This is a genomic window from Longirhabdus pacifica, from assembly GCF_004115085.1.
GTDB lineage: Bacteria > Bacillota > Bacilli > Paenibacillales > DSM-105158 > Longirhabdus > Longirhabdus pacifica.
The window spans coordinates 57,672-115,342 of the sequence record NZ_QXJP01000009.1; the positions used below are offsets into that span (position 1 = coordinate 57,672).

Annotated in this window: 38 protein-coding genes (1 of these 38 only partly in view); 32 read left to right on the forward strand and 6 right to left on the reverse strand. The window is 42.6% G+C overall.

Annotation, left to right across the window (positions count from 1 at the left end; all coding sequences use genetic code 11):
• Window positions 1-194: 194 nt before the first annotated feature.
• The 13 genes from D1Z92_RS08955 to D1Z92_RS09015 all read left to right on the forward strand — a co-directional run bounded on the left by D1Z92_RS08955 (window position 195) and on the right by D1Z92_RS09015 (window position 25,102).
• The gene (locus D1Z92_RS08955) at window positions 195-1,493 is read left to right on the forward strand and encodes an N-acetylmuramoyl-L-alanine amidase (RefSeq protein WP_128895327.1); all 1,299 of its coding nucleotides are present in this window, start codon (window positions 195-197) and stop codon (window positions 1,491-1,493) included.
• Window positions 1,494-1,528: 35 nt separating this feature from the next.
• On the forward strand, window positions 1,529-4,177 hold the full coding sequence (locus D1Z92_RS08960) for an S-layer homology domain-containing protein (protein WP_164931526.1): 2,649 nt from the start codon (window positions 1,529-1,531) through the stop codon (window positions 4,175-4,177).
• Between the two features lie 352 nt (window positions 4,178-4,529).
• Window positions 4,530-5,168, forward strand: a complete 639-nt coding sequence (gene nth, locus D1Z92_RS08965) for an endonuclease III (protein ID WP_128895329.1) — start codon at window positions 4,530-4,532, stop codon at window positions 5,166-5,168.
• A 30-nt stretch (window positions 5,169-5,198) separates the two neighbouring features.
• Window positions 5,199-8,897: a dynamin family protein gene (locus tag D1Z92_RS08970; protein WP_128895330.1), complete on the forward strand. Its 3,699-nt coding sequence runs from the start codon at window positions 5,199-5,201 to the stop codon at window positions 8,895-8,897.
• 27 nt (window positions 8,898-8,924) lie between these two features.
• The gene (locus tag D1Z92_RS08975; RefSeq protein ID WP_164931527.1) at window positions 8,925-9,695 is read left to right on the forward strand and encodes a GDSL-type esterase/lipase family protein; all 771 of its coding nucleotides are present in this window, start codon (window positions 8,925-8,927) and stop codon (window positions 9,693-9,695) included.
• Window positions 9,696-9,710: 15 nt separating this feature from the next.
• Window positions 9,711-10,661, forward strand: a complete 951-nt coding sequence (locus tag D1Z92_RS08980; protein WP_240666631.1) for an ABC transporter ATP-binding protein — start codon at window positions 9,711-9,713, stop codon at window positions 10,659-10,661.
• A complete protein-coding gene (locus D1Z92_RS08985) occupies window positions 10,654-11,646 on the forward strand; it encodes an ABC transporter permease (RefSeq protein ID WP_128895333.1) in 993 nt (330 codons plus the stop codon). The genes D1Z92_RS08980 and D1Z92_RS08985 overlap by 8 nt, the downstream gene beginning before the upstream one ends.
• A gap of 69 nt (window positions 11,647-11,715) precedes the next feature.
• The gene (gene parE, locus D1Z92_RS08990; RefSeq protein WP_128895334.1) at window positions 11,716-13,686 is read left to right on the forward strand and encodes a DNA topoisomerase IV subunit B; all 1,971 of its coding nucleotides are present in this window, start codon (window positions 11,716-11,718) and stop codon (window positions 13,684-13,686) included.
• Window positions 13,687-13,693: 7 nt separating this feature from the next.
• Window positions 13,694-16,123: a DNA gyrase subunit A gene (gyrA, locus tag D1Z92_RS08995; RefSeq protein ID WP_128895335.1), complete on the forward strand. Its 2,430-nt coding sequence runs from the start codon at window positions 13,694-13,696 to the stop codon at window positions 16,121-16,123.
• A gap of 12 nt (window positions 16,124-16,135) precedes the next feature.
• On the forward strand, window positions 16,136-16,546 hold the full coding sequence (locus D1Z92_RS09000) for a MarR family winged helix-turn-helix transcriptional regulator (RefSeq protein ID WP_128895336.1): 411 nt from the start codon (window positions 16,136-16,138) through the stop codon (window positions 16,544-16,546).
• A 346-nt stretch (window positions 16,547-16,892) separates the two neighbouring features.
• On the forward strand, window positions 16,893-19,070 hold the full coding sequence (locus D1Z92_RS09005; protein WP_240666632.1) for a peptidase G2 autoproteolytic cleavage domain-containing protein: 2,178 nt from the start codon (window positions 16,893-16,895) through the stop codon (window positions 19,068-19,070).
• A gap of 169 nt (window positions 19,071-19,239) precedes the next feature.
• Window positions 19,240-22,146, forward strand: a complete 2,907-nt coding sequence (locus D1Z92_RS09010) for a peptidase G2 autoproteolytic cleavage domain-containing protein (RefSeq protein WP_240666633.1) — start codon at window positions 19,240-19,242, stop codon at window positions 22,144-22,146.
• A gap of 55 nt (window positions 22,147-22,201) precedes the next feature.
• A complete protein-coding gene (locus D1Z92_RS09015; RefSeq protein WP_240666634.1) occupies window positions 22,202-25,102 on the forward strand; it encodes a peptidase G2 autoproteolytic cleavage domain-containing protein in 2,901 nt (966 codons plus the stop codon).
• 128 nt (window positions 25,103-25,230) lie between these two features.
• Here D1Z92_RS09015 and D1Z92_RS09020 read toward each other — a convergent pair whose 3' ends face one another.
• Together D1Z92_RS09020 and D1Z92_RS09025 are read right to left on the reverse strand one after the other, a co-directional pair.
• Window positions 25,231-25,917, reverse strand: a complete 687-nt coding sequence (locus D1Z92_RS09020; protein ID WP_128895337.1) for an RluA family pseudouridine synthase — start codon at window positions 25,915-25,917, stop codon at window positions 25,231-25,233.
• A 1-nt stretch (window position 25,918) separates the two neighbouring features.
• Window positions 25,919-26,782 (reverse strand): class I SAM-dependent methyltransferase, encoded by an 864-nt coding sequence (locus tag D1Z92_RS09025; RefSeq protein WP_128895338.1) that lies wholly within the window; start codon window positions 26,780-26,782, stop codon window positions 25,919-25,921.
• Window positions 26,783-27,125: 343 nt separating this feature from the next.
• On the opposite strand from D1Z92_RS09025, the gene gerPC reads away from it, so the two are divergent.
• The gene (gene gerPC, locus D1Z92_RS09030) at window positions 27,126-27,851 is read left to right on the forward strand and encodes a spore germination protein GerPC (RefSeq protein ID WP_128895339.1); all 726 of its coding nucleotides are present in this window, start codon (window positions 27,126-27,128) and stop codon (window positions 27,849-27,851) included.
• 54 nt (window positions 27,852-27,905) lie between these two features.
• Here the strand turns inward: gerPC and D1Z92_RS17490 are convergent, their stop codons facing one another.
• Both D1Z92_RS17490 and msrB read right to left on the reverse strand, forming a co-directional pair.
• Window positions 27,906-28,118, reverse strand: a complete 213-nt coding sequence (locus D1Z92_RS17490) for a hypothetical protein (protein WP_206099732.1) — start codon at window positions 28,116-28,118, stop codon at window positions 27,906-27,908.
• Window positions 28,119-28,414: 296 nt separating this feature from the next.
• Window positions 28,415-29,422, reverse strand: a complete 1,008-nt coding sequence (gene msrB / locus D1Z92_RS09040; protein WP_206099733.1) for a peptide-methionine (R)-S-oxide reductase MsrB — start codon at window positions 29,420-29,422, stop codon at window positions 28,415-28,417.
• Between the two features lie 279 nt (window positions 29,423-29,701).
• Between msrB and D1Z92_RS09045 the strand changes: the two genes are divergently transcribed.
• From D1Z92_RS09045 to D1Z92_RS09105, 13 genes are all read left to right on the forward strand, one after another.
• Window positions 29,702-30,154 (forward strand): GNAT family N-acetyltransferase, encoded by a 453-nt coding sequence (locus D1Z92_RS09045; protein WP_164931528.1) that lies wholly within the window; start codon window positions 29,702-29,704, stop codon window positions 30,152-30,154.
• A gap of 140 nt (window positions 30,155-30,294) precedes the next feature.
• Window positions 30,295-30,666 (forward strand): hypothetical protein, encoded by a 372-nt coding sequence (locus tag D1Z92_RS09050; protein WP_128895341.1) that lies wholly within the window; start codon window positions 30,295-30,297, stop codon window positions 30,664-30,666.
• Window positions 30,667-30,736: 70 nt separating this feature from the next.
• Window positions 30,737-31,324 (forward strand): thymidine kinase, encoded by a 588-nt coding sequence (locus D1Z92_RS09055; RefSeq protein ID WP_128895342.1) that lies wholly within the window; start codon window positions 30,737-30,739, stop codon window positions 31,322-31,324.
• A gap of 224 nt (window positions 31,325-31,548) precedes the next feature.
• Window positions 31,549-32,196, forward strand: a complete 648-nt coding sequence (gene fsa, locus D1Z92_RS09060; protein WP_128895343.1) for a fructose-6-phosphate aldolase — start codon at window positions 31,549-31,551, stop codon at window positions 32,194-32,196.
• A 260-nt stretch (window positions 32,197-32,456) separates the two neighbouring features.
• On the forward strand, window positions 32,457-35,168 hold the full coding sequence (locus D1Z92_RS09065; protein ID WP_240666635.1) for a peptidase G2 autoproteolytic cleavage domain-containing protein: 2,712 nt from the start codon (window positions 32,457-32,459) through the stop codon (window positions 35,166-35,168).
• Between the two features lie 255 nt (window positions 35,169-35,423).
• Window positions 35,424-37,562, forward strand: a complete 2,139-nt coding sequence (locus D1Z92_RS09070) for a peptidase G2 autoproteolytic cleavage domain-containing protein (RefSeq protein WP_240666636.1) — start codon at window positions 35,424-35,426, stop codon at window positions 37,560-37,562.
• 107 nt (window positions 37,563-37,669) lie between these two features.
• Complete coding sequence (locus D1Z92_RS09075) at window positions 37,670-39,985, forward strand: peptidase G2 autoproteolytic cleavage domain-containing protein (RefSeq protein WP_240666637.1); 2,316 nt, start codon at window positions 37,670-37,672, stop codon at window positions 39,983-39,985.
• A 36-nt stretch (window positions 39,986-40,021) separates the two neighbouring features.
• Window positions 40,022-42,853 carry a peptidase G2 autoproteolytic cleavage domain-containing protein gene (locus tag D1Z92_RS09080; protein WP_240666638.1) on the forward strand — a complete coding sequence of 944 codons (2,832 nt, stop codon included), beginning with the start codon at window positions 40,022-40,024 and terminating at the stop codon, window positions 42,851-42,853.
• Window positions 42,854-43,047: 194 nt separating this feature from the next.
• Window positions 43,048-45,072, forward strand: a complete 2,025-nt coding sequence (locus D1Z92_RS09085) for a peptidase G2 autoproteolytic cleavage domain-containing protein (protein ID WP_128895347.1) — start codon at window positions 43,048-43,050, stop codon at window positions 45,070-45,072.
• Window positions 45,073-45,142: 70 nt separating this feature from the next.
• A complete protein-coding gene (locus D1Z92_RS09090) occupies window positions 45,143-47,167 on the forward strand; it encodes a peptidase G2 autoproteolytic cleavage domain-containing protein (RefSeq protein WP_128895348.1) in 2,025 nt (674 codons plus the stop codon).
• A 135-nt stretch (window positions 47,168-47,302) separates the two neighbouring features.
• The gene (locus tag D1Z92_RS09095; protein WP_128895349.1) at window positions 47,303-48,394 is read left to right on the forward strand and encodes an acyltransferase family protein; all 1,092 of its coding nucleotides are present in this window, start codon (window positions 47,303-47,305) and stop codon (window positions 48,392-48,394) included.
• Window positions 48,395-48,586: 192 nt separating this feature from the next.
• Complete coding sequence (locus D1Z92_RS09100) at window positions 48,587-50,659, forward strand: thioredoxin domain-containing protein (protein WP_128895350.1); 2,073 nt, start codon at window positions 48,587-48,589, stop codon at window positions 50,657-50,659.
• A 41-nt stretch (window positions 50,660-50,700) separates the two neighbouring features.
• Window positions 50,701-51,246 (forward strand): DUF309 domain-containing protein, encoded by a 546-nt coding sequence (locus D1Z92_RS09105; protein WP_128895383.1) that lies wholly within the window; start codon window positions 50,701-50,703, stop codon window positions 51,244-51,246.
• Between the two features lie 158 nt (window positions 51,247-51,404).
• On the opposite strand, the gene D1Z92_RS09110 is transcribed toward D1Z92_RS09105, so the two are convergent.
• Together D1Z92_RS09110 and D1Z92_RS09115 are read right to left on the reverse strand one after the other, a co-directional pair.
• Entirely contained in the window at window positions 51,405-51,977 is a 573-nt protein-coding gene (locus D1Z92_RS09110) for a beta-class carbonic anhydrase (protein WP_128895351.1), read from the reverse strand.
• Window positions 51,978-52,156: 179 nt separating this feature from the next.
• Window positions 52,157-52,474, reverse strand: a complete 318-nt coding sequence (locus D1Z92_RS09115; RefSeq protein WP_240666639.1) for an iron-sulfur cluster biosynthesis family protein — start codon at window positions 52,472-52,474, stop codon at window positions 52,157-52,159.
• Between the two features lie 179 nt (window positions 52,475-52,653).
• Between D1Z92_RS09115 and D1Z92_RS09120 the strand changes: the two genes are divergently transcribed.
• The 5 genes from D1Z92_RS09120 to D1Z92_RS09140 form a co-directional block, all read left to right on the forward strand.
• On the forward strand, window positions 52,654-54,156 hold the full coding sequence (locus D1Z92_RS09120) for a carboxypeptidase M32 (protein WP_128895352.1): 1,503 nt from the start codon (window positions 52,654-52,656) through the stop codon (window positions 54,154-54,156).
• Window positions 54,157-54,213: 57 nt separating this feature from the next.
• Window positions 54,214-55,716, forward strand: a complete 1,503-nt coding sequence (locus D1Z92_RS09125) for a carboxypeptidase M32 (protein ID WP_128895353.1) — start codon at window positions 54,214-54,216, stop codon at window positions 55,714-55,716.
• A gap of 9 nt (window positions 55,717-55,725) precedes the next feature.
• Window positions 55,726-56,697, forward strand: coding sequence for an aromatic acid exporter family protein (locus D1Z92_RS09130; RefSeq protein WP_128895354.1), 972 nt, complete (start codon window positions 55,726-55,728; stop codon window positions 56,695-56,697).
• A 75-nt stretch (window positions 56,698-56,772) separates the two neighbouring features.
• Window positions 56,773-57,363: an outer spore coat protein CotE gene (gene cotE, locus D1Z92_RS09135; RefSeq protein WP_128895355.1), complete on the forward strand. Its 591-nt coding sequence runs from the start codon at window positions 56,773-56,775 to the stop codon at window positions 57,361-57,363.
• A gap of 141 nt (window positions 57,364-57,504) precedes the next feature.
• A protein-coding gene (locus D1Z92_RS09140) for a putative amidoligase domain-containing protein (RefSeq protein WP_164931529.1) crosses the window boundary here: on the forward strand, window positions 57,505-57,671 show its beginning. Its footprint extends 1,132 nt past the window's final position; 167 of the gene's 1,299 nt are visible here — the first part of the coding sequence; it begins with the start codon at window positions 57,505-57,507; its stop codon lies beyond the right edge, outside the window.

Here is a 57,671-nt window from a genome sequence, read left to right on the forward strand (position 1 = left end):
ATGTGGATGCACAAATGAGCCTATACGATGTTTCGTTTCACTAAGCGAAATCTTTCCTATAGGCTTATTCACATTGTAATCCCTCTATTGTTATAAATGAAAGGTAAATTTACGCAACTTTCTATGAAAAAAAACGTCTAATATAAAGGTATATAAGATAACACAGAAAATATACACCATTGGGGGAGGGAGCTATGTTAAAGAAATTACTATCATGTGGTCTAATTATTGCAGTAAGCACATTTGCATTTACACCGCACTTACTTGCTGCTAGTTCGGAAGAGAAACTAGTTGTGAATGGGAAGGAAATAACGCCGAAACATCCATTGTTGATAAAAAAAGGCGATCCTTTTATGTCATTGGAAACATTATCATCGATAGAAACGTTTGATACTACAAGTAAAATTGGGGATGTCGTAACGATCGAGATGGATGATGTCGAGCTGGAATACGACTTGGATGATAACACATTCACTGTAAACGACGAGAAGGTAAACACATCATCAAAACCATTCGAAGAGCAAGGCACAGTATACATACCTGTAAAGGATTGGGAAAGTTATATAGGATTTGATGTTGTGTATGATGATATGTCCGACAACACTTATGTTTTCTTAAAAGAGAAAAATCCAGTTCAACCAGCAACCAGTAAACTACTAAACATCGAAGTAAGTGGAGATGAAGTATACTGGGATACTAGCTATTATGTGGAACCAGAAATAACGAGATGGAAAGACCCACAGCGAATGCACATTGATTTACCAAATACGGAGCTTTCAAGCGACTTGAAAAACAATGCTACGATGAGTGTAAACAATGATTGGGTTCAATCTGTACGTTTTGAGCAACTAGATAGTACCGCTAGGATTATACTAGATTTATATGAAAAAATAGATTACGAGATCGATGCTAATGCGGTGCAACGTGATGTGATGATGACGATGTCGGAATATCATTTTAAAATTGTACTGGATGCTGGACATGGGGATCATGATCCTGGGGCAAGAGGGCACAGCGGTGGCCATGAGAAAGATTTTGTACTCAGTGTAACGACGAAAGTGGAAGATTTACTGAGACAAGAAGAGGATGTTACGGTCTATATGACGCGACAGGACGATACGTTCGTTGAGTTATATGATAGAGGAAATTTGGCCAACGAAGTAAATGCTGATTTGTTTATCTCTATTCATGGTAATGCACATGATAAAGAGTCGATTAATGGTACAGAAACATATTATTGGCAAGATGAAAGTTTAGAATTTGCAAGTATCGTACATGAAGAATTAATAGAAACAACAGGATTTGTAGATCGTGGCGTGAAGAAAACCAACTTTAAAGTGATTAGAGTGGCACAGATGCCAGGCGTACTGTTGGAAATAGGTTTTCTAACCAATCCTGGAGATGAAGCCGCAATGTTAAACGAACAGTTTCAAGTAAGAGTAGCTGAAGCCATTGTCGATGCAATAAAAACATATTTTGAAATGGAAGTATAATTAGCTTGTCAACCATATAGAAAGGGATGATTTTTTTGAAAAGAAAGAGTTTATCCGTATTACTTACACTATCTTTAATTTTATCTGCATTTGCTTCCTTTGGAACATCTGCACAAGCAGCAAGTATAAAGACGAAGTTCCCAGATGTTAAAAATGAACATTGGGCGATTATGCATATTTACAAACTAGCAGCACTCGGTGTCATTTCTGGTGATAGCAATGGGAAATTTAGACCAGAAGATAAAGTGAGACAACAAGATGTTATTATCATGGCGCTTCGTTACATGGGGTACTCTGATGATGATATTAGTAAAGAACTTAGCAACAAAAGATTCACATTGGATGTGGAAGTAGATGACTATGCAAAAGACGAAGTGTTTTTTGCAACAGAAATAGGATTACTTGATCTAGAAGAAGAGAAAATGATACTAGAAGACGATGAAAAGTTCGGAACAAAGTCAGCATCCAGAGAATGGGCGTCGAAAATTTTAATCCGCGTTATCGATAAAGAAGATGAGATCGATAACATGGAAGACAAATTAGGAACTTTTACCGACCGTTCTGAAGTTAGTGATTGGGCAGAGTCTTATATGAATGCTGCAGTAAACTTAGAATTAATTAGAGGAATGAACAGTGGAAAGCTGGCTCCCAAAAATAACGTAACAAGAGCACAAATGGCTACGCTTTTAAGTCAAGCAGATGATTATGTAGATTTAGGAGACTTGCATATAACAGGAAGAGTCAATAGTATCACCGAAGATAGCATTTCTGTGATCGACAGTGAAGGGGATGTGCAAGAGTTTGACTTAAACGTAACGACAAACTATTTTTATAATAACAAAAAAGTAACACAAGATGAGATTGAATCTTTTTATGAAGTGGCCGTTATTGCACACAGTAACACAGCTTACTATGTTGAAATCTTAAATAAAAGTAAGTACCAAGTGCATGAAGGTATCCTTTATGATGTGGACTATGATGATAAAACGATTACGTTAGACCAAGACGGTAAATTGAACGACTATACTTTCATGTCTTCCACTACATTTGTAGACAACGATGGGAAAGGATTAAACTTCAGTGATTTAATTACGAAGAGTCAAGTAAAACTGAACTATGATCCGCAAAGTGACGATGGGAAAATTAAACAAATTGTCCTCGTTCAAGCACCTGTGAGTAAAAAATCAAAAGGTACGATCGTAAAAATAGAAGATGACGAAATTTCCATTCATGATAAAGAAAACAATGAAATAGAAACATATGAAGTTGCGGATGATATGAAAGTTGTGTATGGAGATAAAGAGTTAACAAGTGCACAGTTAGGATTGAAAGATGAAGTAGAATACATTGTAGAATCCGATGTATTGGAGAAAATTTCGATTACAGAACCGAATGAGCCGATAAGAGAAGTGAAAGAAGGATTTTTCATTAGCTTTTCATATGATAGTAGTCTCAATTCTAACATCTTAAACATTCGTATCAATGATCAGCCACAAGTTTACTACGTAAGTAAAGATGTAGCAGTCATTTTAGGTAGTCAAGATTATGCGACAGTAGAAGATTTATCTAGTAATGATTTATTACGTATTGAGCTAGATCAATACTCCAAAGTAACTAAAATTGAAGTACCAAACCGCAGCTTGGAATTTAGACAACTGCAAACGATAGATTTTATCTCTAGTGATACGATGAGAATGTTTTTTAAAGAAAGTAATGAATTGTATTATTATGATGAAAACACACCAGTATATGTTGATGATGAAGTATTGAACATCGTCGATGCCCTTGACGAAAATGAGTTGAAAGAAGGGCTTAAAGTCGATGTGATGGTGTCTGGTGATAAAATTTTCTCCATCACGGTGAATAACGATTATGATGGATTGATTACGGAAGTAAATCTAACGAAAAATACGATCACCATTAAGAGTAAAGATGACACAGAAAGAGTATTTGACATGGGGTCTAACATCTCTGTATATCGCAGCGATGCTTCAACAGGAAATAAAAACAACTTGAAAGTAGGAGCTCCTGTACGTATTACGTTAGATTCTCAGCAAGAGAAAGTGTCTAAAGTATACATCAAATCATTAATGTGGTATGAGATTACAGACATTAATACATCTTACAACGAATTAAAACTTGAAGATGCAAATGGAAAAGACAAGAAAGTAAAAGTGAATTCATCTTTCCTTATCTTCAACCAAAAAGGTGATTTAATTACATTAGCAGACTTAGATGAAGGAGATACATTAATCGGCGTATACGTTGGAAAATCATTAAAAGAAGTGTACTTGAATGAATCTAAATCTGGTAGAGTAACAGATATGAACCAAAACTTAGATACGTTCTCATTAGAAGATTACAACGGTCAAAACTATACGATTAAAAACGTATATGATGTAGACATTGACGTGCAAGATCGAGTGGAAGTATTAACAGCAGCAGACCTTGTCTTGATTCAAGAAATTGAACCGATGGATAAAACGTTCTGGAAATTGTCCAACGACAAGCTATATGTAAAACGAAAAAATTTGCAAAATGAAAAATATATTTTTAGCATCTCTTCTCTTCTCACTGTAAAAGATGATGATGGAAATACGATTAAATTAAGTGATCTAGATGAAGGGGATAAAATTGAAATCTACGTAACAAATGGAGAAGTCGTTGAAATTGTACAGGACTAACTTCCCACACCTGCATGCTTCATTTACTAGGAAACCATTTTGTTCGCTTTTTATACGAACAAAATGGTTTTTTTTGCTTGATTTGCTTACTGAATTCATATAAACTGTTGACGTATATGACGGATACAAAAACATACTATATAAGTTGAATTAACTTGTTAAACCAACTTATTACCACTATGCATAAGATGGAGAAATCTCTATATCACAACCTTTGGACCTGGCTACTGAGGTGCAAACTTGTATCTTATTATTTCTTCATCTTATATATCAACCTATTAAGGTGCATTCCATGAGGAAATCAGATCATGCAACAGCGATGATAGGGAAATGAACCATGAAGGGAGACGTCATGCTTACTTTAGTGCAAATAAGACGCGTTTTAGACACATTTGCTGAAATGTTTCCTGATGCGCATTGTGAATTGAATCATCAAAATCCGTTTGAACTAACGATTGCCGTATTGCTATCTGCCCAGTGTACAGATGAAAAAGTAAATAAAGTGACGGCTTCTCTTTTTCAAAAATACAAAAAGCCAGAAGATTACTTAGCCGTTCCTTTAGGTGAGCTGGAGCAGGATATTAAGAGTTTAGGTTTATATCGTAATAAAGCAAAAAATATTCAAAAGCTATGTCAACTCTTACTTGATAAATATGATGGACAAGTTCCAGAGCAGCATGAACAATTAGTAGAATTACCAGGGGTAGGTCGTAAGACAGCCAATGTCGTTGTATCCAATGCCTTTGGCGTACCTGCGATTGCCGTAGATACACATGTCGAACGAGTGAGCAAAAGATTAGCTATCTGCAACTGGAAAGATTCTGTATTAGAAGTAGAAAAAAAGTTAATGAAAAAAGTTCCAAAAGAGGAATGGACACTCACGCATCATCGACTTATTTTTTTTGGTAGATATCATTGCAAAGCGCAAAACCCGCAATGTACAGCATGTCCATTACTCGATATATGCAGGGAAGGTAAGAAAAGAGTGTAAGAGCTATCTACGTCATGGGAGAGAAAGTAAATGAGCGAAATATTGTTGGAACAAAGTAAAAAACAGAATGAGCACCAACATCAAGATAGCAATGACAACTTGAAGGATAACTTGCATGCCATTGCAATTAAAATGAAGCTTGCTGAAGATGATGAACATGCTGCAAAAGTAAACCAATTAATAGAAAAGTGGGAGCAGAAAGAACTGTATATTGCTTTTTGTGGTCATTTTTCCGCTGGAAAGTCCAGCTTAATAAATCAACTTTGTGGCAAACCATTACTACCTTCTAGTCCAATCCCAACAAGTGCTAATGTAGTTTCCATTCGCAGTGGTCAAACTGCACAAGCAAGTATGACTTATGTAGATACAGATGTGGTTAAGCAAGTGGATGTGCAGCAATTAGATGAGCATTGCTTAGATGGTGATATTTCTTCTATTACTATTCAATATCCACTGGCGGGGTTAGATGAACATACTGTATTACTCGATACTCCTGGTGTAGATTCTACGGATGAAAGGCATCAACTAGCCACAGAGTCAGCGTTGCACGTAGCAGATGTCATTTTCTTCGTGATGGACTATAATCATGTACTGTCAGAACAAAACTTTTCTTTTGCAAAGCGGCTCTTAGATGACGGGAAAATCGTATTTTTTATCATTAACCAGATCGATAAGCACGTATCAGAAGAACTTTCCATGCAAGATTTTGCGCAGCAAATAGAGGAAGCGTATGCCAACTGGGGTGTCGTTTCCTACGGCAACATTTTTTTATCCAGTAAATATCCGCAGCACGAACGAAGTCAGTGGAAAGCATTCATGCAGTTAGTGCATACACTGCAACAACAAAAAAATGTGCTCATTCAACATAACAGTCAAGTTTCCGTGGACAAGATTATTTCTGAACACGGGGAAAAGAGAATGCAGCAGTTTGCAAAGCAGCGTGAAGCAATGGTTAGTCCCTTATCAGGCAGTGTCGAAGAAATAGAAGCAAGATGGGATACTTTGCAGCAGCAAAAACAAAGGATAATGGAACAAGAAGATCAGTCGCTCATGGAATTGAAAAATAAGGCCATGGACGTTATAAAAAATGCCAACATTATTCCTGCACAGACCAGGGAGTTGATGCATCGTTTTTTAGAAAGTCAACAGTCAAACTTTAAAATGGGACTTATATTTTCTGCTGCAAAAACCGAGAAAGAAAAGAAAGCAAGATTACAGATGCTGCATCAGCATATGGTAGATCATGTTCAAATACAAATTGAAAAACATCTGTACAGCATCTTTCAATCTGAATTTACGCTGCCATTAGATCCAGCTTGGTTTATAGAGCAACAGCAGCCAGGTGCAGTGTGGTCTAATCAGTATAGTATGAATTATGCGCAACATTGTTCAGAACAAATGAAGAAAATGTACAGAACATATGTGAATGAACAACTTGCTCTTGTAACCAAGGAAAAGAAACGCCAAGCGACAGAAGAAGCACAACAGGTAGCGCTGGAGATAGCGCAGAGTCAAACTGAAATGGATATCATAGCTAACATTCGTCATATAGAACAAGAACAAGCGCAACATATACAATCTTTACGTTCGCTTGTACCTAGTGTAAGCGATGTAGCAGTCATGCAGCATATGTGGGAACACTTGATGCATCATGATAACGATCATCACGATCATCACGATCATCACAATCATCACAATCATCAGAACCTTCTTGGAAGTGATGACAACATAGAGCAAATGAGCGCAGAACAGACTGAAAAGCACCATCAGACTGCTAGTGATCATGATGAACAGAAAGAACAGCTGCATGCTTCCATCAAGCAGGAATCTATTCATCCAGAAATGGAATGGAAAGCTGAACTAACAGAATCAGCTAGTAAATTAGAAGCAGCTGCACAAATCATTGAACCTTTTTCAGCTTTAGCACCATTACGAACCATAATGACAGAAAAAGCAAAACAATTTCGCAATAATCAGTTTACCATCGCCTTATTTGGTGCTTTTAGTGCGGGTAAATCATCGTTTGCCAATGCATGGATAGGTTTGGACGTATTGCCTGTGTCTCCACATCCCATGACGGCATCCACCATTAAAATCATGCCGCCAACGTTTGAATGTCCCCATGAAACGGCTAGAATAAAAATGAAGAGTGAAGATGTGCTGCTCCAAGATATGATGTATGCATTAGCATCTCTTGGATACACCGTAACTTCGATTACAGAGTGTTTAAATGTCATTGAGCAGTTAGATGCAAAAGAAATTAGTGCAAAAGGAAGAGGGCATTTTGCATTTTTACAAGCTGTAGGTAAGGGATGGAACGACCACCAACATCAACTAGGTGAAACGTTGCAAGGGGATAAAGCAGTCTTTCATCAGTTTGCAGCAGAGGAAGAAGATGCTGCGTTCGTAGCGCATATAGAATGGTATTTGGACTGTCCTGCGACAAGGATGGGCATTGTCCTAGTGGATACACCTGGTGCAGACTCCATCAATGCTCGCCATACGGATGTTGCTTTTAACTATATTAAAAATGCGGATGCTATCATTTTTATTACGTATTATAATCATGCTTTCTCTAGAGCAGATCGCGCCTTCCTACAACAATTAGGAAGAGTGAAAGATCATTTCGCATTAGATAAAATGTTTTTTGTCATCAATGCGATCGACCTAGCTTCCTCACAAGAAGAAGTGCAATTGGTCATAGACCATGTGAAAAATAATTTGTCCACATTTCAGATTGTACAACCACACATTTTTCCTATATCTAGTATGCAGGCGTTACGCGCTAAGCGTGAAGGGGACGATCAACTTTACTATCAGTCACGAATGCCAATATTAGAACAGCACTTGGCTGCTTTTTCATTACAAGAAAGAAAGCAGATGTCTACCGTTTCCTTGCAAAACTATATACGCTCCGCTATACATCATATAGACGGATGGATTAGTGAACTAGAACAAGGAGAAGTAGAACGAGAAGCGCGTATGCAGCACCTGCAAGAAGTTGCTGAGGTGCAGAAGGAAAAGCTGCATGGTATCTCTTTTGAGGCACAACGAAAGCAAATAGAAAATGAGATGCAAGAATTACTTTACTATGTAAAACAGAGAGTGAAGTTTCAGTTTCACGACCAATTCAATGCTGCATTCCACCCTTCTTCTTTGTCTAGAGAGGGTAAGCAGATGACACAAAGTATGTTACAATGTTGGAACGAATTAGTTCACGATGTTTCTCATTTTGTTTCACAGGAGCTGCTAGCAACGAGCCTAAGGATTGAACGCTTTTGCAAGCCACTGTTAACGCAAAAATTGGAACAGTGGGAAGATGAAACGAAAGAGAAACTAACAGGTTATACTTTTTCACAAAATGAGCTGACGGCTTGGCCCACTCCAGAAGTGAAACAACATGTGGAACCTCCATCCTTATCGGTACAACAGTTAATGAAATACTTCAAAAACGGAAAGTACTTTTTCGAACAAGAAGGAAAGAAAAAGCTGGAAGACGTGTTAGCTAACGAATGGGAAGTAGCGGTTCAACACCATGTTTCGCAGCATCAAACGATGTTTTCTTCTTTTTATGAAGAGGAAATGAACAAGCAATTAGACAAATGGAAAACAGATGGTGCAAACTCTATTCATCATTATGTCATAGGGATACAACAGACATTCCAGCAAAACATGTCTGTCACGACATTAGAAGAAGCAAAACAGCAATTAAATAAAATCAAAGCTTAGCCAAAGCATAGAAAAGAGGGAATAGCCTTGCATCAAAAAAATGGGATATGGCGCTTATTGTTCATCACATCCGTGGTTACGGTTGTATTGTTAATCGTAGGATTCGGTTATGCTGCTAGCTCTGTTTTATTCCCACCATCCGGAGGGGTCGTTGTCACAGAGCCAGAAGAAGAAATAGTAGAACCAGGAACGATCCGTCTTATCGCAATTGGAGACTCGATTACGAATGGATTTGGTGATGAGTCTGGTAATGGCGGATATGCAAGCATCGTTAGAGATGCTTTAAAAGAAGAGGAAGACATAGAGCAAGTTGTCTTTGCTAACTTTGCTATCGATGGGTATACCACTGTTGATGTATTGTCCGATTTAAATGAAAAAGAAGGCATTAAAGACGAAGTGAAAAAAGCAGATATGATTTTAATGACCATTGGTGCCAACGATTTACTTCCGACTTCAGAAGAAGTCAACTTGGAAGTTGTAAGTGGTAGAAGAGCAGAAGTGTTGAATAATTTGCAATCCATCTTTACTCTCATAAGAGAATATAATAGTGAGGCTCAAATTGTTTACACTGGTTTATATAATCCATTCGTGGAAATAGATATGGACAAACAAATTAGTATTGAAATTGATAGCTGGAATTCCGATGTGTTTAAGCTAGCTACAACATTTGACAACATTTTAGTCGTAAGGCCAGATAATTTATTCCATGGTGATGAATTTTTTGCATTTGATAACTATCATCCAAGTTTTTTAGGACATGAGCGTATTGCAGAACGAATTATGCAAGCTATAAGATAAAGGGGACATGACATAGTGGGAACAAACCATATTTTAACCGTTAAACATGTCAAGAAGAACATAAAGGGCAAACCGATTATAAATGATATTTCTTTTACTGTAGGAGAGGGTGAAATATTCGGATTTCTCGGTCCCAACGGTTCTGGAAAAACGACAACGATTCGCATGTTAGTAGGGCTTATTCAGCCGAGTGAAGGGGAAATAAGCATCTGTGGTAAAAGTGTGCGTAAACAACGAGAAGAAGCACTGAAGTACGTTGGAAGTATCGTAGAGAACCCAGAAATGTACCCATACTTAACGGGGTGGGAAAACTTAGAACACTTTGCGGCTATGCTTCACAACATTACCTCGGATAGAATAGCAGAAGTGGTTAATATCGTAGGGATGGATAAAAGAATACATGACAAAGTGAAAACATATTCACTCGGTATGCGTCAACGCCTAGGGATAGCACAAGCGCTACTAGGAAAACCGAAATTATTAATTTTAGATGAGCCTACAAATGGGCTAGATCCGCAGGGTATAAAAGACTTGCGTGCTTTTATACGAAAATTGGCAGATGAAGGACTATCTATATTTGTATCCAGTCATCTATTAAGTGAAATACAAATGATGTGTGATCGAGTTGCTATCATTCAAAAAGGGGAGACGTTAGCCGTAGGTGCGGTGGATGAATTGCTCTCACAAACGAAAAATCGTATTTTGTTGACGGTATCGCCATTAGAAAAAGGCAAAGAGGCACTACAGCAGATGGACGAAGTAGAAATCTTACCGCTCTTTACAGAAGATATGGAATCTGTAGTCAATGGATTAGAGCCTATTGCCGTTCATATGGACGTCGATCGTGTTCCTGATGTGAATAAAAAATTAATGGAAGCAGGCATAGCTGTCTACGGGATACATACGAAAGACCCAACTCTGGAAGATATGTTTCTTCATTTAACGGAAGGTGAGCAAATTGAATAATATATTACCACTCGTTCGCAATGAAGTCATGAAAATATGGAAGAAAAAAAGATTTTTTGTTGTGCTTCTTTTATTACTCGTCATGATACCTATATTTACCTATGCGCAGTACAAACTGGCTACGAATATTCAAGAGCAAATGGGTACAACCGATTGGAAATTAAGTGCACAAGAACAAGTGCAGGATTATACCAACCGCATCAACAGTCCTCGTATGTTAGAGGAGTGGAAGACGTATTATAAGATCGAAGTAGAGCGATTGCAGTATCATATTGATAACAACGTAGATCCACGATCTCCAAATGGAGTCACGTTTACCCGAGTTTTCTTGGAGAACTCCATAGGATTGTTGCTACCGCTGTTAGTATTAGTCATTGTTTCTGACTTAGTTTCGTCGGAGTTCCAGCAAGGGACGATCAAGATTTTAGTGACGCGACCCGTAAAGCGTTGGAAGGTGCTGACGAGTAAGTTTATTGCCCTTACGTTCTACGTTTCGCTGACCGTATTTTCACTGGTCATTATGGCCTATCTTATTTCCGGAGCCATATTCGGTTACGGTGGATTTGACGCTCCAGTGTTCATGGGATTCCAGCAAGTAGGAAGTAGCATTGATACGAACGGAGCATATGTTGTAGAGCAATGGCAGTTTCTTTGGATGTCCATGGGGCTTGCATGGTTTTCCAGCATGGTCGTTGGTTGCTTAGCGCTGATGGTGTCTATTCTGATACGAAGCACCGCAGCAGGCATGGGGGTCATGGTATCTACGCTTATCGCAGGTACGATTTTAGCAAATATGGCAGCTTCTTGGGAAAGCGCTAAATACTTTTTTATGATAAACTTAAATACAATTGTGTTTTTATCTGGTCAAAAACCACCAGTTCCAGGGATGGATCTATCATTTTCTTTAATTAATCTTTCGTTAACAGGCCTTGCTGCAATCATTGTTTCCTATGCCGTGTTCACGAAACAGGATATATATAATTAGTTTACGACCTAGAAGCTGGTCGAATTTTACGACGCAGTGGATTGAAGTTGAAAGGGGAATTAATGCTTTATGTCTGAGCAATTAAAATGGTTTGAAGAACAAAAAAATCAGACAACAAACTATGATGCCGATGACATTCAAGTCTTAGAGGGACTGGTTGCCGTTAGGAAAAGACCCGGGATGTACATTGGAAATACGAGTACATCCGGGCTACATCATTTAGTTTGGGAAATTATAGATAATGCCGTAGATGAGCATTTAGCCAAATATTGTTCTGAAATTAAAGTCACGATACATAAAAATCAATCCGTTACGGTAGAGGACAATGGAAGAGGGATTCCTACCTCAATGCATAAAACGGGTATACCGACACCACAAGTCGTGTTCACCGTGTTGCACGCTGGTGGTAAATTCGGTGGATCAGGCTACAAGAAATCGGGTGGATTACACGGCGTTGGTGCTTCTGTCACGAATGCGTTGTCTGAATGGTTACAAGTGGAAATTTATCGTGACGGTAAAATCCATCGTCAGCGTTTTGAATACTGGGTGGACGACAGCGGGGAAGAGCACGTCGGTGAACCTACAACCTCGTTAGAAATCATTGGCAACACGAGAAAGACAGGAAGTAAAATTACGTTTAAACCAGATCAAAGGGTGTTTAAACAAGGAACGAACCTGAACTACGATACATTATCTGAGCGATTGCAAGAAATTGCCTTCCTTAACTCTGGTTTGAAAATTAACATTTTGGATGAGCGCAATGATAAGGCAGATACATTCTTCTATGAAGGTGGAGCGAAGCAGTTCGTTGAATATTTGAATGAAGAAAAAGATGTTTTGCATCCTGCCATCCACTTTGAAACGGAAAAAGATGAAGTGGAAGTGGAAATAGCCATCCAGTATAACGGAGGCTATACGGAAACGATCGTATCCTTTGTTAACTCTATTCCTACCAGAAGCGGGGGAACACATGAAACTGGATTTAAAACAGCATACACAAGGGTCATGAACGAATATGCACGTAAAAATATGCTGCTCAAAGAAAAAGAGAAAAATCTCGAAGGTGGAGATCTTCGCGAAGGCATGATGGCGATTATCAACGTCAAAATGAGCGAAGTCGAATTTGTGGGTCAAACGAAAGATCAGCTAGGTAGTGCTGTGGCAAGAAGTGCGGTAGATGCCGTTGTAGCAGATAAAATGTCTATCTTTTTAGAGGAAAATCCAGACGTCGCACAGAAATTAATTAAAAAATCGATACAAGCGGCAAAAGCAAGAGCCGCAGCAAGAAAAGCACGTGAAGAAGTAAGAAGCGGGAAAAAAGGCAAAAACCAAAGTCTAAGTCTAGGCGGTAAACTCACTCCTGCTCAATCGAAAGACTTCACGAAAAATGAACTCTTTATCGTCGAGGGGGATTCCGCTGGTGGATCTGCCAAGCAAGGTAGAGACTCAAAGTTTCAAGCTATCCTTCCGTTAAGAGGGAAGCCGATGAACTCAGAGAAAGCGAAGCTGCTTGACGTATTGAAAAACGAAGAATACAAACTCATCATCTCTGCTATCGGTGCAGGGGTAGGCACGGAGTTCGATCATAGCGAAAGCAATTATTCTAAAGTGATTATTATGACAGATGCCGATACGGACGGGGCACATATTCAAGTGTTACTGCTCACCTTCTTCTATCGTTACATGCGCAGTTTGATAGATGAAGGAAAAGTGTATATTGCTCAGCCACCACTGTATAAAATATCGAAGAAAAGTGGCAAGAAGACCACAGTAGAATACGCTTGGGATGAAGATCATTTGGATCGCAGAATGAAAAAGCTAGGTAAAGCAGAATTGCAACGTTATAAAGGGTTAGGGGAAATGAATCCCGATCAATTATGGGAAACGACGATGAACCCAGAAACAAGAACGCTATTGCAAGTACAGATTGAAGATGGAGCCAAAGCAGAGCGAAGAGTATCGACTTTAATGGGTGATAAAGTAGATCCGAGAAAACGCTGGATTATAGAACATGTAGATTTCACAGAGTACGAGGAGTGATCAATAATTGAGTACTGCAGAAAAATTTTCACCTGCTTTTTTAGAAGAAGTGGTGGGCGACCGATTTGGTCGATATTCAAAATACATTATACAAGATCGTGCGATTCCTGACGTTAGAGATGGCTTAAAGCCAGTTCAGCGCAGAATTTTATATGCCATGCACGAAGCTGGCAACACAGCAGATAAACCGTATCGTAAATCTGCTAAAACGGTAGGGGATGTCATGGGGAGTTACCATCCTCATGGCGATACGTCTATTTATGACGGCATGGTTCGCATGGCGCAACCTTGGAAAATGATGCATCCGCTCATTGATGGTCACGGTAACTGGGGATCACTAGACGACGATCCAGCAGCGGCAATGCGTTATACCGAAGCTAGACTTTCACCCATTGCTTCGGAAATGATGCGTGACTTGGACAAAGAAACGGTACTGTTTAAAGATAACTTCGATAACTCCATGCAAGAACCAGTCGTATTACCGGCACGCTTTCCTAATTTGTTAGTGAACGGTGTAAGTGGTATCTCCTCTGGGTTTGCTACAGAAATTCCGACGCACAATCTAAATGAAGTGATTGATGCGTGTATTCATATGCTGAAAAAGAAAGAAGTTCAGCTGGAAGATTTGATGAACATCATCCAAGGTCCAGACTTTCCTACTGGCGGGATCATTATGGGAAAAGAAGGCATTAAAAATGCGTATGAAACAGGTAAAGGTAAAATATTCATTCGCTCTAAAGTGGATATAGAGAAGCTCAAAAGCGGCAAAGAGCAACTCATCATTACCGAAATACCGTATCAAGTGGTCAAATCAAAACTCGTTACGCAAATGGAAAATATCCGTCTAGATAAGAAAATTGATGGCATCGGTGAAGTGCGAGACGAAAGCGGTAGAGATGGCCTTAAAATCGTCATTGAGTTGAAAAAAGATGCCGATGCACAGAGCATACTGCATTTTTTATACAAAAAAACCGACTTACAAGTCGCCTATCACTTTAACATGGTAGCGATCGTCAATAAAACGCCAAAGCAGCTAGGTATACAATCCATTTTGCAAGCGTATATCAATCATCAAATTGAAGTCGTTAGAAATCGCTCTCAATATGAATTAGCGCGTGCAGAACATCGAGCGCACATTTTAGATGGATTGGTCAAAGCATTAAATATTTTGGATGAAGTGATTGAAACGATCAAACAGTCTCGCAACAGGCAAGACGCACAGCGAAATTTAGTGTCTACATACGGTTTTACAGAAAAACAAGCGGACTCTATCTTGACATTACAACTATATCGCTTAACGAATCTGGAAATTACGACATTAGAAAAAGAGCAAGACGAAGTCAGCAAGACCATACAAGAGCTGCAACAAATACTCAACGAAGAGAAAAAGTTATACGCCGTTATCATCGGTGATCTAAGAGAGATCAAAAAGAAATATGGTCAAGAGCGTCGTTCTATCATTCAAGACGAAGTAGAAGAGCTGAAAGTAAATTTAGAAGCGATGATCAATAGTGAGGATGTCATGGTCACGCTCACAAAAGACGGGTACATCAAACGTACTTCCATGCTTTCCTTTACGAGATCTGGTGGCGAGCCAGGGCTGAAAGAACAAGATTATGTTAAGTGGTCTATGGAAATGAACACCCTGCATACACTCATGGTATTTACGAAGCTAGGGCAATATTACATGCTCCCGGTCCACCAAATACCAGAATATAAATGGAAAGATACGGGTACTGCACTCGTAAATGTGATATCCTTAAAGAAAGAAGATCAAGTTATCTCTGTTATTCCTATTGAAAATTTTGAGCTATTTGGGAAATCCGTCGTCTTTGTTTCTAAAAAAGGGCAAGTGAAACGTACAGAACTGAAAGAATATCAAAAGAGCAGATCCAATGGAATAGTCGGGTGTAAACTGCAAAAAGAAGATGAAATTATTCATGTTGCGCTAAGTGATAACGATCACGACATATTACTCATTACTGCAAGCGGGATGAGCATTCGATTCCATGAAAGTGAAGTCAACCCGATGGGAAGAGCGGCAACCGGTGTAAAAGGGATTCAGTTGCAAGAAGGAGACCACCTTATCAAGGCTATTTGGGTCAAAGGAGATGAAGGCGAAGTTGCTGTTCTATCCAATTACGGGTATGGGAAGCGAAGCTTTGTTTTTGACTACCCTCGCCAAGGAAGAGGCGGAAAAGGCGTACTGACTTTCGAGTTTAAAGAAGGCAAACGAGTAAGAAAAAATGGAACAGAACTGATTTACGCCGAATGGGTAAAAGATGAAGTGTCATGCATAGGGATAGATGTGGATGGTGCAGAGCATCCTTTTTCATCAGAAATGATGCCTGTTGCAGAACGAAAATCAACAGGAAAAATGATAATGAAAGGTTCGGCTTCCAGCTCCATTGTTGACGTCATCCGTAGAGCCTTCTAGGAGGTATCTGTATTGAGTTCCGAAGAATTTGCTGTATTGTGGTACAAGTTATCCAAGGAATATAAAATATACATGGAACAACAACTCGCACCACATTTAACAGAGGGGCAATTCAACGTATTAGATTATTTGCAATCACAAGATACGCAATTGAAACCGTCAGATTTATTGGAGCATTTAGCCACCACACCTGCTGCGGTAACGACATTACTGGATAGAATGGAAAAGAACGGTCTGATTGAACGTCAGCGTGATCAGCAGGATCGACGTATTGTATGGATACATTTAACGGATAAAGGGATTGGAGAGTGCGAGAGAGGGTCGAACATAAGAGAACAATTTTTACAGCAATGTCTCAATCGAATCTCTTCACACAATCAGCAGTTATTCATTTATTTACTAGGGAAAGTATCCAACGGATAAAACGATATGAAAAATAAACATAGTGATACATTTATATTTTAGAAAAGAAGAGCTTTGAAAGAGGCTCTTTTTTTGTATGTAAAATGCCACAAATAAAATGTTATCTTAATGCAACTAGATAAGATGAAGAAATGATGGGATACAAGTTTACGCCTCAGTATAGCCAAGCGTAAAGTTTTGTGTTGAGATTTCTTCATCTTATGCATAGTGGTAATAAGTTGGTTGAACTTGTTTCTTCAACGTATATAGATAAATTTCGCCTAATTTTTGACTAGGCAAATGCACAGGCAACTCCCCCCTTCCTCTCATATCCTATATTAGCCCAAACACAAAGGAGAGGTAAAAATTGAGTTGCAACAGAAAAGATGATATGAATGTATGCTCGACTGCACTGGGTCAGAATACATGTGCGAGCGGTGAAGCATCGGTAGCGGAAGGAGCCGACACGACGGCGAATGGCTTTGGTAGTCATAGTGAAGGTTGTAACACAGAAGCGAATGGAAGCTGCTCCCATGCCGAAGGAGCGAATACAACGGCTACTGGCGCTAATTCCCATGCGGAAGGCGGTAGCAGTACGTCTATCGGTAGTAATTCACATGCCGAAGGATCGTTAACCATGTCACAGGGTCTTGCATCACACGCCGAAGGCACAAGCACAAGGTCAATCGGTAGTAGTTCCCATGCGGAAGGTACGAACACCATAGCCAGTGGAAGTAACAGTCATAGTGAGGGTTTTGGCTCCAATGTTGGAGCGAACGCCTTTGCAGGACATGCGGAAGGATTTCTCACGACTGCAAGTGGATCTGTGTCACATGCGGAGGGGAACAGTACGACAGCGAGTGGAATCAACGCTCATGCGGAGGGGTTAAATACAACTGCCAGTGGTGTTGTATCGCATGCGGAAGGATTTTTAACAAGTGCTACAGGGAATGTTTCCCATGCAGAAGGAAACCGAACAATAGCAAGTGGTACGAATTCTCATGCGGAAGGGGTTTTTACATCAGCAATGGGCACTGAGTCACATGCGGAAGGATTTTCAACAAGTGCTACCGGTGATACTTCCCATGCAGAAGGGTTTGCAGCAATAGCAAGCGGTGCTGTATCCCATGCAGAAGGAATTGCAACAACAGCAATGGGTGCTAATTCCCATGCAGAAGGAACTTCAACAACAGCAATGGGCTTTGCCTCACATGCCCAAGGAAGTGGAACAATAGCAGGAGCAACTGCTGCGCATGCGGAAGGTTTGGGAACGACAGCGACTGGATTTGCGTCCCATGCGGAAGGAAGTGGCACCATTGCTAGTAGGGATCAGAGTCATGCAGAAGGTCTAAATTGTGTAGCTAGAGGTTTCTCCTCTCATGCCGAGGGAAGGAACTGTATGGCAATGGGAAATAGATCCCATGCGGAAGGAGATGGAACAACAGCAGAAGGAAACAACTCTCATGTCGAGGGAAGGGGCTGTATAGCGAGGGGAAATAGATCCCATGCGGAAGGATTTGAAACAACGTCAGGGGGAACTGCTTCGCACGCCGAAGGAAATAGAACCATAGCAACCGGTGAAAATAGCCATGCGCAAGGATTAGCGACTTTGGCAATAGGGGATCAAAGCCATGCGGAAGGATTTGAAACCATAGCTAGAGCCACTGCCTCGCATGCGCAAGGTATTAGCACCACCATAGGAGCTACGCTTACTAGTGCACATATTATGGGGAACAGCGGAGATGCAAAGCTAGAAAATTCATGGCACTTAGCGGCAGGTGCGTTTGGTATAACCGGCAATGGGCTAGCCGCCTTTATTAGTGGCACGACGAATGGCGCTAATCTGGGTGACGCTTGTTTTATGGGAACAGTCAGCATGAATGCGAGCTGTAACACATGCGACTTTGCGGAAATGTTTGAGAGTATGGACGGTACACCTATTGATGTCGGCTATTTCGTGACGCTTGAAGGGAATAAAATCCGCATTGCCACGAATGATGATGACTATATACTTGGCATTACTAGCGCTACGCCAGGTGTACTTGGTGGGAATAGTGGATTGTACTGGCAGGGACAGTATGTGACTGATGAATGGGGACGCCGCATCTACGAAGATGTCGTTCAACCTCATCAATATGATGAGCAAGGCCATCTAGTACAAGGCATGCATGTGAAAAAACAACTCACCGTCAATCCAGAATACGATAAGAAGCGGAAATATACATCAAGAATGGAGCGACCAGAGTGGTCTGCTGTCGGCTTAGTGGGTCAAGTACGTGTAAGAGAGGATGGAAGCTGTGAAGTAAACGGCTACTGTATGCCGAACGCAGAAGGGATAGCAACGAATACGGATTACGGTTATCGGGTGATGGAAAGAACAGGAGAAAACCAAGTACTTGTGTTGCTCAACGGCGATCAATACGTAAAGCAAAATAAATTGCATGATCAAAATATGAAGCTACTCCAACGGATGGAGAAATCGGAACAAATTATATATCAACTACAAGAAAGGTTATCGCAATTAGACAAAAATGAAATGAGCTGAGCTATTCATAAAATATGAAAACCACATAAAAAGTTGTGACAAGCCTCTTTCATACACTTTCCACTCTTTATGATTACTCTTCACTTTTTATCCTATAGGCAAATGCACAGTCACATCTTCCCTTCCTTTCATATCCTATATTAGCCTAAATACAGGGGAGGAGAATGCATTGACTTGCAATAGAAAAGACGATATTAACATATGCTCGACTGCACTGGGTCAAAATACATGTGCAAGTGGAGAGGCCTCGTTAGCAGAAGGAGCGAATACGACTGCTAACGGCTTCGGCTCACATAGTGAAGGATGCAACACGGAAGCGAATGGAAGTTGCTCGCATGCCGAAGGAGCGAATACGACTGCAACTGGGGCAAACTCCCATGCAGAAGGAGGAAGTAATACGTCTGTCGGTAGTAATTCACATGCGGAAGGATCATTAACCATGTCGGAGGGACTCGCATCACATGCCGAAGGCACAAGTACAAAAGCGATCGGCAATAGTGCGCATGCTGAGGGTGCAAGCACAACAGCAATTGGCAGTAACAGTCATAGCGAGGGATTTGGTACCACTGTGGAAGTGAACGCATTTGCTGGACATGCGGAAGGATTTCTTACCACAGCTAGTGGATCTGTGTCCCATGCCGAAGGCAACCAGACTACAGCGAGTGGCATAGAGAGTCATGCGGAAGGTCTTGGCACAACCGCAAGTGGTGGGCAGTCCCACGCGGAGGGTAATGAGACCACCGCAAGTGGTATTCTCGGTTCGCATGCCGAAGGATCTCAAACCGTGGCAAGCGGAGCGGCGAGCCATGCGGAAGGATCTCAGACCATATCAAGTGGGGGTGCAAGCCATGCGGAAGGAAGCGGGTCAGTGGCAAGTGGATCTGCGAGCCACGCCGAAGGAACGGATACAGTTGCCATGGACAACACTAGTCATGCCGAAGGAAACAGCAGTGTAGCGTCAGGAGGATCGAGCCATGCGGAAGGAATGGGAACGACAGCAAGCGGGTTAGCAAGTCACGCCGAAGGAAACAGCACCGTGGCCATAGGTCCAGCGAGCCATGCGGAAGGAATGGGAACGACAGCAAGTGGAGATGAAAGTCATGCAGAAGGTAATAGCACGGTTTCGATTGGTGAGGCGAGTCATGCGGAAGGGATGCAAACGGTAGCAAATGGACCAATAAGTCATGCGGAAGGAATGGGAACGACAGCGAGTGGAGAAGCGAGCCATGCGGAGGGAATGCAAACGACAGCAAGTGGAAATGAAAGTCACGCCGAAGGACTTAATACTTTGGCGAATGCACCAGGAAGCCATGCCGAAGGTGAAACAACCATTGCTAGTGGAGATGATAGTCATGCGGAAGGACTTGGTACTGTAGCTAGTGGGGTCCACGGTCATGCCGAAGGTGAAGCAACCATTGCGAGCGGAAGAGATAGTCACGCGGAAGGACTTAGTACTGTAGCTAGTGGACTGAACAGTCATGCGGAAGGAATGGGAACGACAGCGAGCGGAATAGATAGCCATGCAGAAGGAACCAACACAGTAGCCATAGGTCGAGCGAGCCATGCGGAAGGAATGGGGACGACAGCAAGTGGAAATGAAAGTCATGCCGAAGGCATAGGGACGACAGCAAGTGGGCTTGCGAGTCACGCCGAAGGGGAAAATACGATGGCAATAGGTTTTTCCAGTCATGCGGAAGGACGCAATACAACGGCTATTGGTCTGTTTGCTTCACATGCGGAAGGAGATGGTACAACGGCAAGTGGTATTGCTTCACATGCGGAAGGACGCAATACAACAGCAAGTGGAATTGACTCTCATGCGGAAGGTTTGTTTTCAACAGCCATCGGAGATATAAGTCACGCGGAAGGATCGAATACTACAGCAACTGCAAATTCCAGTCATGCCGAAGGAAGTTTTACAGTAGCAAGCGGCATAGCTTCTCATGCCGAAGGACTTTCTACAGCAGCCGGTGGTTCATTCTCCCATGCGGAAGGTGAAAGCACCCTGGCAAGCGGAATGAGTAGTCATGCCGAAGGATTTAGAACGATAGCAGGCGGGATAGCTTCACATGCCGAAGGTTCCATGACCACAGCAAGTGGAAGCAACGCACACGCCGAAGGATCGGGTACAGTGGCTATGGGAGATAATTCTCATGCCGAAGGTATTAGCACTACCATAGGTGTTACCCTCACTAGCGCTCACATTATGGGTAACAGCGGCGCAGCAAAGTTAGAAAATTCATGGCACTTAGCCGCAGGTGCGTTTGGCGTAACAGGCAACGGTATTGCAGCCTTTATAAGCGGTACGACAAATGGTGCGGGTTTGGGTGATGCGTGCTTTATGGGCACCGTGAGTATGAATGCAAGTTGCAACACGTGTGACTTTGCTGAAATGTTCGAGAGTACGGACGGTAAACACATTGATGTGGGCTATTTCGTCACGTTAGAAGGAAACAAAATACGCATTGCTACAAATAACGATGACTATATATTAGGCATCACAAGCGCTACACCAGGTGTGCTTGGTGGTAATAGCGGACTATATTGGCAAGGTCAGTACCTTAGCGATGAATGGGGACGTCGCATCTACGAAGATGTGCTTATACCAGATCAACACGATGAACATGGCAACGTCGTACAAACACAAACAGTAAAAAAACAACTAGCAGTCAATCCCAAGTATGACCCCAAACGCCCTTATAAAGGAAGAGCGAAGCGAGCCGAGTGGTCGGCTGTAGGTCTAGTGGGGCAAGTGAGAGTGCGAGATGATGGAAGCTGCGAAGTAAACGGCTACTGCATGCCAAATGCAGAAGGGATAGCGACAAAATCAGAGTATGGCTATAGGGTCATCCAACGAACAGGTGAGAAGCAAGTGCTCGTGCTACTTAATGGGGATCAGTACCTACAACAACATACATTAAGACAACAATATATACAATTAGAAAAGACATCAGAACAAACCATTCAGCAATTACGTCAAGCAAATGAAAGATTACTTCAAAGGGTTGCAAAGTCAGAGCAAGCATTTCACACGTTAAATACCATCGTAGCAAGTTGGGATGAAAAAACAAAATAAAATATTCATGACGATCTATACTCCGCTCATTCCAAATACAAAGGAGAGGAAAAAATTGAGTTGCAACAGAAAAGATGATATCAACATATGCTCTACTGCACTCGGTCAAAATACATGTGCGAGCGGTGAAGCCTCGTTAGCAGAAGGAGCGAATACGACTGCTAAAGGATTCGGCTCGCATAGTGAAGGGTGTGACACTGTAGCCAACGGAAGTTGCTCGCATGCCGAAGGAGCAAATACAACGGCAACCGGCGCAAACTCCCATGCAGAAGGAGGAAGTAATACATCTATCGGTAGTAATTCGCATGCCGAAGGATCATTGACGATGTCGCACGGGCTTGCATCCCACGCTGAAGGCACAAGCACGAAAGCAATAGGCAATAGTGCGCATGCTGAGGGCGCAAGTACAACAGCAATCGGCAGTAACAGTCATAGTGAAGGATTTGGTACAACCGTGGCAGTGAACGCCTTTGCTGGGCATGCCGAAGGATTTAGTACGACTGCTAGTGGTTCTGTTTCCCATGCGGAAGGTAATCAGACTACCGCAAGTGGCATATACAGTCACGCTGAAGGTCTCGGCTCCACAGCAAGTGGTACGCAATCCCATGCGGAGGGTAGCGAGACCACCGCGAGTGGCATTCTCGGTTCGCATACGGAAGGGCTACAGACCGTGGCAAGTGGAGCGGCAGGCCACGCGACAGGATTTCTGACTGTATCAAGTGGAGGGACGAGCCACGCCGAAGGGAGCGTGTCAGTGGCAAGTGGATTTGCGAGTCACTCCGAAGGAACGAATACAGCTGCCATGGGTGATAATAGTCATGCGGAAGGAAACAGCGCGATGGCGTTAGGAGAAGTCAGTCATGCTGAAGGATTGAGAACAACAGCAAGCGATTTTGTAAGTCACGCCGAAGGAAGCGACTCCGTGGCCACAGATGAGGCCAGCCATGCACAAGGAATGGGGACGACAGCAAGCGGACAATCAAGTCACACCGAAGGACTGAATACGGTGGCAAGCGGGTTGGCTAGTCATGCAGAAGGAGTTGGAAGCACAGCAAGTGGAATTGCAAGCCATGCAGAAGGACTGGAAACGGCAGCGAGTGGAATTGCAAGCCATGCGGAAGGAATGGAAACGACAGCAAGTGGAGAATTAAGTCACACTGAAGGCCTTAATACGGTGGCGAGTGCATCAGAAAGTCATGCCGAAGGAGAAGCAACCACAGCCAGTGGATCGGCAAGTCATGCGGAGGGATTTGGTGGTGTGGCGAGCGGAATGTATGGTCATGCCGAAGGATTCTTCACCATAGCGAGTGGGTCTGACGCTCATGCGGAATGTTCTTCTGTAGCTAACGGGATGCAGAGCCATGCGGAAGGGGGAAGTACGGTTGCGGACGGAATGTCTTCTCATGCCGAAGGAGAAGGTACTTTGGCAGGAGCAACAGCTAGCCATGGCGAAGGATTCCGAACGATATCGACTGGATTAGCAAGTCATGCGGAAGGCATAGGGACCACCTCCAGTGGATTAGCAAGTCATGCCGAAGGACAAAATGCGATGGCAATAGGGTCTTCCAGTCACGCCGAAGGACGCTTTGCGATGGCCAGTGGTCTTTTTGCTTCTCATGCGGAAGGAGATGGTACAGTCGCAAGTGGTATTGTTTCTCATGCGGAAGGACGCACTACAACAGCAATCGGTATTGATTCTCATGCGGAAGGTTTACGTACAGCAGCCATAGGAAATATAAGTCATGCGGAAGGACTAGATACTACAACAACTGCAAGTTCAAGTCATGCGGAAGGAAACGGTACAGTAGCTAGTGGTGCAGATTCTCATGCGGAAGGTTTTTTTACAACAACTAATGGTGTCTTCGCCCATGCGGAAGGAGAAATGACGGTGGCTTCATTTCTCTGTCATGCGGAAGGAAACGGAGCTGTAGCAAGCGGAGTATTTTCTCATGCGGAAGCTTCTAGCGCAATAGCGAGCGGAGATGCCAGTCACACCGAAGGATTGGGTACAATGGCCATGGCAGAAGCATCTCACGCCGAAGGCATCAACACCTCCATCGGTGCCACCCTCACCAGCGCCCACATTATGGGTAATAGTGGTGCAGCAAAGCTAGAAAATTCATGGCACTTGGCCGCAGGAGCTTTTGGTGTAACTGGCAACGGGATTGCTGCTTTTATTAGCGGTACAACGAATGGTGCAGGTCTCGGTGACGCCTGCTTTATGGGCACGGTAAGTATGAATGCGAGCTGCAACACATGTGACTTTGCCGAAATGTTCGAAAGTATCGATGGTACTCCGATTGATGTCGGCTATTTCGTGACGCTAGAAGGAAACAAAATTCGCATAGCAACAAGCAGCGATGACTACATTCTAGGTATCACAAGCGCTACACCAGGCTTACTTGGTGGGAATAGTGGGTTGTATTGGCAAGGTCAGTACCTTACCGATGAATGGGGACGTCGCATCTACGAATATGTGCTTATACCAGAACAGCGCGATGAACATGGCAACATCGTACAAACACAAACGGTTAAAAAACAACTCGCAGTCAATCCCAAGTATGATCCCAAACGCCCCTATGAAAGAAGAGCCGAGCGAGCCGAGTGGTCTGCTGTAGGGTTAGTGGGGCAAGTAAGAGTGCGAGATGATGGAAGCTGTGAAGTTAACGGCTACTGTATGCCAAATGCAGAAGGAATAGCGACAAAATCAGAGTATGGCTATCGAGTCATAGAAAGAACAGGGAAAAAGCAAGTGCTTGTTCTTCTAAACGGGGATCAATACGTACAACAACATACATTAAGACAACAACATATGCAATTAAAAAAGAAATCAGAACAAACCATACATCAGTTACGTCATGCAAATGAAAGGATACTTCAGAGGATTGAGAAGTCTGAGCAAGCATTTTATATGCTTCATCAAGTAGTAGCTAGATTAGATAAAAAAATAAAATAAATGGTGTATAGGTAATATAGGAAATGAAAAAAGGCAAGGTACAACATTGCTTAGAAGTGCAAAGTAGTAAGCATTGTCGATATTCCTCGCCTTTATTATTTATATTTTAGGTGATGCTTCCAAATCCATCATTTCACATTCCACAAATCCCACGGAAATGTAGCAGGTGGGGAAGAAGTAAATGCGACACGCTCTTTCTTCGTTGGATGTATAAACGCTAATTGATGTGACCACAGCGCAATTTGCTGTCCACGGTGATTCAACTCCGCTCCGTACTTTTGATCTCCGAATAACGGACACCCTATGGTAGCACATTGCACCCGTATTTGATGCGGGCGACCAGTGTGCAGCGCGATGCGCAATAAACTAAATGCATCATTGCTATGTAACATGGTGTATGTTAGCGAAGCCTCTTTTGCTTTTGGCGTATGTTTATTCCCAACATATACTTTGTTTTCTTTCTCATTTTTCACAAGATAATGCTGCAATGTTGCTTCTGCTTGTTTTGGCTGTCCATGTACGACGGCTAAATACGTTTTGTTCATGTTTCTTGTCCGAACTTGATCCGATAAGCGAGAAGCAGCCTTTGATGTTTTTGCAAACACCATGGCACCTCCAACCGGGCGATCCAAACGATGTACAAGACCAAGGTACACATTGCCAGGCTTCTCGTTTCTTTTTTTTATGAATTGTTTCAGTGCAGTCAATAGATCTAAATCCTTCGAATCATCGGCTTGCGATAACATATTTACTGGCTTTTCCACCACGAGGACATGGTTGTCTTCGAATAGAATGATAGGTTGAAACGTCGTCATCTTAAGACTCCCATCGACCGACAATCCCACATGGAAGGACTAATTGTGATGCTGTAATCGGTAATCCAATTTCTCCTGTTGTCAATGTTCCTTTATACGTTTGACTCATCGTTTGCGTCATGATGTTGTTTAAAATTTGTGGTGAAATGCCTGTTGTATACGAATTAACAAGCATAAATAATGGATCATCTGATAACACGTTCATACACGTTTGAATAAATTCATATAAATGGGTTTCTAACTTCCACACTTCTCCATTTGGCCCTCTGCCATAAGAAGGTGGATCCATAATAATCGCGTCATAATGATTCCCACGTCTAATTTCACGTTGTACGAATTTAAACACATCGTCTACTAAGAAACGAACTTTGCGATCGCCTAGTCCAGATAAATGTAAGTTTTCTTTTGCCCATTGAACCATGCCTTTGGAAGCGTCGACGTGACACACTTCTGCACCAGCAGAAGCAGCAGCTACACTTGCTCCACCTGTATATGCAAATAAATTTAACACTTTAATGGGACGATTAGCATTTTTAATTTTATTGATAATCCAAGTCCAATTTGCGGCTTGCTCAGGAAACAACCCTGTATGTTTGAAATTCGTTGGTTTAATATAGAAGGATAAATCTCCAAACTGAACCGTCCATCTTTCAGGTAGCGTTTGGTGATACTCCCAGTGCCCTCCGCCAGATGTGCTGCGATGGTAATGCGCATCCACCTTTGTCCAGTGTTTTTTTTCATTTTCAATCGGCCAAATCGCTTGTGGCTCAGGGCGGCGTAACTTTACATTGCCCCAGCGTTCACATTTTTCACCATTTCCAGTATCTACGAGCTCATAATCTTTCCAATCTGTTGCAATAAACAATACCCTCATCCTTTTTCATTCTTTTTAGATAAGTTGAATGAACTTGTTCAACTTATTACCCCTATGCATAAGATGGAGAAATTTCAACATCACAACCTTTACGCCTGGGTACTGAGGCGTAAACTTGTATTCCATCATTTCTTCACCTTATATTTAGACTGTATATATTCTACTACAAACGATAGGGACTTAGCCAATATTTTTGTGTTAACCTTTCCAGTTGGCAACTGAGGCATAAACTTATAATTGATTCTCTTGGATTTCATTGGACTGAAAAGAATGGCTTCTATTTATATCTAAAAATCGATCCACATGCATATATTGATGAGGGGAGGACGTGAATATGAGCTCATCTATGAACTATTTGATCGAACAAATATATCAGTATATGATGTGGCAAGCAGAAAAATTAAATAATGTAGAAAAAGAAATGAAAGCATTAAAAGAGCAAATTGCAACGTTATGTGATGAACAACAAAAAGAAAAAATAGGAAAAATCGAATACAATTTCGATCAGTTGAAAGTAGAGACGTTAGAAGGCACGTTACATATCGGTGTATCTCCCCAAGATGGCCAAATGATAGAGGAATTTGCTGTTAATCAAGCCAATATGAAAAATGGGCAGCCATTTAACCAGCAAGGACTAGCACCCATTCAATTCAATCAAGCAACACAAATGGATCAAGGCAATGCCAATCAAGGGAATCCAGGCGGAAATGTTGGCAATATGCAGGCAAATCAGACGCCACAAGCCTCTAGTGAGTGGTATCCTTCTATTCAAAAGACCATTCATGCATATTTAGATGAAGAAGTATATGAACAAATGATTCAATTGGAAAATCAGCATGCAGCTGTATTAATACAGTCCGAACGGACATGGATTATAGAGGATATTAGAAAACAAATCGATACAAGAATTAAAGGATATATGAACAAACCTTGGAGCAAAGAGCAAATTATTGCGCAAGTGAAGCAAGATATTACGATGGCGATGGATACCTATTTAAGCAAAAGACCCAAACAAGATGGTGAACCACCCACACCTCCTCCTTCATCTCCTACATCATAAAACGTGTCAAGAAATGACACCATTCTTGAACACGTTTATGGTACAAGCTGTCACTTATCTATAAGGTGGTCTAGGTCTAGGTCTTGGACCGTAATAATAAGGCCTCGGACGTGGGTAATAATAAGGTCTTGGTCTGATGTAAGGATAAATGGGTCTCGGGACGACAACTACGGGATAAGGATACGGGTAAGGGTAGGGATATGGATACGGAGGTGGATAAGTAGAAGGAGTGGTATACGCCTTCGTTTGTACTTTGCCTTGCTTCATCCGTCTTTCATCTCCTTTCTTTGCAAATCAATCCATACTATAAGTTGAATTAACTTGTTAAACCAATTTATTACCACGATGACTAAGATGGAGAAGTCTCAATATCACAACCTTTGCGCGTCGCTACTGAGGCGCAAACTTGGTTCTTTCTTCATCTTATATATCATATGCAAAAAAGGCGAAAGTGCATAAAGTTTAACGTCATTTTTCCATTTTATTTGCAAAGTGAAGCACATGAAAAAAGGAGTGCAATACGACTGCACTCCTTTTTTATCTATATATTTTTTATGACAACATTACTTTGAGGAATCAAAGTATTTTATATATTCCTTATAGCCCTCTTTTTCTAAATCTTTCACAGGGATGAAACGTAATGCAGCAGAATTAATACAATATCTTAAGCCACCAGCTTCTGTTGGGCCATCATTGAATACATGACCTAAATGTGAATCCGCTACAGAGCTTCTAATTTCAGTGCGTACCATATTGTGGCTGGTGTCTTCTTTTTCAACGACAACCTTTTCATTCACGGGCTTAGAGAAACTTGGCCATCCACAACCGGAATCGAATTGATCTATACTCGTAAACAATGGTTTTCCAGAAACGATATCGACATAGAGGCCTTGTTTATCATTATCATAGAACTCATTTTGAAATGGAGCTTCTGTTCCACTTTCTTGCGTGATTAAAAATTGTTCATTGGTCAATACTGCTTTAAGTTCTTCTTCTGTAGGTTTTAAGTAAAGATCTTGTGCTTTTTTATTTTTCCACATGTCTTCTAAATAGCAAGCACGGCCAGAGCCTTCTTTGTAACTACTATAATGTTCAGGTTTCTTTAAATAAAAATCTTGATGGTGCTCTTCCGCAGTGTAAAACTTAGTCAGCGGGACAATAGGAGTCACAATCGGTTTGTCAAACACACCAGATTGGTCAAAAAACGCTTTTGCTCGCTCCGCTAATTGTTTTTCTGTTTCGTTAGCGTAAAAAATAGCTGTTTCATACTGAGTTCCACGATCAACAAATTGACCGCCAGCATCCGTAGGATCAATATTTTTGAAAAAGACTTCTAATAAAGCCGTATAAGTTACTTTGGTTGGGTCATACGCAATGCGGACAGCTTCAATGTGTCCTGTGCTGCCGCTACAAACTTGCTCGTAGCTAGGATCTTTCATGTCACCGCCAGTATAACCTGCTTCAGAAGCAATCACACCGTCTAAATCTTTAAAAGGTGGTACCATGCACCAAAAACAGCCACCAGCGAATACAGCATGTTTTGTTTGTTGTTGTTCTATTTTTTCATTCATTATTAACCCACCTTTATATTTTATCTGTTCCGTGATGTTGCGTAGTCTATATATAAGATAAAGAATTGACGAAAAATAAGTTTACGCCATAATATCCAAGCGTAAAAATTGTAATGTAGAATCTCTCCATCTTATGTATAGCGTTAATAAGTTGCATGAATAAAACAAATTCATTCAATTTATATATTATAGCAGATTGTTCAAGAAATGAAAGGCAACGCACAGTGATATAGATGGAGCATGAGAGATAGATAGATTAGAAAATGGAGGTAAATGCTGATGATTCATTTACGAAGAGCGAAATCAGACGATAGTCATATCTATACATTGATTGAAGAACAATTGCTGCCTTATACGAAAGAAAGCAATCCACATGTCAAATGGAATATGGTGATCTGTAAGAAAAGGCTAGCGAAAGGCATCACGTGGGTGATAGATACAGAGCAATCTAAATTCGTTGGTTTTATCCATGTATTGCCTAAATACCAAGACGTGAACGTGGATTTACTAGCGGTTAGACCGAAGTATCAAGGAAATGGCTATGGGAAGCAATTACTTTATAAAGCGCATCATTATGCATTAGAGAATGGCTATGGTCACGTCTATGTTTACGTAGATCGACGTAACAAAGGCGCACAAAAATTTTACAAAAGGGAAGGATACGCCTCTATCGGATACGATAAGGAAACCGACACCTATTTATATAAAAGAAAAATGAAAAATATAATGTAATGCTTTATGCTTTGGTCATTATGCTACACCTTGTATTTTACTATATGTACAACTGTAGATGTGCAGTTGCAATGGTTCACCTTTATGCAGGTTTTTGCATTTAATACAATATCCTATGTAGGTGATAGAGGTGATATACGATGTATTTCAATTTGTTCATGGACAGTAATAAAGAGGATAGCTATAGCCATGCAAAGCAAAATGATGTATTGTTACATCAACACAAAAATATGCAACAAGAGAGTCACATACCTCCTCCACCGACAGAGGAGATTCTTTTCTTCAACAACGGAAAAGATCGTAGCTTGATGGATGCATCCATGCTGCCTTCCATGGTGGATCATCACATTTATGTATCCATGAAGCAGCAGCAACCATTTTGGTTTTATGTGAAGCATGTCAATGAAAATAGCGTGTTAGGATATCGTTGGGTGGAGAACAAATGGTTTTATTATTGTATGAATATTTCCTCTATAACGGAAATGTATTGTCATCATCCATATATGAAATGAAACCACGAAAGTCTTCGTTATGATGTATAATACAAAAGTAAAGTTGAAATGGAAGAAGAGGGAATGAACAATGGCACAATTATATTTTCGTTATGGAACGATGAACTCATCCAAATCTGCACAACTATTGATGGTAAATCATAATTACGAAGAACAAGGCAAGAAGACCATCATTTTCAAACCCGCATTAGATACGAGAGATGGGAAATATGTCAAGTCAAGAGCACTCATAGGAAACGTGACCGCTACCATCATCCAAAAAGAAGACAAAGGCGAAATGTTTCAACACGCGAAGTCCATTATGCCAGATTGTGTGCTAGTAGATGAAGCACAGTGGCTGCATGAAAACCATATCGATGAATTGACAGATATCGTAGATGAGCTCTCTATTCCTGTCATTTGCTATGGATTGCTAACGGATTTCCAAGGACATTTATTTGACGGCAGTAGAAGATTGCTAGAAGTAGCAGATAAGCGTGAAGAAGTAAAAACTGTCTGTCGCTATTGTAATAAAAAGGCGATGTTTAACATGCGTGTGTTTGAAGGGGAACCGATTTTCCATGGGGAGCAATTGCAAGTGGGAGGAAACGAAAGTTATATTCCCGTGTGTCGCAAATGCTTTAAAGATAGAAAGCAGAAATGGGAATCTAATGCGTAACGAAGTAAGTGAGTGACAAGTCGTTACACATCATAAACAATGAAGGAATGGAAGAAGACGTTGCTGTGTTGCATGCATAGGCGTCTTTTTTGTGTTGCTATATTTTAATCATACATGTTCGCAAGAAAAATAAAGAAAATGAAACCGTTTTCTCTGTACATTTGTCTGTTATAATACAGGTATATGTTTGTAGTAATCACGAATGTGGACAAGGGGGAATGAAAATGAAATTTTTCATTGATACAGCAAATATGCAAGAAATTCAAGAAGCGCATGCTGTTGGCATACTGTCTGGCGTAACGACCAATCCGAGTCTAGTTGCGAAGGAGAATGTTGCCTTTCATGATCGCTTGAAAGAAATTACTTCCATTGTGAAAGGTTCTGTAAGCGCGGAGGTCATTGGCACTACAGCACCTGAAATGATAAAGGAAGGAAAAGAACTATCCGCCATTGCACCTAACATTACGGTCAAAGTTCCGATGACGTTAGAAGGGTTGAAAGCAGTGAAAGCTCTTTCTGACGACAATATTAAAACAAACGTAACACTTATATTTAATGCAAATCAGGCGCTACTGGCAGCGAGAGCAGGGGCAACCTATGTATCACCTTTTTTAGGCAGACTAGATGATATTGGACATAACGGAATTGAACTTATTTCTACCATCGCTCAATTATTTGATATTCATCAAATTAAAACAGAAATTATCGCAGCTTCCATCCGTCATCCGATGCATATTACCGAAGCGGCATTAAACGGCGCTCACATTGCTACCGTTCCTTATAAAGTCATTATGCAGCTATGCAATCATCCACTTACAGATCAAGGCATAGAGAAGTTTTTAGCAGACTGGAATGATCGTACAACAACGTAATTGAACCGAAACATATAAAGATGATAGATAAGCATAGATATAGACGCTAACCTCTAGTATGAAGTTAGCGTCTATTTTTCATGTTTTATTACATAACTTTTTTGCTATTTTTGTTAACGTCCTGCTCTCTTCCTGCACATTGACATGCTGTGTAAAAGTAATGCTATGATTAGCCATCCATCCTAATAGGCAAAAGCACAGGCAGCCCCTTCCCTTCTTTCATACCTTATAACAGCCTAAATATGAAGGAGGAAGTTACATTGATCTGCAACAGAAAAGACGATATCAACATATGTTCTACGGCACTCGGTCAAAACACATGTGCCAGTGGAGAAGCATCGCTAGCCGAAGGAGCGAATACGACGGCGAATGGCTTTGGTTCACACAGTGAAGGGTGCAACACCGTAGCGAACGGAAGCTGCTCCCATGCGGAAGGCGCTAATACGACAGCCAACGGTGCAAACTCCCATGTCGAAGGAGGGAGTAACACGGCAATTGGCAGTAACTCTCATGCGGAAGGCTCCTTAACGATCTCCCAAGGTCTAGCCTCTCATGCTGAGGGGACAAATACAAGCGCAATTGGAACCAACTCCCATGCGGAAGGAACCAATACGACAGTTAGCGGAAGCAACGGTCACAGCGAGGGGTTTGGCACAACGGTCGGAGCGAATGCTTTTGCTGGGCATGCGGAAGGGTTTCTGACTACTGCCAGTGGGTCTGTTTCGCATGCAGAGGGGAATCAAACTACAGCCAGTGGAACCAATGCACATGCGGAAGGAAATGCAACGACCGCCTTTGATAGCAATGCGCATGCAGAAGGAAATGCTACGAGTGCTGCTACAGATTGTCATGCGGAAGGTATCAGCACCATGGCACTTGCTGGAGGTGCTCACGCAGAAGGGAACAGCACCATCGCGACGGCTAGATTTTCCCATGCCGAAGGATGTAATACGACGGCTATGGGAGTATGCGCACATGCGGGAGGAACTGGTACGGTAGCCAGTGGGAATGCTGCGCATGCCGAAGGAATCAGTACCACAGCGAGCGGAAATGGTTCTCATGCCGAAGGGTTGAATACCACAGCGAGTAGTACTGTTTGTCATGCGGAAGGCAATGGTACGACAGCCAGTGGAGAAGAAAGCCATGCGGAAGGGTTGAACACAGAGGCAAGTGGCGAACAAAGTCATGCGGAAGGTCAGAGTACAACCGCAAGCGGATGTGAAAGTCATGCGGAAGGATTAAATACCGTCGCAAGTGGGGATGAAAGCCATGCGGAAGGGATGGATACCGTGGCAAGTAGTCCACAAAGCCATGCCGAAGGAAGTGGAACAGTTGCTGGAGGTACCGCATCCCACGCCGAGGGATTGGCTACGATAGCCAGTGGAGAGCATAGTCATGCCGAAGGATTAGATACCGTCGCAAGTGGGGATGAAAGTCATGCGGAAGGAAACAACACATCCGCGGAAGGTAACCATAGCCATGCGGAAGGAAACAATGCAACCGCAAGCGGCAACAGCAGCCATGTGGAAGGAGCCAGTACAATAGCAAGTGGTTCTGCTTCTCATGCCGAAGGAGACAACACATCCGCGAGTGGAGACCAAAGTCATGCGGAAGGAAATAGTACAATGGCGAGTGGTCCACAAAGTCATGCGGAAGGAAGTGGGACAGTTGCAGGTGCCACTGCTGCGCATGCGGAAGGAAGTAGTACCATCGCTAGTGGATTGGGCTCTCACGCAGAAGGAACGGGTACAACGGCTAGCGGCGACGCTTCGCATGCGGAAGGAAGCGATTGTATTGCAATGGGGGAGTTTAGTCATGCGGAAGGATTTGACACGGTTGCTTCTGGTAGTAGCTCCCATGCCGAAGGTTCTGGTACGACAGCCAGTGGAGCTAGCGCTCATGCGGAAGGAGCAGGGACTACGGCTAGCGGATCTGAAAGTCATGCGGAAGGATTGACCAACATTGCAGGGGGAACTGCGTCGCACGCGGAGGGAGTAAGTAACATAGCGGGAGCACTGGCTTCGCATGCGGAAGGAAATAGTACGATTGCAATGGGAGATGCTTCACATGCGGAAGGAATAGGTACTTTTGCAGGAGCATCCGCTTCGCATGCGCAAGGAATCAGTACTACAATAGGCGTAACGTTGAGTAGTGCTCATATCATGGGAAATGTCGGTTCGGCTAAATTTGAAAATTCATGGCATCTAGCCGCAGGAGCGTTTGGTGTGACCGGGAACGGCATCGCTGCTTTCATTCGTGGTGATGGTGCAAGTGCTGGCTTCGCCTGCTTCGATGGCGTAAATATGGGCGGTAACTGTAACACATGTGACTTTGCTGAAATGTTCGAAACTCATGACGGTAATTCCATTGATGTCGGCTACTTCGTTACACTAGAGTTTAATAAAATACGGATCGCTACCCATCTCGATAGTTATATTCTCGGTGTCGTTAGCGCGACGCCAGGCATCGTGAGTGGATCGTCGGAGATGCATTGGAAAGGACAATATGAGATGAACGAGTGGGGACAATATGTCTATGATACAGAGTATATCCCTGCAAAAGTCAACGATGATGGTGACATTATCGAGCCAGCAAAAGAAGTCAAGCGAAGAAGAGTCCATGCCCATTATCGAGATGACGTGCCATATCAATCTAGGCAAGAGCGTCCAGAGTGGGCTCCTGTTGCGTTAGTAGGTCAGGTGAGAGTGCGAGATGATGGGACTTGCGAAGAGAATGGTTATTGTATGCCGAACATCGAAGGGATGGCTACAAAAGCAGATTATGGATATCGGGTGATGGAACGAACAGGGGAACGACAAGTGCTTATCCTTCTCAACGGCGATCAATACTTGCAGCAGAATACGTTAAGACAAGAAGTTTCACGATGTCATGATGAAAACCAAAAGCTTAAGGTAGAGATGGTTGTTTTACAAGAGCAGATGAAAAATATATTGCGCTATATAAAAAAATAATAACTTCATACCTTTGAACTACACGCCACTATATATGAACGAAATGATTTTTCTCCTGTTCATGTTGGTGGTTTATTTATGGTTTTCTTTCTTTTACATATTGTCGTTCTCTAGGCACGCACCTATACCAGTTGTAGCACATTGAGATCATTGATATAGATACAGCTATTTTATAGGCAATTGCACACGCAACACCATCCATTCTTTCATACCCTATATCACTATAGTAGCCTATACATGAAGGAGGAAGTTACGTTGGTCTGTAACAGAAAAGACGACATCAATATATGTTCTACCGCATTCGGGCAAAACACATGTGCCAATGGAGAAGCATCGTTAGCGGAAGGAGCCAGCACCACGGCGAACGGTTTTGCTTCTCATAGTGAAGGATGTAACACGTTAGCAAACGGCAGCTGTTCCCATGCGGAAGGAGCAAATACGACAGCAACTGGAGCGAACTCCCATGCGGAAGGAGGAAGCAATACGTCTATAGGTAGTAACTCTCATGCGGAGGGATCATTAACTGTCTCTCAAGGACTGGCATCTCATACTGAAGGCACCAGCACAAGAGCAGTAGGAACTAGTTCGCATGCGGAAGGAACCAACACCACAGCAACTGGAAGTAATGCCCATAGTGAAGGTTTTGGCACAACTGTTGGGGCTAATGCTTTTGCTGGGCATGCGGAAGGGTTTTTGACGACAGCAAGTGGCTCTGTTTCTCATGCAGAGGGCAATCAGACAGTAGCAAGTGGAACCAATGCACATGCAGAAGGTTTTTTTGCAACAGCGAGTGGTAACGGTTCTCATGCCGAAGGAGAGAATACACTCGCAAGTGGCAATGCTTCTCATGCAGAAGGTGTTGGCACAACGGCGAGTGGTCTTGCTTCCCATGCCCAAGGACAAGATACACTCGCAAGTGGAGAAAATAGTCACGCAGAAGGAGATGGGACTGTAGCTGGTGGAACCGCTGCTCACGCAGAGGGGTTAAATACAACAGCCAGTGGTTTCATTTCTCATGCGCAAGGCTTCCTTGCAGTAGCAAGTGGTCCTGGTTCTCATGCGGAAGGAGTTATGACTTCAGCAAGTGGTCCGGAGTCGCATGCGGAAGGTAATAGAACTATAGCAAGTGGGACAAATGCACATGCAGAAGGATTATTTACAACATGTTCGGGTAATCGAAGTCATGGTGAAGGAATGGCGAGTATAGCCAGTGGAGACGCATCCCACGTAGAAGGAACCGCAACAACAGCAACTGGAAGTAGTGCCCATGCGGAGGGGTTTAGGACAACCGCTAGTGAAGTTGTTGCCCATGCGGAGGGATTTAATACAACTGCAAGTGGTAATTCTTCGCATTCCGAAGGAGCAGGAACAACCGCAAGTGGAATTAGCAGCCATGCGGAAGGGAATTCCACAATCGCAAGTGGTATAAGTAGTCATTCCGAAGGTTCTGCCACTATAGCCAGTGGCGAAGCTTCCCATAGTGAAGGAAGTGGAACAGTAGCAGGAGCAACAGGCTCTCATGCGGAAGGAATAAACACGACAATAGGCACCACACTAGCTAGTGCTCACATGATGGGTAACAGTGGTACAGCTAAATTTGAAAATTCGTGGCATCTAGCGGCAGGTGCATTTGGTGTGACAGGGAACGGCATCGCTGCTTTCATCCGTGGTGACGGTGCAAGTGCTGGCTTTGCCTGCTTCGATGGGGTGAATATGGGTGGCAACTGTAACACATGTGATTTTGCTGAAATGTTTGAAACACACGATGGCAATTCCATTGAGGTCGGCTACTTCGTCACACTAGAGCGCAATAAAATACGTAAAGCTACGCATCTCGATAGTTATATTCTCGGTGTCGTTAGTGCCACCCCTGGCATCGTCAGTGGATCATCGGAGCTGCATTGGAAAGGGCAATACGAGATGAATGAGTGGGGACAATACGTCTATGATACAGAGCATATCCCTGCTAAAGTCAACGATAATGGTGATATTATCGTACCGGCAAAAGAAATCAAACGAAGAAGAGTGAATCCTCATTACCGAGATGACGTGCCATATCAATCTAGGCAAGAACGACCAGAGTGGGTGCCTGTTGGCTTAGTGGGGCAGGTGAGAGTGCGAGATGATGGCAGTTGTGAAGAGAGTGGGTACTGTATGCCAAACGCCGAAGGAATGGCAACGAAAGCAGATTATGGTTATCGAGTGATGGAGCGAACAGGGGAAAGGCAAGTGTTGATCTTACTTCATGGCGATCAGCATGTACAACAGAATACTTTAAGACAACAAAATAAGGAATTGCGTGATGTGAATAAAATACTACTTCAGAGAATAGAGAGATCAGAGCAAGCAGTTCATCTGTTATATGAACGTATAGCACATTTAGATGAACATTAGGGATTGATTTAGAAACAGCTATTGTATAGGCAACGGCACAGGCAGCCCCCTCCTTTTTTCATACCCTATATCACTATAGTAGCCTATACATGAAGGAGGAAGTTACGTTGATCTGTAACAGAAAAGACGACATCAATATATGTTCTACAGCATTAGGCCAAAATACATGCGCAAGTGGAGAAGCATCGTTAGCGGAAGGAGCCAGCACCACGGCAAGTGGCTTCGGTTCGCATAGTGAAGGGTGTGACACCGTAGCCAATGGAAGTTGCTCGCATGCAGAAGGCGCCAATACGACAGCTACTGGTGCAAACAGTCATGCCGAAGGCGGTAACAATACGTCTATCGGCAGTAACTCGCATGCAGAAGGTTCATTAACGATCTCCCAAGGCCTAGCCTCTCATGCTGAGGGAACAAACACAATTGCAATCGGGACTAATTCTCATGCGGAAGGAACAAATACTATGGCTAGAGGAAGTAATGCCCATAGTGAAGGGTTCGGGACAACGGTAGGAGCCAATGGTTTTGCTGGGCATGCGGAAGGATTTTTGACTATTGCCAGTGGTTCTGTTTCCCATGCAGAAGGGAGTCAGACTACAGCTAGTGCAACAAACGCACATGCGGAGGGTGATGGGACGATTGCCAGTGGAGAATCTAGTCATGCCGAAGGGTCAGAAACGACAGCCAGTGGAGTAAACTCACATGCCCAAGGACTGCTTAGTATGGCTCTTGGTCTACAAAGTCATGCGGAAGGGACGAATACCGTAGCAAGTGGTACTGTTTCCCACGCCGAAGGAATGAATACAGTCGCAAGCGGTACTGTTTCCCATGCGGAAGGCTCGGGTACTACAGCCAGTGGAGAATGTAGCCATGCGGAAGGAGAGAACACATCGGCAATAGGTAACGATAGCCATGCGGAAGGAGAAGGCACATTTGCAATCGGCAGCGCTAGCCATGCGGAAGGAGAGAACACATCGGCAATAGGTAACAGTAGTCATGCGGAAGGGAACAATACAGCGGCAAGCGACACCAGCAGCCATGCGGAAGGAACAAATACAATTGCGATACTAGTCAATGCCCATGCAGAGGGAAATAATACCCTTGCTTTTGAAAATAGTCATGCGGAAGGGAGCCTTACAACCGCAAGTGGTTTGGCTTCTCATGCAGAAGGTCAAGGTACAACCGCAAGTGGGCCTCAATCTCATGCGGAAGGAAACCGTACGACTTCCAGTGGTGAACAAAGTCATGCGGAAGGAATATTTAGCATGGCAGCTGGCTGTGCTTCCCATGCACAAGGAGGCAGTTGTCTCGCTATGGGGGATGGTAGTCATGCGGAAGGGTTTGACGCCTTTGCTTTTGGCAATAGCTCCCATGCGGAAGGAAATGGTACTATAACCAGTGGAGCTAGCTCCCATGCCGAAGGTTCTGGTACTACAGCAAGTGGTTTGGCCTCCCATGCCGAAGGATCTGGAACCATGGCAATTGGTGTTGCTTCCCATGCCGAAGGACTACAAACCATCGCAGGAGCTATGGCTTCTCATGTCGAAGGAATAAACACTGTCATTGGTAGTACCTTGTCCAGTGCCCACCTGATGGGCAACAGTGGTACAGCTAAATTTGAAAATTCGTGGCATCTAGCAGCGGGAGCGTTTGGTGTGGGAGGTAACGGCATTGCTGCTTTCATCCGTGGTGATGGTGCAAGTGCTGGCTTCGCCTGCTTCGATGGGGTGAATATGGGTGGCAACTGTAACACATGTGATTTTGCTGAAATGTTCGAAACACACGATGGCAATTCCATTGAGGTCGGCTACTTCGTCACACTAGAACGCAATAAAATACGTATTGCCACCCATCTCGATACGTATATTCTTGGTGTCGTTAGTGCCACTCCTGGCATTGTGAGCGGATCATCGGAGATGCACTGGAAAGGGCAATATGAGATGAACGAGTGGGGACAGTACGTCTACGATACAGAGCATATTCCTGCTAAAGTCAATGATCATGGTGATATTATCGTGCCGGCAAAAGAAATCAAACGAAGAAGAGTGAATCCTCATTATCGAGATGACGTGGCTTATCAATCGAGGCAAGAACGACCGGAGTGGGTTCCCGTCGGCTTAGTGGGACAGGTGCGAGTGCGAGATGATGGAACTTGTGAAGAAAATGGCTACTGTATGCCAAATGCCGAAGGGATGGCGACAAGAGCAGATTACGGTTATAGAGTGATGGAACGAACAGGGGGAAGACAAGTGCTCATCCTACTTCATGGGGAGCAGCATATACAGCAAAATGCATTTAGACAACAAATTATCCAATTACGTGATGTCAATAAATTATTACTACAGAGAATAGAGAGATCAGAGCAAGCAATGCATTTGTTATATGAACGAGTAGCACATTTAAATGAAAAAATAAATAGGGATTGAATTTAATACATCTCAAATACGAAGGAGGAAGTTACATTGAGTTGTAACAGAAAAGATAATATTAATATATGTTCTACCGCTTTCGGTCAAAATACATGTGCCAATGGTGAAGCATCACTAGCAGAAGGAGCCAGCACCACGGCAAATGGCTTTGGATCGCATAGTGAAGGGTGCAACACGGAAGCGAATGGAAGTTGCTCCCATGCGGAAGGAGCGAATACAACGGCAGCTGGCGCAAATGCTCATGCTGAAGGTGGCAGTAATACGTCTATCGGCAGTAACTCCCATGCGGAAGGCACATTAACTGTCTCTCAAGGACTGGCATCCCACGCTGAAGGAACAAACACAATTGCAGCGGGAAGCAGTTCCCATGCGGAAGGAAGTAACACTACAGCAACTGGAAGTAATAGTCACACTGAGGGATTTGGCTCAACGGTTGGGAGTAACGCTTTTGCTGGGCATGCGGAAGGATTTCTGACTACAGCGAGTGGCTCTGTTTCTCATGCTGAAGGGAGTCAGACTACAGCCAGTGGAACAAACGCCCATGCTGAGGGGAATGGGACGATTGCCAGCAATAGTAGTACGCATGCCGAAGGGTTAGATACCATCGCCAGCGGCTTAAGAGGTCATGCAGAAGGAGCAGTAAGCATGGCTATAGGTAACCAAAGTCATGCAGAAGGAACGCTGACCATGGCATTGCAAGCAAACTCCCATGCCGAGGGAGTTTCAACAATGGCGAATGTAAACAGTCATGCGGAAGGAAATAATACCAACGCAATGGGTTTTGCTTCTCATGCACAAGGTAATGGTACAACCGCAAGTGGAGATGTTTCACATGCCGAAGGAACGGTTACCACAGCGAGTGGTAGTTCTTCGCATGCGCAAGGACTTTGTTCTATGGCAAGTGGAGAAGCATCCCATGCAGAAGGATTTGAAACAGTTGCTAGTGGAGAAGTATCCCATGCGGAAGGTATTGGTACAACCGCAAGTGCTGTAGCTACTCATGCCGAAGGAAGTGAGACAGTCGCAGGAGCTACTGCATGTCATGCTGAAGGACAAAATAGTGTAGCTATCGGAAATGTTTCGCATGCAGAAGGTTGCGGCACCACAGCTTCTGGTATTTTTTCGCATTCGGAAGGCCAGTTTACTGAGGCAACCGGAGATATTTCCCATGCGGAAGGAGGAGCAACCGTAGCTAGTGGTTTTGTTTCACATGCTGAAGGACGAATAACTACAGCTTCCAATCAATCTTCTCATGCCGAAGGGGACACAACCATAGCTAGTGGCCCTGCTTCTCACTCGGAAGGTTCCAATACAACAGCCATGGCTTCTAATTCGCATGCTGAAGGAACTTTTACCGTAGCATCTGGGACTAATTCTCATTCTGAAGGAGCTCAGACTATAGCAAGTGGAAACATTTCGCACGCCGAAGGGTTTGGTAGTGCAGCAACTGGAGACTTTTCGCACGCCGAAGGTTGCTTTACCTTAGCAATGGGAGAGTGCTCCTATGCTGGTGGAACTGGCACAACGGCAAGTGGTTTTGCATCACATGCCGAAGGAGATTCTACTATCGCAGGAGCCACCGCTTCGCATACGGAAGGAATGAATACGATGGCTTCTGATACTAATGCTCATGCCGAAGGATCTGGAACCATGGCAACTGGTGTTGCTTCCCATGCCGAAGGAATGAGCACGATGGCAGTGGCAAACATATCTCATGCGGAAGGATTGGAAACCATCGCCAGTGGCGATGCATCGCATGCCGAAGGGAATGGTACCACCGCGAGTGGCGACGCATCGCATGCCGAAGGAGTGGAAACGACGGCAAGTGGTATTCCTTCCCATGCCGAAGGATCTGGAACCATCGCCAGTGGCGAAGCATCGCATGCCGAAGGACTACAAACCATCGCAGGAGCTATGGCTTCTCATGTCGAAGGAATCAACACTGTCATTGGTAGTACCTTGTCCAGTGCCCACCTGATGGGCAACAGTGGTACAGCTAAATTTGAAAATTCGTGGCATCTAGCAGCAGGAGCGTTTGGTGTGGGAGGTAATGGCATTGCTGCTTTCATCCGTGGTGATGGTGTAAGTGCTGGCTTTGCCTGCTTCGATGGGGTGAACATGGGCGGTAACTGTAACACATGTGATTTTGCTGAGATGTTCGAAACCAGTGACGGAAATCCCATTGATGTTGGCTATTTCGTTACATTAGAGCGCAATAAAATACGTATTGCCACCCATCTCGATACGTATATTCTTGGTGTCGTTAGTGCCACTCCTGGCATTGTGAGCGGATCATCGGAGATGCACTGGAAAGGGCAATATGAGATGAACGAGTGGGGACAGTACGTCTACGATACAGAGCATATCCCTGCTAAAGTCAATGATAATGGTGATATTATCGTGCCGGCAAAAGAAATGAAACGAAGAAGAGTGAATCCTCATTATCGAGATGACGTGGCTTATCAATCGAGGCAAGAGCGACAGGAGTGGGTTCCCGTCGGCTTAGTGGGACAGGTGCGAGTAAGAGACGACGGAACTTGTGAAGACAATGGCTACTGTATGCCGAATGCCGAAGGAATGGCGACGAAAGCAGATTATGGTTATCGAGTAATGGAGCGAACAGGCGAGAACCAAGTGCTTGTGTTGCTTAATGGGGATCAATACGTTGAGCACAGTAAACTAAAACATCAATATCACCACTTGGAGAAGAGATTACAGCAGACAGAGCATTTAAGTGATGTGAATAAAATATTACTTCAGAGAATAGAGAACTCAGAGCAAACCATGCATCAATTACATGAAAGTTTAGAAGAATTACGTAATGCTCATACAGGGTTACTTCAGAGAATCGAGAGGTCAGAGTAAGTATCACATATGCTATATAAATCATAAATAAATAAAATAAATGGTTTACCAAAATTTAATTCATATTTACCAAATTTCAAAATAATCAACATTATTATGTTTGATATATTACTAGGCAATCGCACAGGCAGCCCTCTTTTTTCTTTCATACCCTATATCACTATATCAGCCTAAATATAGAGGAGGAAGTTACATTGAGTTGTAACAGAAAAGACGATATCAATATATGTTCTACCGCACTCGGACAAAATACATGTGCTAATGGTGAAGCATCTCTAGCAGAGGGGGCCAGCACCACGGCCAATGGCTTTGGATCGCATAGTGAAGGGTGTAATACCGAAGCGAATGGAAGCTGCTCCCATGCGGAAGGAGCGAATACGACAGCAACTGGCGCAAACGCTCATGCCGAAGGTGGGAGTAATATATCTATTGGCAGTAACTCACATACGGAAGGATCATTAACGATCTCCCAAGGACTGGCATCACACGCCGAAGGAACAAGCACGATCTCAGCAGGAAGCAGTTCCCATGCGGAAGGAAGCAACACCACTGCGACTGGAAGTAACAGTCATAGCGAAGGATTTGGTACAACAGTTGAGGTTAATGTTTTTGCTGGGCATGCCGAAGGATTTTTTGCGACAGCAAGTGGCTCTGTATCCCATGCAGAAGGAAATCAGACTACAGCAAGTGGTACTAATAGTCATGCCGAAGGGTTTGGAACAACAGCAAGTGGTTCTCACTCGCATGCCGAGGGAAGTTTGACAACCGCTAGCGGCATAAATAGTCATGCGGAAGGTTACGGAACAACAGTCAGTGGAGATAACGCTCATGGGGAAGGATTAGGAACAACAGCCAGTGGTATAAATAGTCATGCCGAAGGATTGGGAACAACCGCAAGCGCTAGCTTTTCGCATGCCGAAGGAAGTAATACATTAGCGGATGGAGCTCAAAGTCATGCCGAAGGAAGGGCTACTACGGCAAGCGGTAATGCTTCGCATGCCGAAGGAGATGCTACATTAGCGAATGGAGCTCAAAGTCATGCCGAAGGGGCTTTAACAACAGTAAATGCTACCGTTGCTCATGCCGAAGGAATTTTAACGACAGCCAGTGGAACAAATGCTCATGCAGAAGGTAATAGTTCAATTGCAGTAGGCGATCATAGCTATGCCGAAGGATTTTTCACTTTGGCAATGGGAATAGATAGCCATGCGGAAGGTATGGTGACCGTGGCTAGTGGGGAGAGAGGCCATGCGGAAGGAAACGATACCATGGCAAGTGGTGCTAGTAGCCATGCCCAAGGAATAGATACGTTTAGCGGTGGTACTGCTTCTCATGCCGAAGGCATCGGTACCACAATAGATTTTTTCCTCAATAGTGCCCACATTATGGGTAACACTGGTATGGCAAGATTAGAAAATTCATGGCACTTAGCAGCAGGTGCATTTGGCGTCACTGGTAACGGCATTGCTGCCTTTATTAGTGGCACGACAAATGGTGCAGGTCTTGGTGATGCATGCTTTATGGGCACTGTCAGTATGAATGCCAATTGCAACATCTGTGACTTTGCTGAAATGTTCGAAAGTATAGATGGGACTAACATTGATGTCGGCTATTTCGTGACCCTAGAAGGAAACAAAATACGCATTGCGAACAGCGACGATGACTATATACTAGGCATTACAAGCGCCACACCAGGCATACTTGGTGGGAATAGCGGACTGCATTGGCAAGGGCAGTACCTTACCGATGAATGGGGACGACGCATCTACGAAGATGTGCTTATACCAGATCAACACGATGAACATGGCAACATCGTAAAGACACAAACGGTTAAAAAACAACTCGCAATCAATCCGCAATATGACCCGAAACGACCTTATGAAGGAAGAGCGGAGAGGTCAGAGTGGGTTCCGGTAGGCTTAGTAGGGCAGGTCCAAGTAAGAGATGATGGAAGCTGTGAAGTGAATGACTACTGCATGCCTAATATACAAGGCATCGCGACAAAATCAGATTATGGCTATCGAGTGATAGAACGAACAGACGAGAAGCAAGTGATTGTCTTGCTCAACGGCGATCAATATATACAGCAACATAAATTAAACGAGCAAAATAAAGAATTACGTCATTTTATATTTCAATCGATGAAAGAATCAGAACAAACTATTCATCAACTACACGAACATTTAGCCGAATTAAACAAAAAAGTAAATCGTGCCTAAACGAAATTTTTAACCAACACCCTTGATTCTTTTATACCCATATCAACCCCAACATAAAGGAGAGGGAAAAATGAGTTGTAATAGAAAAGATGATATGAATAGATGTTCCACCGCACTCGGTCAGAATACATGTGCAAGTGGTGAAGCATCATTAGCGGAAGGAGCCAGCACCACAGCGAATGGCTTTGGTTCACATAGTGAAGGGTGCAACACCGAAGCGAATGGAAGTTGCTCCCATGTCGAAGGGGCGAATACGATAGCAACTGGCGCAAACTCTCATGCGGAAGGAGGAAGCAGCACTTCCATCGGTAGCATCTCTCATGCAGAAGGATCATTAACCGTATCTCAAGGTCTCGCATCTCATGCGGAAGGCACAAACACGAAAGCAATCGGAACGAACTCTCATGCGGAAGGCACAAACACAACGGCACGTAGCAGTAGTGCCCATAGCGAGGGATTTGGTACAACAGTGGGATTTAACGCCTTTGCGGGGCATGCCGAAGGATTTGTTACCACAGCTAGCGGTTCTGTTTCTCATGCGGAGGGAAATAATACGACGGCAAATGGAGCCAACTCCCATGCGGAAGGAGGAAGCAGCATTTCTATAGGTAGTAACTCTCATGCAGAAGGGAATGAAACCACAGCGAGTGGAGCCAATAGCCATGCTGAGGGCTTTGAAACCACAGCGAGTGGAGCCAATAGCCATGCTGAGGGCTTTGAAACCACAGCGAGTGGAGCAAATAGCCATGCGGAAGGTGTTGTAACTACAGCAAATGCCAGTGCATCTCACGCCGAAGGAAATGAAACAGTAGCTGGTGCAACCGCTGCTCATGCGGAAGGATGTGGTACAACTGCAAGTGGCGTTGCAAGTCATGCGGAAGGATTTCAAACCGTAGCTAGTGGACTCAATAGTCATGCGGAAGGATGTGGTACAACAGCCAGTGGTAGTGGTGCTCATGCAGAAGGATGCAATACGATGGCCATGGGAGCTGGTTCTTATGCGGGAGGTACTGGAACAAGAGCGATCGGTAATGCTGCACATGCCGAAGGAAGTGAAACCGTAGCGGGAGGATTAGCTGCACATTCTGAGGGATCTGGAACGACAGCCAGTGGAGATTTTAGCCATGCGGAAGGATTTGCTACCCAAGCAACGGCAAATTCTAGCCATGCTGAAGGAAGTGGAACCATAGCTGGCGCAACCGCTTCCCATGCCCAAGGCATCAACACCTCTGTCGGCGCTACCCTCACTAGCGCTCACATTATGGGGAACAGTGGCACAGCAAAGCTAGAGAATTCATGGCACTTAGCCGCAGGAGTGTTTGGCGTAACTGGCAACGGCATCGCTGCCTTTATAAGCGGTACGACGAATGGTGCAGGTCTTGGTGATGCTTGTTTTATGGGCACGGTCAGTATGAATGCAAACTGTAATACGTGTGACTTTGCTGAAATGTTCGAGAGTATCGATGGGACTTCCATTGATGTCGGTTATTTCGTGACGATTGAAGGGAACAAGATCCGTATTGCCACAAACAAAGATGACTACATCCTAGGCATTACGAGCGCCACACCAGGCGTGCTTGGTGGGAACAGCGGACTATATTGGCAAGGGCAGTACCTTACCGATGAGTGGGGACGGCGCATTTACGAAGATGTGCTTATACCTGATCAACGTGATGAACATGGCAACATCGTAGAGACACAAATGGTCAAAAAACAACTTGCAGTAAACCCTCAGTATGACCCGAAACGCCCTTATAAAGGAAGAGCGGAGCGAGCCGAGTGGTCTGCTGTCGGCTTAGTCGGGCAAGTACGAGTAAGAGATGATGGAAGTTGCGAGGTCAATGGCTATTGTATGCCGAACGCAGAAGGGATAGCGACAAAATCAGAGTATGGCTATCGAGTGATAGAGCGAACAGGTGAGAAACAAGTGCTTGTCCTGCTCAATGGGGATCAATATGTACAACAACATACATTAAGACAACAAAATATGCAATTACGTAATGTTATGCTCCAATGGATGAAAAAATCAAAACAAACCATTCATCAACTACAAGAACAAATAGCAGAATTAGATAATAAAATAAATCGTCATTGATATACATTTATCTCATACAAACGCTTAAAAAACAATTTCATTGACAAATTTTAGAGCTGGATTAAATTCCTTTATATATGCTATTTTGTAGTATGTATTAAATACATTAAATATTAGCATATATAGGAGAAAACAGTGATAAAAGAGTGGAATCTACTACGCGTCATCGCATGTTTAAGCATTGTCTTATTGCATAGTACAACAACGACAGCTTTTTATGCAGGACATCCTGAAATACCATACTATCAACTAGTTAGAATACTACTTTGTTATGCTACACCTACATTTATCATTTTATCTGAAATCATTTTAGCTCATCGTTATCCACAAACATTACCGCAAGGCTTTTGGCTCAAGCGTTTGAAGTGGATCTATACACCATTTCTATTTTTCGGGGTAGTAGATGCGATGATTGCATACGATAAATATGTATACACATGGGATCAGCTACAACAAAAGTTAGCATACAATCTCTTATTTGGACATTTTGAAGGATATTTTGTGCTTATTATGTTTCAATTTTATGTATTACACTATGTGGTTACGAAATACAAAATGTCAATGAAAGTGTTACTTCCGATTAGCTTCGTGCTCATGATGGTCTATCAATATGTGTATCATTACGCTCAAATTCCATTCATCTTAGAAAATAAAGCATTTTTCAAAATGCCGTTTATAGCTTGGTTCGGTTACTTTAGTATTGCTTTTCTCATGGGGAAACACTATCCTATTCTCTCGCAAAAGCTATTAAAATGGAGATGGCTGACTCTTATAGCCGTTCTTCTCTCTGTGGGAATCATATATTTGTCCTATGTAGCTGGTGACGTCGCAGTGCGTTCTCTTCGTCCAGATATTTTTCCGCTGGCATTATCTGTGAGTCTTGCTGTCATCGCATGGGGACAGCGCTTGCCTAACTACAACATCGTTAAGCTAATCAGTAACTATGCTTTTGGTATTTACTTGATCCATTGGCCAGTGCAGCGATACCTTGCAGCATATACGACACAATGGTTCCCTTATCCCATGATGCAAGTGATAGGGTTGTTTTTTATTAGTTTCATCTTTTCTATGGTAATCATTTATCTATTGTCTCGTCTTCCTTGGGGAGTCGGATCATTTTTAATAGGGCAAGTGAAAAGAGATAAGCATAGTAGACATCTAAACAACAATAGGAGATGTATAGGCAATAATAGAAACAGACAAAAACAAGTTGAACTATCCGAATGAGAGGTATTCAAGTAAAGGTGTAAATTCAAAGTTAGCGTGTGATACAACGTACACTTACGAGATTAATGAAGTAGCAGTAGCTGGCGAATGATTTACAATTGTCAGCTCTTTTTTGTTTTGCATGCTGTTCATCATTAGACTATACGGTAGATTATTGTTTATACTGAAAGGAGGAAAGGATGTGCTCATAAGATGACACATAGACAACCGAACCTTTTATTGAAAGAAAAATCACCTTATTTACTTCAGCATGCTTACAACCCAATCCAGTGGTATCCATGGGGAGAAGCAGCGTTTCAAAAAGCAAAACAAGAAAATAAACCTGTTTTCGTATCTATAGGGTATAGCACTTGCCATTGGTGTCACGTCATGGAAAAAGAATCATTCGAAGACGAAGAGGTAGCAGCCATATTAAATGAGAATTTTATATCCATCAAAGTAGACAGGGAAGAACGTCCGGATGTGGATCACTTGTATATGGCGGTATGTCAAGCCTTAACAGGACAAGGGGGATGGCCACTGACGGTCATATTAACGCCACAGCAACAGCCATTTTTCGCTGGTACGTATTTTCCCAAACAACGTAAATACAATCGGAATGGGTTGCTTGAAATCTTACCGCAAATTATACATAAATGGAATGAAGAACCGCAGCGTGTCATAAACTCAGCGGAACAAATTACGGAACAAATCTCTAGTCGGCATTTAGGTCAGAAGCAGTCAAAGGAAGATACTATCAACAGTGCCATCCTGCATGAAGCGTTCAAACGTTATGCAGAATATTTCGAACCTACTTACGGTGGGTTTGGTAGCGCGCCAAAGTTTCCAACTTCCCATAACTTGTCCTATTTACTGCGCTATTATCATAAGACGAAAAATGAGAAAGCACTACACATGGTAGAAACAACATTGGATGCCATGTATCGCGGTGGCATGTACGATCACATTGGATTTGGTTTTGCTCGGTACGCCACGGATGAGAAATGGCTCGTACCACACTTTGAGAAGATGCTTTACGATAACGCCTTGCTTGCAATCACGTATTTGGAAGCATATCAAATCACGGGAAAACAGCAATATGCGACTATAGCGGAGCAAATTTTCACGTATGTACTGCGAGACATGACCGATGAACAGGGTGGATTTTACTGTGCGGAAGATGCAGACTCGGAAGGCGAAGAAGGGAAGTTTTACGTTTGGACACCGGAAGAGATCAAGCAAGTCATTGGGGAGCAAGATGGCGCGTGGTTTTGTCAGCTCTATGATATTACAGAGGAAGGAAACTTTGAAGGCAAAAGCATTCCTAATTTATTGCATCATACGTGGTCTGAGTTTGCTTCCGCAGAAGGAACTACGGTAGAAAACATACAACAAAGAGCAGAGCAGATGAGAGAAGCACTGTTCCATGCTCGTGAAGCTCGTATACATCCGCACAAAGACGATAAAATGTTAACGTCTTGGAATGCGCTCATGATCACAGCGTTAGCGAAAGGGGCACAAGTGCTAGGCCACTCCCAATACATTACTGCAGCGGAAAAGGCCGTGAAGTTTATCCAGCAGCATTTAATGGACGAAGAGGGCAGGCTGCTGGCTAGATATAGAGATGGAGAAGCGGCATTCAAAGGATATGTTGATGACTATGCCTTTTTGATATGGAGTTTAACGACGTTGTATGAAGTTACATTTAACCCACAATATATGGAACTGGCGATTCAATTACAGGAAAAGCAAAATGAATTATTTTGGGACGAACAGCAAGGGGGATATTATTTCTACGGTAATGACAGTGAACAGTTGTTGCTTCGACTGAAAGAAATTTATGATGGGGCCATGCCATCAGGGAATGGGATATCTACGTATAATTTAGCTAGATTGGCCAAATGGACCATGCGAGAAGATTGGAACGACATGGTAGAGCAGCAGTTGCTATCTTTTCAAGAAGCGGTAAGTAAATACCCTATGGGTTATGCGTTATATGTAACGGGATTAGACTTCTATTTACATGGGAATGAGCAGCTCGTGATAGCAGGCGACATCAAGGGAACAGACATGAGCAAGGTGCAAGCCGCATACAAACCGAATACGATCATGGCACATGCGCCAAATGAAGAGAGAGAGCAGTGGGAAAAGCTAATTCCTATTGTTGCAGATAAACAAAGTATCCATGAAATGACGACGTATTACGTATGTGAAGATTTTAGCTGCCAAGCACCAACGACATCGTTAGAATATGTTTTAACAAAACACCATAAAGAAACAACATAACATAAACAACATGACAAGGGGAGGGGAAACAAGTGAGTAGAATGAAACATTATCCAGAGGCGTATATGGAATACTTAGTGTATTTCCACAGTAACCGTGATTATTTTGAATGTCACGAAGTGCTAGAAGAATATTGGAAAGAACAACCTCAAGATCCATTTAGGCAAACGTGGGTCAGTCTCATACAACTTGCGGTATCGCTCTATCATCAGCGAAGACATAATGTAGCGGGAGCAGTGAAAATGATGGAAGGAGCGATCGCTCGATGTGATACACAGCATTTGAATGAGTTAGGAGTAGACGGGGAACAACTGCGACAGCAGATGGTGGAACGGTTGCAGCAACTGCATGAATTGCAAGAAGGCAAGGCAGACCTAGTCTATAGCGATATGAACTTCCCTTTCACAGACGAATCGTTGCTGCATCAATGTATGAAGCAGAGTGATGCACGCCAATGGATTTGGGGGAGCGACAGTGAGATACACGACGAACAGCTTATCCATAAACATACGTTGCGGGACCGATCGGAAGTGATCCAAGAAAGAGCAGAACAATTAGAGCGAAAACGATCTTCATCTTCACCGTAACGTACGTTACACTTACACATTATTTTTCCTTGAAAACAAAAGAAAGGCAATGCATGCAGTGGTTTACTTCTGCATACATTGCCTTGTTTGTTGTGCAAGTTGTGCACATACATAGTGCATACATGATGTATATGGTCAACATGATAAAGATCTAAATATTACTGCTTCAAATCTTTGTATCCGTCTACTACACGTTCTAATTTTCCAGTCGCAGGATCAATAATGAGCCCGTGAACAGGAATGCCAGCTGCAAGTAACGGATGATTGCGGATTACACTTACACTGCGTTTAACCCCTTCTTGTACAGAGTCAAATCCAGTGAGAAACGTATCGAGATCAATGCCGGCATGTCCTAATTGTGTAATGACTTCTTCTGCTATGCCAGACTCTTTCATCTTATCTATAATCGCGCTAGGGCTAATGCCCGTCATGCCGCAATCATGATGGCCAATGACGCATACTTCCTCCGCTTTTAAAGCATAAATCGCAACGAGAATACTACGCATGGTGTTTTCAAACGGTTCCGTCACAATCGCACCCGCGTTTCGTACCATTTTCACATCCCCATTTTTCAGATTCATCGCCTTGGGTAGTAGCTCTAATAGACGAGCATCCATACAAGTTAAAATCACCATTTTTTTATCTGGGAATTTAGAAGTTTCAAACTCCTCATACTGTTTGTTTTCTACAAAAGTTTCGTTAAAGGTCAATATGTTATCTATTGTGTTCATCGTAATCTTCCTTTCTATATAAGTTGAATGAACTTGTTTATACAACTTATTACCCCTAAACATAAGATGGAGAAATCTCAATATCATAACCTTTACGCCTGGCACCTGAGGCGTAAACTTATATTTCATAATTTCTCATCTAATAAGTTGAATGAACTTGTTATACCAACTTATTACCACTATTTATATTGAACGGGCATATCGTGATGATACGTTTGTTGTTTGCTTTTTAACTGAAATGCATGTTTACCTTCATCATAATCAATAGTTAGCGAATCTTCAAAGAAAACAGCGTGCCTTTTTTCATAGAGAATCGGCAATGCACTTCCCCTTGCCAAAACATCGCCACCGTCTGCCTCATCGACAAGCCATAAAGCAGGGACTCCACTCATGACACAGCCACAGCCTTCATGGTCAAAGGCTAATTTTATTATTTTGTTGTCATAAGTGCGTAATTTTCGCTCAGCGCTATCCGTCATATGGATCGTTATCTCCACTTGTACGTATACTCTCCTTTTTATTTTTCTTTAAATCTTACCATATTCCCATCAACATAATGTGATTTATTTTTTACTCTATTTATGATACAACTATATAGAATACATATCAAATTCGGACATGTCACATCAATGTCCATTCATGGTATAGGTTTAAAACATATAAGGGGGAATTGAGGATGCACGAAGCGATGATTTCATTGCGTGAGTTAGATAAAAAGATTGGACACTATGCAGAAGCGATAAGTTTATTAAACTGGGACTTGAGAACGAAAGCACCGAAAAGATCAGTAGAAAACAGAGCTGGAACGATGGGACTACTATCTGCTGAAATGTTTCAAACTTCCACTTCGGATGAAATGGGAGAGTTGCTTGCAAAGTTAAGTGAACCAGCTGTGTTTGATCAACTACCGCTTGTGGATCAAAAATTAGTAAAGAACAGAAAAAAAGAGTACGAGCTAAACACAAAAATTCCTCCAGCAATGTATAAAGAGTTTGTGGAATTAACGACAAAAGCGCAATCTGTTTGGGAAGAAGCTAGACATCAAAATGACTTCACGTTATTTCAGCCATATTTAGAAAAAATAGTGGAGATAAATCGAAAAAAAGCAGACTTGTACGGTTACGAAGATCATCCGTATGATGCGCTAGTAAATACATATGAAACTGGAATGAATGTAGCTACTTTAGATACAGTGTTTAACGAAGTGAAAGAAGGCATCATCCCGCTATTGGAAAAAGTAAAGGCAAGTAAACAACCAGATACTGCATTTTTAAAGCAAGATATGGATATCGATAAACAAAGACAGTTTGGAGAGTTTATCGCGAAAGAGATGGGGTACGATTTCAACAGTGGTCGTATCGATGAGACGGCACATCCGTTTATGACACAAATTAATAATGGAGATGTCCGTATTACGACGCATTATAAAGAGAACAATGTGATGTTTGCTTTAGGTGGCACGATGCACGAAACAGGACATGCCCTTTACGAGCAAAATATAGCGGAGGAATTAGGTGGCACATCGCTATACTCAGGAACTTCCCTCGGTATACATGAATCGCAATCTCGTTTTTGGGAAAATCAAATCGGATTCAGCTATGAGTTCTGGGAAAAATATTACGATGCATTCAAAGAAACATTCCCAGGAAAATTAGATGACGTATCGTTGCAAGATTTTTATGCGGCAATCAATCAAGCGGAACCGAATTTTATTCGTATTGAGTCCGATGAATTAACGTACAACTTACACATTATTATTCGCTACGAATTAGAAAAAGCGTTAATTACAAAAGAACTAGAAGTCAAAGATTTACCACAGGCTTGGAACGATAAGTATGAGCAATATTTGGGCATTATACCAAGTAGCGATAGTATAGGTGTGCTGCAAGATGTACACTGGTCTATGGGCGCGATTGGATACTTCCCAACGTATGCATTAGGTAACTTATATGCAGCACAAATGACGGAAACGATGAAAAAACAAATGCCACAGTACAGTGACCTTATTCGCAAAGGTGACCTTGCTCCGATCAAGCAGTGGATGACAGAAAACGTATATCGTCACGGTTCCATGTATGAACCGAATGAATTGATTCAACAAATTACAGATGAGCCTTTGAATGCTTCCTATTTCGTGAACTATGTAAAAGAAAAATTCGGTTCCCTGTATTCCTTATAAGAGCGTTATAAGAAAAGATCAAAGCTATATTTTTACTATAAGTAGGAGGAAATACAAATGACAGATGCGATCACAACGTTACGTGAATTAGATAAAAAAATTAACTATTATGGAGAAGCGATCAGTTTAATGTACTGGGATCTTCGTACGCATGCACCGAAAAATTCTGTGAAAGCAAGATCACAAAGTATCGGATTATTATCTACTGAACAATTTAAATTGTCTACTTCAGATGAGATGGGGACATTGCTAGAGTCATGCAGCGAAGAGCAAACTTTTGCTAAACTGTCTGAGATGGATCAAAAATTAGTGAAGATGTTAAAGAAGCAATACGATAGAAGTAAGAAAATACCTACAGAAATGTACCAAAAGTTCGTGGAGTTGACGACAACAGCAGAATCCGTATGGGAAGATGCAAAGGGTGATGCCGATTTCGCTTCATTCCAACCGTATTTAGAAGAAATCGTGGAATACAACAAAAAATTTGCTGAGATCTGGGGATATGAAGACAACCCCTACAATGCATTGATCGAAGATTATGAAACAGGGATGACAGTGGAAACGTTGGATAGGGTGTTTGCACAAGTGAAAGAGCGTATCGTTCCGCTTGTAGCTAAAGTAAGAGAAGCAGAGCAGCCAGACACTTCTTTCTTGAAGCAGCCGTTAGATATAGAACAACAAAAGAAACTAGGGGAGTTCGTGTTAAAAGAAATTGGATACGACTTTCAGAGTGGACGTATCGATGAAACGGTGCATCCGTTTATGATCGACATCAATCACGGAGATATTCGTGTCACCACAGCGTATAAAGAAAATGACTTCATGTTTTCCTTCGGTTCTACTGCACATGAAGGTGGACATGCGCTATATGAGCAAAATATTGCGGAGAAGTTAGCGGGTACTTCGTTGTGCAGTGGTACCTCCATGGGTATACATGAATCACAATCTCGCTTTTGGGAAAATCAAATTGGATTAAGTTACGAGTTCTGGGAAAAATATTATAGTAAATTGAAAGAATTTTTCCCTGGGAAATTTGACGACGTTGCATTAGATGATTTTTATGCAGCCATCAATCAGGCAGCTCCAAACTTGATTCGTATTGAGGCAGATGAATTAACGTATAACTTACACATTATGATTCGCTACGAATTAGAAAAATCATTAATTAGTGGCGAATTGAAGGTTGCTGATTTGCCGCAAGCATGGAATAAAAAATATGAGGAGTACTTAGGCATTACACCAAGTCATGATGGAGAAGGTGTATTACAAGACGTTCACTGGTCTGGTGGAAGCTTTGGATACTTCCCTACTTATTCACTCGGTAATATGTACGCTGCACAAATCACGCATGTGATGAAACAAGAGATGCCTGCATATGAGCAGCATATTAGAGAGGGTAACTTCTCCCCTATCAAAGCGTGGTTAACGGATAAAGTATACCGTCATGGTAAAATGTTAACACCTAATGAATTAATTCAAGACATTGCAGGTGAAGAATTAAACCCGCAATATTTGATTGAATATATGGAAGAAAAATTCACTAAAATCTACAACTTCTAGGGGAATGACATGGGAATAAGAACGTTAAAAACCGCTATCGCTGTGCTGATAGCGGTTTATCTTGCATATTGGTTAGATCTTCATTACATCATGTCCGCCGCACTTTTAGCGATACTGGGTGTAGACGTGACGAAGAAAAAGACATTTTTAAGCTCTTTTGTTCGCATGGCTGCATCTATTTTAGGGATGTCCATTGCTATCGTTATCTTTGCTGTTCTTGGATTTCATCTGTGGGTCATTCCTATCTTCATCTTTACGGCTATTGCTGTGTTGGTGAAATTGAAATTGCAAAGTGGGATTGTGACCAGCACCGTTATCGTGCTGCACTTAGTAGAACAGCAATCTCTAGCATTAGCCGCGATAGGCAATGAGGTCATGCTGCTCATCGTCGGCCTAGGTAGCGCGATGATCGTCAACTTAATTTATATGCCAGATGCAGAGGATGACTTGCAGCAGCATAAACATGATCTGGAAGATTTATTTTCCGTTATTTTCTCCAAAATGGTCAATCAACTGGAGCATCCGAATGAAGTATGGTCAGGAGAAGAGTTATTACAGGCAGAGGGCATACTACATGAAGCAAAGCATATTGTAGAAAATCAAAGTGAAAATATGCTGTTCAAGTCCAACACCGCTTGGGCTACATATTTTCATATGCGTGAGCAGCAGCTGCAATCGATTAAAAGAATGATGCGTCTCGTCTCGCATGTGTATCATCTATACACTCATAATAAAATGATTGCTGAACTTCTATCCGAACTAAGCGAAGATGTGAAAAATGAATTTTACACTGGGAATGTAGAGAAGAAATTAGGTGAATTAGAACAAAAATTTAAAGGGATGACACTCCCATTAACAAGAGAAGAATTTGAAGTGAGATCCGCACTACTTCAACTTATTTTGGAGTTAGAACATTATATTTTTTACGCTAAAGAAAGCAAGAAAAAGAAAAAAATAATGCCTAGTTCAAAGAGCTTATAAACTTTTTGTCACTTTAGCCTACTTTGTTGCATACACTTAAGTAATGACAAAGAAGTGTTAGAGGAGGTTAGAAATATGTCATCCGCTAATCGTGACTTTCAATACAGGGAAATCATTACAAAAGGTGTGATTGGCAAAGGAAGAAAGTTCTCGCAAATGAACCACGTCGTAACTCCGAACCACAAACCGACCAGTATGCTTGGCTGTTGGATTATTAACCACGAATACGAAGCATTGCTATCTGAAAATAATCACGTAGAAGTAGTGGGTACGTTTGATGTCAATGTATGGTATTCCTATGATAAGAATACGAAAACGGAAGTGGTAAATGAAATTGTTTCGTATGTGGATATTGTAAAACTGCAATTTTTAGACCCCAATTATCGAGGGAACACATTGGAAGTCAGTGCTGATGCAACGCAGCAACCTAGTTGCGTAGAAGCAAATATTGCACAAAATGGTAAAGATATTACGTTGAAAGTGGAACGTGAATTTAAAGTGGAAATGGTAGCTGAAACGAAATTAACGGTTCTTGTCACAGAAAATGGTGATGACGATAAGTTCATCGGACTGATGGACGAAGTTGATGGAGCCAATGACGACTTAGAATTCGAAGATTTAGATCCTGAATTTTTAGATGACGATTTTGATGATGAGTTAAACTAACATCAAGGATGTATACATTATACGTACATTTCGTTGAAAAGAAGTGGTTGTATGCATAATGTGTCTTATGTATTGTACGAAACAGGTAGTGATATGGACGCCCTTTTACAAAAACTACATATGCCCTCGGGGAGTTACCCATTGCAAGGGAATCAACGCATCACTTTGCAATGGGGTAAATATATGAAAAAGGATACACCATTTTATGTACTTAATCGCAAGCAAAGTGTGGACCAATTAAATAACCTTCAGCGAGTGAAACATATATTAGCTTTATATAATATGCACTACGAACCATACACACATCA

Coding starts and splice junctions, on each gene's coding strand:
- D1Z92_RS08955 (WP_128895327.1), top strand. CDS start 195: ATGTTAAAGAAATTACTATCATGTGGTCTAATTATTGCAGTAAGCACA.
- nth (WP_128895329.1), top strand. CDS start 4,530: ATGCTTACTTTAGTGCAAATAAGACGCGTTTTAGACACATTTGCTGAA.
- D1Z92_RS08970 (WP_128895330.1), top strand. CDS start 5,199: ATGAGCGAAATATTGTTGGAACAAAGTAAAAAACAGAATGAGCACCAA.
- parE (WP_128895334.1), top strand. CDS start 11,716: ATGTCTGAGCAATTAAAATGGTTTGAAGAACAAAAAAATCAGACAACA.
- D1Z92_RS09020 (WP_128895337.1), bottom strand. CDS start 25,917: ATGACGACGTTTCAACCTATCATTCTATTCGAAGACAACCATGTCCTC.
- gerPC (WP_128895339.1), top strand. CDS start 27,126: ATGAGCTCATCTATGAACTATTTGATCGAACAAATATATCAGTATATG.
- D1Z92_RS17490 (WP_206099732.1), bottom strand. CDS start 28,118: ATGAAGCAAGGCAAAGTACAAACGAAGGCGTATACCACTCCTTCTACT.
- msrB (WP_206099733.1), bottom strand. CDS start 29,422: ATGAATGAAAAAATAGAACAACAACAAACAAAACATGCTGTATTCGCT.
- D1Z92_RS09045 (WP_164931528.1), top strand. CDS start 29,702: ATGATTCATTTACGAAGAGCGAAATCAGACGATAGTCATATCTATACA.
- D1Z92_RS09050 (WP_128895341.1), top strand. CDS start 30,295: ATGTATTTCAATTTGTTCATGGACAGTAATAAAGAGGATAGCTATAGC.
- D1Z92_RS09055 (WP_128895342.1), top strand. CDS start 30,737: ATGGCACAATTATATTTTCGTTATGGAACGATGAACTCATCCAAATCT.
- fsa (WP_128895343.1), top strand. CDS start 31,549: ATGAAATTTTTCATTGATACAGCAAATATGCAAGAAATTCAAGAAGCG.
- D1Z92_RS09090 (WP_128895348.1), top strand. CDS start 45,143: ATGAGTTGTAATAGAAAAGATGATATGAATAGATGTTCCACCGCACTC.
- D1Z92_RS09100 (WP_128895350.1), top strand. CDS start 48,587: ATGACACATAGACAACCGAACCTTTTATTGAAAGAAAAATCACCTTAT.
- D1Z92_RS09105 (WP_128895383.1), top strand. CDS start 50,701: ATGAAACATTATCCAGAGGCGTATATGGAATACTTAGTGTATTTCCAC.
- D1Z92_RS09110 (WP_128895351.1), bottom strand. CDS start 51,977: ATGAACACAATAGATAACATATTGACCTTTAACGAAACTTTTGTAGAA.
- D1Z92_RS09120 (WP_128895352.1), top strand. CDS start 52,654: ATGCACGAAGCGATGATTTCATTGCGTGAGTTAGATAAAAAGATTGGA.
- D1Z92_RS09125 (WP_128895353.1), top strand. CDS start 54,214: ATGACAGATGCGATCACAACGTTACGTGAATTAGATAAAAAAATTAAC.
- D1Z92_RS09130 (WP_128895354.1), top strand. CDS start 55,726: ATGGGAATAAGAACGTTAAAAACCGCTATCGCTGTGCTGATAGCGGTT.
- cotE (WP_128895355.1), top strand. CDS start 56,773: ATGTCATCCGCTAATCGTGACTTTCAATACAGGGAAATCATTACAAAA.